The 56,981-nt window shown below is 54.5% G+C and carries 56 protein-coding genes and 3 tRNA genes (1 of these 59 running past the window's edge); 20 read left to right on the top strand and 39 right to left on the bottom strand.

What is annotated here, in order from left to right; translation table 11 throughout:
* The 3 genes from PW844_RS26995 to pmbA form a co-directional block, all read right to left on the bottom strand.
* Window positions 1–278: the 5' portion of a glycine dehydrogenase gene (locus PW844_RS26995; RefSeq protein ID WP_084877068.1), read on the bottom strand. Its footprint begins 55 nt before the window's first position; 278 of the gene's 333 nt are visible here — the first part of the coding sequence; it begins with the start codon at window positions 276–278; its stop codon lies beyond the left edge, outside the window.
* Window positions 279–531: 253 nt separating this feature from the next.
* Window positions 532–918, bottom strand: coding sequence for a cytochrome b562 (gene cybC / locus PW844_RS26990; protein WP_299458864.1), 387 nt, complete (start codon window positions 916–918; stop codon window positions 532–534).
* Window positions 919–987: 69 nt separating this feature from the next.
* The gene (pmbA, locus tag PW844_RS26985) at window positions 988–2,328 is read right to left on the bottom strand and encodes a metalloprotease PmbA (RefSeq protein ID WP_299458862.1); all 1,341 of its coding nucleotides are present in this window, start codon (window positions 2,326–2,328) and stop codon (window positions 988–990) included.
* A 115-nt stretch (window positions 2,329–2,443) separates the two neighbouring features.
* Between pmbA and yjgA the strand changes: the two genes are divergently transcribed.
* Window positions 2,444–2,986 (top strand): ribosome biogenesis factor YjgA, encoded by a 543-nt coding sequence (yjgA, locus tag PW844_RS26980; protein ID WP_084877075.1) that lies wholly within the window; start codon window positions 2,444–2,446, stop codon window positions 2,984–2,986.
* A 71-nt stretch (window positions 2,987–3,057) separates the two neighbouring features.
* On the opposite strand, the gene mpl is transcribed toward yjgA, so the two are convergent.
* Window positions 3,058–4,413, bottom strand: a complete 1,356-nt coding sequence (gene mpl / locus PW844_RS26975) for a UDP-N-acetylmuramate:L-alanyl-gamma-D-glutamyl-meso-diaminopimelate ligase (protein WP_084877080.1) — start codon at window positions 4,411–4,413, stop codon at window positions 3,058–3,060.
* Between the two features lie 168 nt (window positions 4,414–4,581).
* Here mpl and fbp point away from each other — a divergent pair, with 168 nt between their 5' ends.
* Window positions 4,582–5,589, top strand: a complete 1,008-nt coding sequence (gene fbp, locus PW844_RS26970) for a class 1 fructose-bisphosphatase (protein ID WP_299458859.1) — start codon at window positions 4,582–4,584, stop codon at window positions 5,587–5,589.
* Here fbp and PW844_RS26965 read toward each other — a convergent pair.
* On the bottom strand, window positions 5,580–6,257 hold the full coding sequence (locus PW844_RS26965; protein ID WP_299458857.1) for a hypothetical protein: 678 nt from the start codon (window positions 6,255–6,257) through the stop codon (window positions 5,580–5,582). The two genes, fbp and PW844_RS26965, sit on opposite strands and share 10 nt — an antisense overlap.
* Window positions 6,258–6,368: 111 nt before the next feature.
* A complete protein-coding gene (locus tag PW844_RS26960; RefSeq protein WP_299460441.1) occupies window positions 6,369–7,928 on the bottom strand; it encodes a methyl-accepting chemotaxis protein in 1,560 nt (519 codons plus the stop codon).
* 173 nt (window positions 7,929–8,101) lie between these two features.
* Between PW844_RS26960 and PW844_RS26955 the strand changes: the two genes are divergently transcribed.
* From PW844_RS26955 to ppa, 3 genes are all read left to right on the top strand, one after another.
* The gene (locus PW844_RS26955) at window positions 8,102–8,515 is read left to right on the top strand and encodes a lysozyme inhibitor LprI family protein (RefSeq protein ID WP_299458855.1); all 414 of its coding nucleotides are present in this window, start codon (window positions 8,102–8,104) and stop codon (window positions 8,513–8,515) included.
* 72 nt (window positions 8,516–8,587) lie between these two features.
* Window positions 8,588–9,037, top strand: coding sequence for a DUF441 domain-containing protein (locus tag PW844_RS26950; protein WP_208716608.1), 450 nt, complete (start codon window positions 8,588–8,590; stop codon window positions 9,035–9,037).
* Window positions 9,038–9,137: 100 nt separating this feature from the next.
* Window positions 9,138–9,668, top strand: a complete 531-nt coding sequence (ppa, locus tag PW844_RS26945; protein ID WP_031376399.1) for an inorganic diphosphatase — start codon at window positions 9,138–9,140, stop codon at window positions 9,666–9,668.
* Between the two features lie 54 nt (window positions 9,669–9,722).
* Here ppa and PW844_RS26940 read toward each other — a convergent pair whose 3' ends face one another.
* The 3 genes from PW844_RS26940 to PW844_RS26930 are packed head-to-tail and all read right to left on the bottom strand — an operon-like array spanning window position 9,723 to window position 15,585.
* A complete protein-coding gene (locus PW844_RS26940; protein WP_299458849.1) occupies window positions 9,723–10,076 on the bottom strand; it encodes a gamma-glutamylcyclotransferase in 354 nt (117 codons plus the stop codon).
* 2 nt (window positions 10,077–10,078) lie between these two features.
* Window positions 10,079–13,849 carry a translocation/assembly module TamB domain-containing protein gene (locus tag PW844_RS26935; RefSeq protein ID WP_299458847.1) on the bottom strand — a complete coding sequence of 1,257 codons (3,771 nt, stop codon included), beginning with the start codon at window positions 13,847–13,849 and terminating at the stop codon, window positions 10,079–10,081.
* Window positions 13,846–15,585, bottom strand: coding sequence for an autotransporter assembly complex family protein (locus PW844_RS26930; RefSeq protein WP_299458845.1), 1,740 nt, complete (start codon window positions 15,583–15,585; stop codon window positions 13,846–13,848). Before PW844_RS26930 ends, PW844_RS26935 begins: the two co-directional genes overlap by 4 nt.
* A 454-nt stretch (window positions 15,586–16,039) precedes the next feature.
* On the opposite strand from PW844_RS26930, the gene PW844_RS26925 reads away from it, so the two are divergent.
* Complete coding sequence (locus tag PW844_RS26925) at window positions 16,040–17,383, top strand: hemolysin family protein (RefSeq protein WP_299458843.1); 1,344 nt, start codon at window positions 16,040–16,042, stop codon at window positions 17,381–17,383.
* Window positions 17,384–17,460: 77 nt separating this feature from the next.
* On the opposite strand, the gene PW844_RS26920 is transcribed toward PW844_RS26925, so the two are convergent.
* The gene (locus PW844_RS26920; protein WP_299458841.1) at window positions 17,461–17,667 is read right to left on the bottom strand and encodes a DUF1107 domain-containing protein; all 207 of its coding nucleotides are present in this window, start codon (window positions 17,665–17,667) and stop codon (window positions 17,461–17,463) included.
* Between the two features lie 317 nt (window positions 17,668–17,984).
* Here PW844_RS26920 and PW844_RS26915 point away from each other — a divergent pair, with 317 nt between their 5' ends.
* A complete protein-coding gene (locus tag PW844_RS26915; RefSeq protein WP_299458839.1) occupies window positions 17,985–18,539 on the top strand; it encodes a YtfJ family protein in 555 nt (184 codons plus the stop codon).
* 51 nt (window positions 18,540–18,590) lie between these two features.
* Here the strand turns inward: PW844_RS26915 and cysQ are convergent, their stop codons facing one another.
* Complete coding sequence (gene cysQ / locus PW844_RS26910; RefSeq protein ID WP_299458837.1) at window positions 18,591–19,337, bottom strand: 3'(2'),5'-bisphosphate nucleotidase CysQ; 747 nt, start codon at window positions 19,335–19,337, stop codon at window positions 18,591–18,593.
* Window positions 19,338–19,552: 215 nt separating this feature from the next.
* On the opposite strand from cysQ, the gene PW844_RS26905 reads away from it, so the two are divergent.
* On the top strand, window positions 19,553–19,723 hold the full coding sequence (locus tag PW844_RS26905) for a hypothetical protein (protein WP_299458835.1): 171 nt from the start codon (window positions 19,553–19,555) through the stop codon (window positions 19,721–19,723).
* 37 nt (window positions 19,724–19,760) lie between these two features.
* Here the strand turns inward: PW844_RS26905 and fklB are convergent, their stop codons facing one another.
* Entirely contained in the window at window positions 19,761–20,381 is a 621-nt protein-coding gene (gene fklB / locus PW844_RS26900) for an FKBP-type peptidyl-prolyl cis-trans isomerase (RefSeq protein WP_084877117.1), read from the bottom strand.
* A gap of 217 nt (window positions 20,382–20,598) precedes the next feature.
* Between fklB and PW844_RS26895 the strand changes: the two genes are divergently transcribed.
* On the top strand, window positions 20,599–21,240 hold the full coding sequence (locus PW844_RS26895; protein ID WP_299458834.1) for an OapA family protein: 642 nt from the start codon (window positions 20,599–20,601) through the stop codon (window positions 21,238–21,240).
* Window positions 21,241–21,286: 46 nt separating this feature from the next.
* Here PW844_RS26895 and rplI read toward each other — a convergent pair whose 3' ends face one another.
* Genes rplI through rpsF form a run of 4 tightly spaced genes read right to left on the bottom strand, consistent with a single transcriptional unit; the run spans window position 21,287 to window position 22,727 of the window.
* Complete coding sequence (gene rplI / locus PW844_RS26890; RefSeq protein ID WP_299458833.1) at window positions 21,287–21,736, bottom strand: 50S ribosomal protein L9; 450 nt, start codon at window positions 21,734–21,736, stop codon at window positions 21,287–21,289.
* Between the two features lie 39 nt (window positions 21,737–21,775).
* The gene (rpsR, locus tag PW844_RS26885) at window positions 21,776–22,003 is read right to left on the bottom strand and encodes a 30S ribosomal protein S18 (RefSeq protein ID WP_000135199.1); all 228 of its coding nucleotides are present in this window, start codon (window positions 22,001–22,003) and stop codon (window positions 21,776–21,778) included.
* Window positions 22,004–22,007: 4 nt separating this feature from the next.
* The gene (priB, locus tag PW844_RS26880; RefSeq protein ID WP_084877125.1) at window positions 22,008–22,325 is read right to left on the bottom strand and encodes a primosomal replication protein N; all 318 of its coding nucleotides are present in this window, start codon (window positions 22,323–22,325) and stop codon (window positions 22,008–22,010) included.
* A gap of 6 nt (window positions 22,326–22,331) precedes the next feature.
* The gene (rpsF, locus tag PW844_RS26875; RefSeq protein ID WP_013510684.1) at window positions 22,332–22,727 is read right to left on the bottom strand and encodes a 30S ribosomal protein S6; all 396 of its coding nucleotides are present in this window, start codon (window positions 22,725–22,727) and stop codon (window positions 22,332–22,334) included.
* Between the two features lie 388 nt (window positions 22,728–23,115).
* Between rpsF and PW844_RS26870 the strand changes: the two genes are divergently transcribed.
* Complete coding sequence (locus PW844_RS26870) at window positions 23,116–23,325, top strand: hypothetical protein (RefSeq protein ID WP_299458430.1); 210 nt, start codon at window positions 23,116–23,118, stop codon at window positions 23,323–23,325.
* Between the two features lie 49 nt (window positions 23,326–23,374).
* Here the strand turns inward: PW844_RS26870 and yjfP are convergent, their stop codons facing one another.
* Window positions 23,375–24,124, bottom strand: coding sequence for an esterase (gene yjfP, locus PW844_RS26865; protein ID WP_299458428.1), 750 nt, complete (start codon window positions 24,122–24,124; stop codon window positions 23,375–23,377).
* A gap of 162 nt (window positions 24,125–24,286) precedes the next feature.
* On the opposite strand from yjfP, the gene PW844_RS26860 reads away from it, so the two are divergent.
* The gene (locus tag PW844_RS26860; protein WP_299458426.1) at window positions 24,287–26,218 is read left to right on the top strand and encodes a methyl-accepting chemotaxis protein; all 1,932 of its coding nucleotides are present in this window, start codon (window positions 24,287–24,289) and stop codon (window positions 26,216–26,218) included.
* Window positions 26,219–26,273: 55 nt separating this feature from the next.
* Window positions 26,274–26,600 carry a biofilm peroxide resistance protein BsmA gene (gene bsmA / locus PW844_RS26855; protein WP_299458424.1) on the top strand — a complete coding sequence of 109 codons (327 nt, stop codon included), beginning with the start codon at window positions 26,274–26,276 and terminating at the stop codon, window positions 26,598–26,600.
* Here the strand turns inward: bsmA and PW844_RS26850 are convergent.
* From PW844_RS26850 to nnr, 15 genes are all read right to left on the bottom strand, one after another.
* Complete coding sequence (locus PW844_RS26850; RefSeq protein ID WP_299458422.1) at window positions 26,574–28,202, bottom strand: isovaleryl-CoA dehydrogenase; 1,629 nt, start codon at window positions 28,200–28,202, stop codon at window positions 26,574–26,576. The genes bsmA and PW844_RS26850 overlap by 27 nt on opposite strands.
* 84 nt (window positions 28,203–28,286) lie before the next feature.
* The gene (rlmB, locus tag PW844_RS26845; protein ID WP_084877141.1) at window positions 28,287–29,021 is read right to left on the bottom strand and encodes a 23S rRNA (guanosine(2251)-2'-O)-methyltransferase RlmB; all 735 of its coding nucleotides are present in this window, start codon (window positions 29,019–29,021) and stop codon (window positions 28,287–28,289) included.
* 67 nt (window positions 29,022–29,088) lie between these two features.
* A complete protein-coding gene (gene rnr, locus PW844_RS26840) occupies window positions 29,089–31,527 on the bottom strand; it encodes a ribonuclease R (protein WP_299458419.1) in 2,439 nt (812 codons plus the stop codon).
* Between the two features lie 16 nt (window positions 31,528–31,543).
* Entirely contained in the window at window positions 31,544–31,987 is a 444-nt protein-coding gene (gene nsrR, locus PW844_RS26835) for a nitric oxide-sensing transcriptional repressor NsrR (RefSeq protein ID WP_299458417.1), read from the bottom strand.
* A gap of 188 nt (window positions 31,988–32,175) precedes the next feature.
* Window positions 32,176–33,474, bottom strand: a complete 1,299-nt coding sequence (locus PW844_RS26830; RefSeq protein ID WP_299458415.1) for an adenylosuccinate synthase — start codon at window positions 33,472–33,474, stop codon at window positions 32,176–32,178.
* A 169-nt stretch (window positions 33,475–33,643) separates the two neighbouring features.
* A complete protein-coding gene (locus tag PW844_RS26825; RefSeq protein ID WP_208716641.1) occupies window positions 33,644–33,841 on the bottom strand; it encodes a DUF2065 family protein in 198 nt (65 codons plus the stop codon).
* Between the two features lie 58 nt (window positions 33,842–33,899).
* Window positions 33,900–34,904 (bottom strand): protease modulator HflC, encoded by a 1,005-nt coding sequence (hflC, locus tag PW844_RS26820; RefSeq protein WP_208716643.1) that lies wholly within the window; start codon window positions 34,902–34,904, stop codon window positions 33,900–33,902.
* Window positions 34,905–34,907: 3 nt separating this feature from the next.
* Window positions 34,908–36,146, bottom strand: coding sequence for an FtsH protease activity modulator HflK (gene hflK, locus PW844_RS26815; protein WP_299458407.1), 1,239 nt, complete (start codon window positions 36,144–36,146; stop codon window positions 34,908–34,910).
* Window positions 36,147–36,225: 79 nt separating this feature from the next.
* Window positions 36,226–37,506 (bottom strand): ribosome rescue GTPase HflX, encoded by a 1,281-nt coding sequence (gene hflX, locus PW844_RS26810; RefSeq protein ID WP_299458405.1) that lies wholly within the window; start codon window positions 37,504–37,506, stop codon window positions 36,226–36,228.
* Window positions 37,507–37,588: 82 nt separating this feature from the next.
* On the bottom strand, window positions 37,589–37,900 hold the full coding sequence (hfq, locus tag PW844_RS26805) for an RNA chaperone Hfq (RefSeq protein ID WP_084877160.1): 312 nt from the start codon (window positions 37,898–37,900) through the stop codon (window positions 37,589–37,591).
* Window positions 37,901–38,001: 101 nt separating this feature from the next.
* Window positions 38,002–38,952, bottom strand: coding sequence for a tRNA (adenosine(37)-N6)-dimethylallyltransferase MiaA (gene miaA / locus PW844_RS26800; protein ID WP_299458402.1), 951 nt, complete (start codon window positions 38,950–38,952; stop codon window positions 38,002–38,004).
* A complete protein-coding gene (gene mutL, locus PW844_RS26795; protein WP_299458400.1) occupies window positions 38,945–40,774 on the bottom strand; it encodes a DNA mismatch repair endonuclease MutL in 1,830 nt (609 codons plus the stop codon). The genes miaA and mutL overlap by 8 nt, the downstream gene beginning before the upstream one ends.
* Before the next feature lie 42 nt (window positions 40,775–40,816).
* On the bottom strand, window positions 40,817–42,466 hold the full coding sequence (gene amiB / locus PW844_RS26790; protein ID WP_299458397.1) for an N-acetylmuramoyl-L-alanine amidase AmiB: 1,650 nt from the start codon (window positions 42,464–42,466) through the stop codon (window positions 40,817–40,819).
* Window positions 42,463–42,939, bottom strand: a complete 477-nt coding sequence (gene tsaE, locus PW844_RS26785) for a tRNA (adenosine(37)-N6)-threonylcarbamoyltransferase complex ATPase subunit type 1 TsaE (RefSeq protein ID WP_299458395.1) — start codon at window positions 42,937–42,939, stop codon at window positions 42,463–42,465. The genes amiB and tsaE overlap by 4 nt, the downstream gene beginning before the upstream one ends.
* Window positions 42,940–42,942: 3 nt before the next feature.
* Window positions 42,943–44,460, bottom strand: coding sequence for a bifunctional ADP-dependent NAD(P)H-hydrate dehydratase/NAD(P)H-hydrate epimerase (nnr, locus tag PW844_RS26780; protein ID WP_299458393.1), 1,518 nt, complete (start codon window positions 44,458–44,460; stop codon window positions 42,943–42,945).
* Between nnr and queG the strand changes: the two genes are divergently transcribed.
* A complete protein-coding gene (queG, locus tag PW844_RS26775) occupies window positions 44,459–45,598 on the top strand; it encodes a tRNA epoxyqueuosine(34) reductase QueG (RefSeq protein WP_299458391.1) in 1,140 nt (379 codons plus the stop codon). The two genes, nnr and queG, sit on opposite strands and share 2 nt — an antisense overlap.
* A gap of 425 nt (window positions 45,599–46,023) precedes the next feature.
* On the opposite strand, the gene PW844_RS26770 is transcribed toward queG, so the two are convergent.
* From PW844_RS26770 to orn, 4 genes are all read right to left on the bottom strand, one after another.
* Window positions 46,024–46,099, bottom strand: a tRNA-Gly gene (locus PW844_RS26770).
* Between the two features lie 25 nt (window positions 46,100–46,124).
* Window positions 46,125–46,200: transfer RNA gene (locus PW844_RS26765), tRNA-Gly, on the bottom strand.
* A 25-nt stretch (window positions 46,201–46,225) separates the two neighbouring features.
* A tRNA-Gly gene (locus tag PW844_RS26760) sits at window positions 46,226–46,301 on the bottom strand.
* 319 nt (window positions 46,302–46,620) lie between these two features.
* Window positions 46,621–47,169 (bottom strand): oligoribonuclease, encoded by a 549-nt coding sequence (gene orn, locus PW844_RS26755; RefSeq protein ID WP_208716662.1) that lies wholly within the window; start codon window positions 47,167–47,169, stop codon window positions 46,621–46,623.
* A gap of 102 nt (window positions 47,170–47,271) precedes the next feature.
* Here orn and rsgA point away from each other — a divergent pair, with 102 nt between their 5' ends.
* The 3 genes from rsgA to mscM all read left to right on the top strand — a co-directional run bounded on the left by rsgA (window position 47,272) and on the right by mscM (window position 52,645).
* The gene (gene rsgA, locus PW844_RS26750) at window positions 47,272–48,321 is read left to right on the top strand and encodes a small ribosomal subunit biogenesis GTPase RsgA (protein ID WP_299458388.1); all 1,050 of its coding nucleotides are present in this window, start codon (window positions 47,272–47,274) and stop codon (window positions 48,319–48,321) included.
* 80 nt (window positions 48,322–48,401) lie between these two features.
* On the top strand, window positions 48,402–49,298 hold the full coding sequence (gene asd / locus PW844_RS26745; RefSeq protein ID WP_299458386.1) for an archaetidylserine decarboxylase: 897 nt from the start codon (window positions 48,402–48,404) through the stop codon (window positions 49,296–49,298).
* A gap of 14 nt (window positions 49,299–49,312) precedes the next feature.
* Entirely contained in the window at window positions 49,313–52,645 is a 3,333-nt protein-coding gene (gene mscM, locus PW844_RS26740; RefSeq protein ID WP_299458385.1) for a miniconductance mechanosensitive channel MscM, read from the top strand.
* 33 nt (window positions 52,646–52,678) lie between these two features.
* Here the strand turns inward: mscM and mdh are convergent, their stop codons facing one another.
* On the bottom strand, window positions 52,679–53,614 hold the full coding sequence (mdh, locus tag PW844_RS26735) for a malate dehydrogenase (RefSeq protein WP_299458384.1): 936 nt from the start codon (window positions 53,612–53,614) through the stop codon (window positions 52,679–52,681).
* Window positions 53,615–54,044: 430 nt separating this feature from the next.
* Here mdh and argR point away from each other — a divergent pair, with 430 nt between their 5' ends.
* The 4 genes from argR to yhcN (PW844_RS26715) all read left to right on the top strand — a co-directional run bounded on the left by argR (window position 54,045) and on the right by yhcN (PW844_RS26715) (window position 55,994).
* Window positions 54,045–54,515 carry a transcriptional regulator ArgR gene (argR, locus tag PW844_RS26730; RefSeq protein WP_084877198.1) on the top strand — a complete coding sequence of 157 codons (471 nt, stop codon included), beginning with the start codon at window positions 54,045–54,047 and terminating at the stop codon, window positions 54,513–54,515.
* A gap of 490 nt (window positions 54,516–55,005) precedes the next feature.
* Window positions 55,006–55,269: a peroxide/acid stress response protein YhcN gene (gene yhcN / locus PW844_RS26725; protein WP_084877200.1), complete on the top strand. Its 264-nt coding sequence runs from the start codon at window positions 55,006–55,008 to the stop codon at window positions 55,267–55,269.
* 88 nt (window positions 55,270–55,357) lie between these two features.
* Entirely contained in the window at window positions 55,358–55,630 is a 273-nt protein-coding gene (locus tag PW844_RS26720) for a YdgH/BhsA/McbA-like domain containing protein (RefSeq protein ID WP_299458379.1), read from the top strand.
* 100 nt (window positions 55,631–55,730) lie between these two features.
* Entirely contained in the window at window positions 55,731–55,994 is a 264-nt protein-coding gene (gene yhcN / locus PW844_RS26715) for a peroxide/acid stress response protein YhcN (protein WP_299458378.1), read from the top strand.
* Between the two features lie 58 nt (window positions 55,995–56,052).
* Here yhcN (PW844_RS26715) and PW844_RS26710 read toward each other — a convergent pair whose 3' ends face one another.
* Window positions 56,053–56,322: a hypothetical protein gene (locus PW844_RS26710; protein ID WP_084877204.1), complete on the bottom strand. Its 270-nt coding sequence runs from the start codon at window positions 56,320–56,322 to the stop codon at window positions 56,053–56,055.
* Window positions 56,323–56,496: 174 nt separating this feature from the next.
* Window positions 56,497–56,981 (bottom strand): FUSC family protein (locus PW844_RS26705; RefSeq protein WP_299458376.1); only part of this gene is annotated, 485 nt, incomplete at its 5' end.

Below are 56,981 nucleotides of genomic sequence, written 5' to 3'. Positions count from 1 at the left end.
GGCAGGTTGCCGAACAGATCCACCACCTGCTGCGCCAGTGCCATCGTCTCGGGCGAGATATCCTCAAATAGCTCCGCTTCCACTTCCGGTAAGGCTTCCCCGGTCAGGGAGCGCGAGGCCATGGCTCGCACGTGTGAGGTCAGCATTTGCTGCTGCACCGCATTGGGTTCGATGTGGTGCGCCGCATACAGCGCGGCAATCTGCGTCATCACGTTATCCGCCAGCGCCTGAATCGCTTCCGGCGTGCTCTGTTTCAGCGGAACTGCTTCACTACTCACCTGGCTCACTCCTGTTTACAGCGGACAATGACCGTTAATTCGCGTTAAAAATAAATTACGCTTTCCTCAAAACGGTGTGGAGACGCATCTTTTCCACCTCAAAGTGGAAATCATGCTGGCAACTGTGCGCCAGATCGCATGATGCATGAACGGTGCAAAATACATCACATTTCGCACAGAATGATGGGAATGTAGGGAAGAATCGGGCGGGTTATGCCCAGGAATAAGGCCAGCCAGATGGCTGGCCTGACTGTCAGCGGAATTTCTTATGGTTGGCGTTGCGAATATCTTCCAGTTTCTTCGCTTCGGTTTTAGCCTCGTCCAGTTTGTTGGCCTGAGCCAGTTGATCCACCACATCAATCTGGGCGATCAGCGAATCCAGTCCGGCGTGGAAATCCTTGATCTGAGCGCTATCAGCAGGCTGACCTTCCAGCTTTTCCGGCGTGGATTTTTTCGCATCCTCCGCCGCCTGGCGCATCTTGCCGAGCGCGATTTGCATTTCCTGGGCATCGGAGGTTTTTTTCACCGTTTTCAGCCCATCATTCAAAGTATGCATATCCTGCTCCAGATCAGCCGCATACAGGCTGGCACTGGAGAACAACAGCGACAGAGACAACATTGCAATCACATGCTTACGCATCGTTCATTCCTTTATTATTGTGGAGATAAAAAAGGCAGCCTTGCGGGCTGCCTTCAGGAAGCGATGTCATTACTGCCCGGCGATCTTCATCTCCGGAAGCAGCACCGATCCACACTGGATGTTGCTGCGGGTTTCAATATCGTTGCCGATAGTCACCATGTTGCGCCACATATCTTTCAGGTTACCGGCGATGGTGATTTCGCTCACCGGATACTGTATTTCACCGTTCTCCACCCAGTAACCGGCCGCCCCACGTGAATAGTCGCCGGTAATGGCGCTGACACCCTGACCCATCAGTTCCGTCACCACCAGGCCACGGCCCATCTGCCTGATCAAATCGTCAAAGCTATGGCCCTGACCGGCAATACGCCAGTTGTGAATGCCACCCGCATGGCCGGTACTTTGCAGGCCAAGCTTACGCGCGGAATAGCTGGTCATCAGCCAGTTTTGCAGCACACCATTTTTGATAATGTCACGCGCCTCGGTACGCACCCCTTCGCTATCAAATGGCGTCGAGGCCAGGCCTTTCAACAGGTGCGGCTTCTCTTCGATGGTCAGCCATTCCGGCAGGATCTGTGTGCCCAGCGCATCGAGCAGGAAAGTCGATTTGCGGTACACGCTGCTGCCGCTGATGGCTCCCACCAAGTGACCAAACAGGCCCGTTGCCACTTCCGGGGCGAAAATCACCGGTGCTTTCATGGTGGAAAGCTTGCGCGGCGACAGGCGTGACAACACGCGGCGTGCGCATTCTGCCCCGACCCAATCAGCGCTTTGCAGATCGTGAATATCACGGCCAATGGTGTAAGCGTAATCACGCTCCATTTCGCCATTTTGTTCTGCAATCACGCAGCTGGAAAGCGAATGGCGGCTGGAGCAGTAGCTCTGCAGCATGCCGTGGCTGTTGCCGAATACTTTGATACCGACGTGGCTGTTGAAGCTGCCGCCTTCGGTATTGGTGATGCGTTTATCGGCCTGTAAGGCGGCTTGTTCCGCCTGCGCCGCCAGTTCAATCGCGCGATCGGCGTCGATCTCCCACGGATGGTAGAGATCGAGATCCGGGGCGTCGAACGCCAGCAGGGAGCGATCCGCCGGACCGGCATAAGGATCGGCGGAGGTGTAGCGTGCGATATCGATCGCCGCCTGCACGGTGCGTTTGATGGCATCCGGGCTGAGGTCGGTAGAAGACGCACTGCCTTTACGATTCTGATGATAAACGGTGATGCCGAGCGCGCCATCGCTGTTAAATTCGACGTTTTCCACTTCGCCGTAGCGGGTACTGACACCAATCCCGGTAGTTTTGGTGACCGCCACTTCCGCGCCATCGGTGCTGGCTTTCGCCAGTTCCAGCGCCTGTGCGACAGCCTGTTCCAACACTTTACGTTGTTCTGCAACCTGAGTAGATACGTTCATCGACCTGCCGTCTAATCTTATGTATGAATATTTTGAGTCTATCAGACTCAGAGAACAATTTCGCAGTCCCCCGATAAACTGGTAGGATTAGCCTCTTTTTTTAGGGAGCCAAGAGATGACCAAGCAGCCCGAAGACTGGCTCGATGATGTGCCGGATAATCAGGAAGAAGAAGACGAAGAGATTATCTGGGTCAGCAAAAGCGAAATTAAACGCGATGCCGAGGAGCTGAAACGCCTGGGTGCCGAGTTAGTCGAACTGGGGAAAAATTCCCTCGACAAGATTCCACTCGACGAAGATTTACGTGCCGCCATTGAACTGGCGCAGCGTATCAAGAAAGAAGGCCGTCGCCGCCAGTTGCAGCTGATCGGTAAGATGCTGCGCGCCCGTGATGTGGAACCGATTCGTCTGGCTTTGGACAAACTGAAAAACCGCCATAACCAGCAGGTAGCGTTGTTCCATAAGCTGGAGAATTTGCGCGATCGTTTGATTGAGCAGGGTGATGATGTGATGGCCGAGGTGGTTAACCTCTATCCGCAGGCCGATCGCCAGCAGCTGCGCAGCATGATTCGCAATGCGCAGAAAGAAAAAGCGGCGAACAAACCACCAAAAGCGGCACGTCAGATTTTCCAGTATCTGCGCGAACTGGCAGAGGCTTAATTTCGTATCACGTAGCGGCGCGATTTATCGCGCAGGGTTTACAGACGCGCGATGAATCGCGCCGCTACGGATTACCGCCCCAGACGCTCCAGCAGTTTCTGATGAATACCGCCAAAGCCACCGTTACTCATTACCAGAATCGAATCACCTGGCTGCGCGACTTTCGCCACCATTTCTACCAGCGTATCGATATCGGCACTCCAGTGAGCAGGCTGGATGCAGGCATCCGCCACATCGGCAACCTGCCACGGAATATGGTGCGGCTGGAACAGGAACACTTCATCGGCACGTCCCAGTGACGGTGCCAGTTCATTCTTGCTGACGCCCATTTTCATGGTGTTCGAACGTGGTTCCAGCACCGCCAGAATACGCGCCGTGCCCCCCACTTTGCTGCGCAGCGCGGCCAGGGTGGCGAGGATCGCCGTTGGATGATGGGCAAAATCGTCATAAACCTTGATGCCGTTCACGTCGCCACGCAGCTCGAGGCGGCGGCGCGCATTGATAAAGCGCCCCAGCGCTTCACCGGCATCGTCCGGTTTCACCCCCACATGACGTGCGGCGGCCATCGCCATCAGGCCATTGTGCATGTTGTGCTCACCCACCAGGCCCCAGTTCACTTCCGCCACTTTCTCACCATCAAGCCAGGCTTCCCAGCGTGAGGCATCCGGCGTCAGTTTTTTCGCCTGCCAGTGACCGTTGTCACCCACCGTTTCCTGCTCACTCCAGCAACCCATCGCCATAACCTGCTTCAGGTTATGATCGTGTTCCGGCAGCAGGATCTTACCCTGGCCCGGTACGATGCGGATCAAATGATGGAACTGTTTCTGGATGGCACGCAGATCGTCAAAGATATCCGCATGATCGAATTCCAGATTGTTGAGGATCAGTGTGCGCGGGCAGTAATGCACAAACTTGGAACGTTTGTCGAAAAAGGCGCTGTCGTACTCATCCGCCTCAATGACGAAGAACGGGCTTTTTCCTAATTTTGCCGAAACATCGAAATTTCCTGGCACACCACCAATAATAAAGCCCGGTTCAAGGCCACAAGCCTCAAGAATCCACGCTGCCATGCCGGCTGTCGTGGTTTTACCGTGGGTTCCGGCCACGGCCAGCACCCAGCGATCGCGTAGCACGAAATCGTGCAGCCACTGCGGGCCGGAGAGGTAAGGAATGTTACGTTCCAGCACTGCTTCCACACAGGGATTGCCGCGCGTCATGGCGTTGCCGATGATCACCAGATCCGGGGCGGGGTCCAGTTGACTGGCATCATAACCTTCCGTTAATTCAATGCCTTGTTGCTCCAGCAAGGTACTCATTGGCGGATAGACATTGGCGTCAGAGCCGGTCACTTCGTGGCCAAGTGAGCGCGCCAGCATCGCCAGACCGCCCATAAAAGTGCCACAAATCCCAAGGATGTGAATGCGCATAAAGAGATCCATTACTCAAAAGTTCGGCGCACAGTGTAACGCCGAGTGCAGGTGGAAGAAACGGATTAGGACTATGGTTTTTAAAGTTCAATCGGCTAAACTGCGTACGCATACGTTGGCAGTTTGTTAGAGCTGCTGCCACTCCATCGTAGATTCAGGGAATGTGTTATGAAAACGTTAGGCGAATTTATCGTCGAGAAGCAACACGACTTTCCTCACGCCACAGGTGAACTGACGGCGCTGATTTCAGCCATCAAGCTGGGTGCGAAAATTATCCACCGCGATATCAACAAAGCGGGTCTGGTGGATATTCTCGGTGCCAGCGGCGTGGAAAACGTACAGGGTGAGCAGCAGATGAAGCTGGACCTGTTCGCCAACGAAAAGCTGAAAGCAGCACTGAAAGCACGCGGCATTGTGGCGGGTATCGCTTCCGAAGAGGAAGATGAGTTCGTCATCTTCGAAGGAGTGGAGCACGGCAAATATGTGGTGTTGATGGATCCGCTGGACGGTTCTTCCAACATCGACGTTAACGTTTCCGTTGGTACCATCTTCTCGATCTACCACCGTGTATCCCCGCCGGGCACCCCGGTTACCGAAGCTGATTTTATGCAGCCGGGTAGCAAGCAGGTTGCCGCAGGTTACGTGGTGTATGGTTCATCCACCATGATGGTGTACACCACCGGTGTGGGCGTGCACGCCTTTACCTACGATCCGTCACTTGGGGTGTTCTGCCTGAGCCACGAACGTATGACCTTCCCGGAGAAGGGCTACACCTACTCCATCAACGAAGGTAACTACATTCGCTTCCCGCAGGGCGTGAAAAAATACCTGAAGTTCTGCCAGGAAGAGGATATCGCCACTCACCGTCCTTACACCTCGCGCTACATCGGCTCTCTGGTGGCTGACTTTCATCGTAACCTGCTGAAAGGCGGCATTTATCTCTATCCAAGCACCGCCAGCCATCCGAAAGGTAAGCTGCGCCTGCTGTATGAATGCAATCCGATGGCCTTCCTGGCTGAACAGGCAGGCGGTAAAGCCAGCGACGGTAAAAACCGTATCCTGGATATCCAGCCAGAGACCCTGCACCAGCGTTGCCCGTTCTTCTGCGGCAACGACGCCATGGTAGATGACGTCGAGCGCTTCCTGCGCGAGTTCCCGGAAGATCGTCAGGGCTGATTGGCCTCGATGACGGAAGCCCGCTCAATGCGGGCTTTTTGTTGCTGGTAATAATTTTCGATTTCTTTCTCTGCTCTCCTGCGCCCCAGTTTCCCGACCGGGAAATGTCCCAGGCCCAGTATGTATAAAATCATACCGACAACCAGGAAAAGTAATCCGGGAACTTCAGCACGGATACCGACAAAGATAGCAAAGAAAATAATCGCCACCCCGACGCCTACCAAACAAAATGCTTCGATATAACGTTCCCTGATCTTTTTAGGGTTAATAAACAGCTCACCCTCAACATTCACGCTGAGATAATGTCGGTGCATCACAAAGTATTTATTACTGCGTATTTCACTGGAACGGTCGATAATCTTTATCACTTCATCCTGAATATGGCGATTCTCAATACCATACATTCGTTGGTTGACCAGCTGAATATATTGCTGCGCCAAACGGCTGCGATCCTCATTACTCAGAAACTCGTTATCCAGCTGGCTGGCAACAAATTTTATCCGATTATTTAATGAGTTTTTGAAGATATGTTCACCCTTAATATCGGAAAACATACTTTTCAGCATGCCGAGAACCGGAAAGAGCACCAGCAGGAGCAGGGTATAAAACGGATGGGCCTGGATAGCAGCTAATAACGTATCTATATGTTCGACTACGGCAGGATTCATTATCATCTCCTTGATATTTTACCCTGATTAACGTAGCAGAATATCAGTAATGATGATCGTATCATTTTGTAGCGGCACCATTTATCGTGCCGCTACAGACCCGATGTTAATTTACACCGTCGTTATACGAAACTGCGCCATAGAAGCCTGCAACTGCTGTGACTGCGCTTCCAGCGATTGCGTCGCGGCGCTGGCTTCTTCCACCAGTGCGGCGTTCTGCTGTGCCGCCTCATCCATTTGCGTCACCGCCTGATTGACCTGCTCAATACCACGGCTCTGCTCCTCGGATGCTACCGAAATCTCCTTCATCAACGCGGTCACGCGCATCACTTCACTGGAGATCTCATCCATGGTTTCGCCCGCCTGAGTGGCCATTTCACTGCCTTCTTTCACCCGAACCTGGGATTCGCTAATCAACTCACGAATCTCCTTGGCGGCGGTGGCGCTGCGACCCGCGAGGGTTCGCACCTCATTGGCCACCACGGCAAAACCACGTCCCTGCTCACCGGCGCGCGCCGCTTCCACAGAAGCATTCAACGCGAGGATATTGGTCTGGAAGGCGATACCGTCAATCACACTGAGAATATCGGCGATACGGTCAGAACTGTGGGTGATTTCCCGCATCTTCTCCATCACATAACACACCACTTCGGCACCGCGATCAGCCGTGTCCGAGACGCTGTTTGCCAGCTGGTGCGCCTGATGCGCGTTGCTGGCATTGAGGCGTACCGTCGCGGTGAGCTGCCCCATGCTGGCAGCGGTCTGCTCCAGCGAGGCTGCGGATTCCTCGGTACGCTGCGACAAATGCACGGTACCTGCCGACAGTTCACGGCTGCCAACATCAATTTGCAGGCTGGCTTCGCGAACCTGGCTGACCGAATCACACAAGGCCTGTTGCATGGCGGCCAGTGCCTGATTCAGTCGGCCCAGCTCGTTATTGGCGGTGGCTGGCAGTGCCTGCGATAAATCCCCCTCCGCAACCTGTTGCAGATGCCCGATCGCCCCCTCTAGCGGGCGCAGTAACAAACGACGCAGCAGCTGCCATGCCAGCACAATCATCAGTACTGTCATCAGCACCGCGATGCCAATCAGGACTTTCATCTGTATTTCGTTGCGCGCCGCCTGGGCCAGTCGCTCGGCTGACACCTGATCGGCATAGCGGCTGAAATCCTGCACTGCTTTGGCGTAATTGGCGGCCAGCATCGAAAGATTGCCCTCGAGCACCGTGTAATATTCATCGGTATATTGCTTCTGCAACGCATCCATCATCGGCGTGATGCCCTGTTGCAGGTAGGCAGCAAAGCTGCTGGCCACTGCATCCGCCAGCGCTTTACCCTGCTTTGTCACCGTACCGGCATCGACAAAATCCTTCAGGTGCTGCTGCGAAGTGGCGACATCAGCCTGCGCCTGTTTCGTCACTGCCGCGCCCTCATCCAGCAGGCCGATTTCGATCTTGCGCACCGCCAAAGCGCCACTGGCACGAGCGCGCATCAGGTCTGCATTGCTTTGGTACAGGCTATTGAGTTCAACGCCCTGGATGCGATTGATAACATCCAGCGACTGATTGCCTGCGTTGATGGCGTAAATGCCCAGGGTGCTGACCGCCAGCAGCAACAATGTCATAAAAGCGAGTAAAGCGAGTAAACCGGTCCGTATTGATAAATTTTTGATCATGATAGTACCCGTGTGTATGAAAAAAGGCAGAAATCCAGCAGCCCTAAAACGGATAAGTTATCGGCAGTCACTTTGCTAAACTTTAACCACTGTTGATGGTCAATGGGCTGATGATCACCCTCTCTTAAAAATTGCTAAAGTCACTTTCATCCCGAATAAGGAATATCACGATGTATAAAGTGTTCCCGGTTGCCTGTCTGTTACTGAGCAGTTATGCGACAGCGCAGGAAAATGCGATCGACCAGAAGTTACAGCAGTGTCTGAATAAGGAATCCAGCACTGCCGCGCTCACGCAATGTTACGACAGTGCAAATAAAGCATGGGATCAGGAGATGAATCAGCAATACGAGCAGGCAATGAAAAAATTAACCGGTGAACCTAAAGCCAAATTACGCAGCGCACAACGCGCCTGGCTGGCTTACCGTGACAGCTGGCTGGATGCCAGCAAGAGTGTCTTCTTTGCCAGCCAGGGCACGATGGCATCGCTTTCGCTGGGGGCACAGGGCGTGAATCTGGTGCGCAATCAGGCGCTGATGCTGCAATCAATTAACAAAGGCAGTTGCGCCAATCCCGATGATTGTTGATAAATGGGGGCGGTAAAAAAACCGTTTCGCGCTGGTCGTTGCCAGTGCCCCTTCAATCCTGTGGGAGAAATCATGGCTGCTTATGCCTCCACCATTATTCTGGTTTGCCTCGCTGTGCTCAGTTATTTCGTTCATAACAACGCTGTCACTATTTCGATTCTGATTCTGCTGGTGATCAAAATCACCCCGCTGGCACAATTCTTCCCTTATGTGGAAAAACAAGGCATTCAGCTCGGTATCATCATTCTTACTGTGGCGGTGATGGCCCCGCTGGCCAGCGGCTCGCTGCCGGCTTCCTCGCTGATTAAGTCGTTCGCTAACTGGCAATCGATTGTGGCCATTCTGGTGGGGGTGTTTGTCGCCTGGCTTGGCGGTCGTGGCGTGCATTTTATGAGCGCACAACCTTCAGTGATTGGCGGCTTACTGATTGGTACGGTGATTGGTGTGGCCTTCTTCCGCGGGGTTCCGGTCGGACCATTAATTGCCGCAGGTATCGTCTCGTTGTTTGTGGCGGCGAAGTAAGCGGCTGGACCATTCCGAAACGCCAAAAAGGGGGCATACTTTCAGAGTCAGTTGGCTATAATAGCCGACACTCAACTTACGACTAATGAAGGAAAGCCAGATGAGTTTGAACCAGGTGCCCGCAGGTAAAGATCTGCCAGAAGATATCTATGTCATCATCGAGATCCCGGCAAATGCCGATCCGATCAAATATGAAGTGGACAAAGAGTCTGGCGCCCTGTTTGTAGACCGTTTCATGTCTACCGCCATGTTCTATCCGTGCAACTACGGTTACATCAACCACACCCTGTCTCTGGATGGTGACCCGGTTGACGTACTGGTGCCGACCCCGTATCCGCTGGAGCCGGGTTCTGTGATCCGTTGCCGCCCGGTTGGCGTGCTGAAAATGACCGACGAATCCGGTGAAGATGCCAAACTGGTTGCCGTACCGCACACTAAGCTGAGCAAAGAGTACGATCACATCAAAGATGTGAACGACCTGCCGGAACTGCTGCGTGCACAGATCACCCATTTCTTTGAGCACTACAAAGATCTGGAAAAAGGCAAATGGGTTAAAGTTGACGGCTGGGATAACGCCGAAGCAGCCAAAGCCGAGATCATCTCTTCTTACGAGCGCGCACAGAAGAAATAATTCTGCTGCCCCTCGCGCATAAAAAAACACCGTCCAACTGGACGGTGTTTTTATTTATGCTTCTGATTCGTCATCACGCTGCAACCAGTCACCGCTGATGATGCGCGTGCGACCGGTAACCGGACGCTGGTAAACGTACAGCCAGGCGCTGCCGAAGGGCGTCTGGATTAACTGGCGTTTGTATTCGCCATTTTTGGTGCGCAGGGCATCCAATTCGCCAAGGGTGATGGCGTCGATGCGATAGACCTCGCAAAAGACATTGCCCTCACCCTCAATCACGCCGGGATAGTGACCGAGATTGTAGAGTTCGTACCCTTCAATCTGGTGGTCACCAAGCCATTGCGCATTCGTCATCCAGTGACTGTTTCCCTGTTTGCGCCGTAAACTGCCGTAGACAATTATTCGCATTGCTAAAACTCAAACTGATAGAGCAAATCCAGTGCCTGATCAACACCAGACACAGCTTCCAAATAAAGTTTGGGCATCAGGCGATAACGCAAGGTTAAGGTCGCCAGTGAATCAAATATGCCAACACCGTATTTTACTTGCAGACCCGGTAGCACATAACCACTCACCTGCACCTGTTGGCTGTCGCCAACCCCGGTGGTATCAAGCGCAAGGTTACTGACGCCGAACGTCTCGCCGATTTTACCCATAACCTGCCCACTTTGTGCAACCCCCAGACCAATTAACGCTGAAGTTAATGCGTTACTGTCGCCATTGGCATCGAGTCCCTGGCCGCGCAACAGATAAGATAACGCCTCCTGCTGCGACATCGTCGGGTCGGAGAAGATTTCGACTTTCGGCTCATCAGCTAACCCGGTGACGCGGATACCTGCGGTGACGTCATCCTCAGTGGAGTCGGGGTTACGGATGGCTTCCAGGTTAAGATAGGGCTGATCCGGCGGTCCGGCAAATTGCAGTTCACCTTTGCGCACAATCAGATCCTGACCATAAGCATGGAAACGACCATCCGGGATATTAATCTGGCCGTTTAAGCCGAGACCGGTTCTATCCTGCACCAGCTTCAGATCACCGTTCAGCTTCGCTTTCAGACCAAAGGCAGACAGGCGCACATCGTTGCCGACGTGAATGACCAGATTGCTGTTGATCGGGATCGCCGTGGTTTTCGGCTGAATCGGCTTCAGGTTCTGGTCCAGCATCACCTCATCCGACGACACGCCAGTCGCGCTGGCCGGTACTTCCTGCACCGTGATGCGCGCCCACGGGATATCCACCCGGCCATCAAGATTGAAGGCGGCGGGGGTCGCTTCAAACACCAGATCTGGCGACACGTCCATACGCACCATCGGCGGCACAGTGACACGTACCCGGCTTCCCTGCGCAGCAATGCGCGCCCGCCAGTTATTCAGCTGGCTCCAGTCGGCGTTCCCGTTGAGATTGATGTTGCCCTGTGCGGTCTGAATCAACCCATTAAGGGTAGAACTCATGCCGTTAAACACCATGTTGAGATTGGCGGCAGTGAGGGCAACCGGCATAAAGCTGGCTTCCACATTCACGCCGCTCAGTCCCAGCTGGCCGAATACCTGCGGCTGTTGCAAATTACCGCCGAGGCGCAGGGCGCTGTTGAGATTGCCTTTGATTTTCTCGCCCTGCATCAATGCCGGGTTGAACATCGCCAGCGAAATATTGCTGATATTAACGTTACCCGACAGCAGACGACGGTGCTGCGGATCGGCAATTTGTACGTCACCGCTCAGCTGTCCATTGTTGGCGATGTGTATCAGCCAGTCGAGCTGGGCGCGGCCATTACGCAGCGCGGCATTCAGGTTCAGGGTGTCGAAGGCGATGGGCAAGGTGTTGCCCTGCACATCCTGCTCCACTTTTACGCCGTTGCCTTTCAGCGAGACGGTACCGGTCGGCAACGCGCCGTCAGAAGTCCAGTTAACCCGGGCATCACCGCTGAACACCCCTGCCAGTTTGGTTTCATCGGTCAGGAACGGTTTGAGCATGGCTAAATCAAAGCGGCTGAGCACCACATGCGCATGGCCGCTGGCTCCCGCTTCAATCGGTTCCGGCACACACAGTTGCGCGTTCGGGTTCTGCCAGCAGTGTGGCCCAATAGTCGCGCTCTGCTTGCTGTTGAGATAGTCAATCGCCATGGCACGCGTCAGACGCCACTCGCCCACCGGCGTATCGAAGCGGGTATTATTCAGCGTGCCCTGCCAGTGTTGGGTTTTGCGATCAAAGCTGCCGTTCAGCGCCAGCTGACCGGAGACCGGCTCGCCCTGCACCTCAAGTTTTAGCTGATGCTGCTTCTCGTTGCCGTCGGCATTGAGCGTCAGCAATTTAATCGCCAGCGCATCCTGTTTTAGCTGCTCCACCCGCAACTGCAATTTACCCGCAATCTGGTCACTGGATTTCACATCCCCCTGCAGCAGCACGCGCGCAATTTGCAGCTGCTGCCAGCGCAGGCCTGTGGCAGTGAGATCGGCCAGCAGTTGCGGAGCCTGTAGTGTCCCGCGAGCCTTGATGGTGCCTTTCGCCACCCCACCCAGTCCTGGCAACGCGTTGTCGAGATGCGGAGCATCAATGCTGGCATCCAGATTCAGCGCATCGCCCAGTTCGCCTTTGACATCTACATGGTTACGCCCCAGCACCAGGTTGATACCCGGGATTTTCCACTGGTTGTAGCTATTGCCGGTCAGGGAGCCATCAGCGCTGACCGCGTTCTGTTTGACGTTCCCTTTCAGCTGTAGCTGCGGCACGCTCAGTTGCCAGCTGCCGCCATACAGGCTGCCGCGCGTGGCGATTTTGCCATCCAGCTTCGCCGGCCAGTCCGGGTATTGTTTTGCGGTATTGATGCCGGACAACGTCAGTTCACTGCGCCAACTAATCGCTTTGCTCCAGTCCACCAGCGCGGTCAGGTCGATATTGCCCTGCAACGCCGCCACGCGCAGTTTATCGAGGCTGAACTGCTGCACATTCCCTTTACCATCAAGAGAAATTGCCGCAGGCGGCACCCCTTCGCCCTTCACGGCGGTACGCAGCGACATCACATAATCGGTGGCTTTACCCTTGAACTGATAATCCAGGTTGTCGGCCTGGTACTGCACCGGACCGGTCAGCGGCCAGCGCAATTCCGGGCTGGTAAGCCTGAGCGATAACGGCAAGCCAGCGACGGCAGGCTGTGCCGCAGCATCCAGCTGCGCCTGTACCGGGCCAGACAAATTGAGCGCCAGTTTCAGCTCATCACGCAGCGCACCGCTGAGGTTCATTTTAATCTTCTCGCCCTTAATCGGGTCGAGATTCACCGCGCCATTAAGGGCAAAGTTTACCGGCCAGTTATCCGCCAGGGTGGCATCGCCGCTGGCGTTAAGTTGCCCCTGCGTCGAATCCACAGCAAAGGTTTCCAGTTGCAGATGGCGGTCAGCGGTTCTGGCCTTCAGCAGCAGGCTGTTGATGGTTACATCGGTATCGCCGGTTATGCGTAGCTGTTTGCCTGTCAGCTCCTGCACGGTGATATCCAGTGGCAGCTGGAAGTCCGGCAGTGTGGGTAACAGCGGTTGCGCGAATATCGCCTGCAACGTCTCACCCAGCGGTTTTTCATCCGGTTTAGGCTGCTGCACTTTCGGTTGTACCACTTGCTCATCCGCCACTTTGGCCGCTTTTGGCAACGCAATCAGCAAACTTTCGATATGGGTGGGGGTCAGCGTCAGGGCGCGGTTCTGCCATTGCATACCGGTGGTGAAATCGAGCAGCGAAATCGCCGTATCATCCACTTTGACATTGATGTTGTGCAGCCCGACTTTACTCAGCGTGATCGGATAAGGCGTGCTGAGATTGGTGCTGCCGCTCGCCTGCTCCGGCGGTGGTGCACTGGCCGGTGCCATTTGTTTGCTATCCACCACCACGCTGACATCCTGCAACGCAATGTCGTTGACGCACACTGACGAATGCAGCAGGCAGTTAAGGTTGATCGCCAGATGGAAGCGCCCGGCATCGACGCTAACTCCCGGCATGGTGTACTTCACGCCGCTCAGCGTCAGATCGCGCCAGCCACCTTCAACTTTGTCGATCGACAAACCCGGCACCCAGCGATCGGCTCCCTTCAATAGCAGATGCAAACCCGGTGTGGTGCCAATCAGGAAAGCCACGCTGCCCAAGATCAGCAGCAGAAAAATACCAAAACCAATCAGGACCTTTTTCCACAGCTTCATAGTTCAGGCCCCAGTCCGATATAAAATTGCAATCCGTGCTCCTCGCTATCACCAATCGGGCGGGCAATATCGAGTTTGATCGGCCCAACCGGAGAGGCCCAGCGCACGCCGAAGCCCGCACCGGTTTTGAAGTTGCTTTGTGTGATATCGTTAACCGCTTCACCGGAGTCGATGAATACCGCTCCCCACCATTTTCCGCTCACGTTGTACTGATATTCGAGCGAACCGGTCGCCAGTTTCGATGCACCGGTCAGCTTGCCATTGTCATCGCGTGGCGAGATCCCCTGATATTTGTAACCGCGAATACTGCGGTCCCCTCCGGCGAAGAAGCGCAGGTCAGGTGGCACTTTGTCGAAATCGTTGGTTTCGATCCAGCCAAGGTTGCCGCGTATCACAAAGCGGTTTTTCTCACCCAGCGTACGGATCCAGACGTTTTGCGCCTGCAGGATCAGGAAATCGACATCCGATCCCCAGGTGGTATCCGACACATCGGCGGAATAGCGCTGCGAGTCACCCCAGGTGGGCATCAACCCCCCGCGCGAACGGGTGCGGCTCAGGCTGACGCCAGGATAAATCAGCATGGTGGTGTTGGTGACGCTGCCTTGGGTAAAGTGATCGAGGCTCCAGCGCAGGTTGACCGCGCGCTGCCAGCCACTGCTGCTGTCCCAGTTACGCGATACGCCAAGCGTATTCGTATCGGCTTTGGTGTCGTTCAGATCGGTGCGTTTCACCCCGGCGGAGAAGGTATAGTACTGTTCCAGCGGACTTTTCAGCAGCGGGACTTTGTAGCTAAGATCGATCTGCTGTTCCGGTGCAGAAATGTAGGCGCTAGTGGTCAGGCTGTGGCCACTGTCGTTGATCCAGGGCTTTTTCCAGGTGCCTTTCAGACGCGGGCCCACATCGGTGGAGTAGCCAATACCGGTTTCCAGCGTATTTTCTACTCGCGGGGACACGGCCGCATTGAGCGGCAGTACCTTGGTCTGACGCCCTTTGGCAAAGTCCGGTGCCACCACCACCGAATTGAACCAGCCAGTGGCGGAAAGACGACGGTTCAGTTCCGCCAGGTCACGCGAACTGTAAGGGTCACCCTTTTTGAACGGCACCAGATTGCGCAGATAAGCTTCCTGGATCTGCGAGCCCTGGAAAGTGACATCGCCGAAGCGATAGCGCGGGCCGCTGTCGTAGTCGATATCCCAGAAAGCCTCCCGGCGCTCGACTGATACACCAAGCTGGCTCTGCTTAAAGTCACCATCAAAATAACCATTACGCAGTGCCAGGCTGGAAAAACCGCTTTTAAATCTGTCGTAATCACCGTGGTTAAGCTGGGTGCCCACCTTCGGCGTGCCCTGTTTTACCCAGGCTTTGTAATCGGGATCGTTTTTCGCCGCACCCTCTACCACGATGGTGCTGCCGCCAATCTTTACCGGCTCTCCTGCCGTGACGCGCGCGATCAAGACCGGACGTCCACCCTGTGGCGGTGCCGGACGCGATTCAAAATCAATCTGCGGTTCGTAGTAACCGAGTGCGCGCAAACCCTCTTTAACCGCGACGGAAACACGCGCGCGGAAACGACCGTCGTTAGAAACCTCGTCGCTCCCTATGGTGGAGAGACGCGCCCTGACGTTTTTCTCTAAATCCCCGGATAAACCTTCCAGCTGCAATCGCACCTTAGCCGCCTGAAGGGCGGGTGTCACCAGCAGCAGGCTGGCTATGCAATAAATATGAAATCGTGGCACGCTTACTCCTGTTAATAATGCCTGCCCCTATTCCGCAGGGGCATGTATCTGTTTCGCGGGTAAAATCCAGCGCAGGCATACCCATCAGCATAGCCGCTCTTTTCCCCGAACAGCTGTGTAAACGCGGCAATTAAGCCAAATCGTCACTATTGTCGGCAAATGACGGGATCGATACAACAACGAAGCGGCGCTTCTGCGGTTTGCCAGCACGCACTCAGACTATTCTTAAGCCGCCTGACGTCTCCGCTAGCGGCATGATAAGCGCTGCTGCTATAATCAGCGTCCTGCAGGCAACACCTGCATTCATTTCTGCCCCGACGCTTAACTGCCTTGTCGAATTGGCGCAGACATTTTTGGCACGGATAGCCCTGTTTGACTGGTGAGTACCGGACGTACGCCCATTCCCATGCTGCCCAGGCCAAAAATGACAAGTGATTAACCCAACGGATCTTTTATGCTCGATAGCTTACTTGTCATTCTTTTACTGATTGTTATCAGTGCGTTTTTCTCCCTGTCGGAGATCTCGCTGGCTGCTGCCCGCAAGATCAAGCTGAAACTGCTGGCTGACGAAGGCAATATCAACGCACAGCGTGTCCTGAAAATGCAGGAGACGCCAGGTATGTTCTTCACCGTGGTGCAGATCGGCCTTAATGCGGTAGCCATCCTCGGTGGTATCGTCGGTGATGCGGCGTTTTCACCGGCTTTCCGTTCGCTGTTCATTCGTTTTGTGTCCCCGGAGCTGGCCGATCAGTTGAGCTTCATCTGCTCCTTTACTGTCGTCACCAGCCTGTTCATCCTGTTTGCTGATTTAACCCCGAAGCGGGTAGGCATGATCGCGCCGGAAACCATTGCGCTGCGTATTATCAATCCGATGCGTTTCTGCCTGCTGGTGTTCCGTCCGCTGGTGTGGCTGTTTAACGGCCTGGCTAACGTCTTCTTTCGCATTTTTAAACTGCCAATGGTGCGTAAAGATGACATCACCTCCGATGATATCTACGCGGTGGTGGAAGCAGGCGCGCTGGCCGGGGTGCTGCGTAAGCAGGAACATGAGCTGATTGAAAACGTGTTTGAGCTGGAATCACGCACCGTGCCGTCTTCAATGACATCGCGCGAAAATATTATCTGGTTTGATTTGCATGAAGATGAAGGCAGCCTCAAAACGAAAATCGCCGAACATCCTCACTCCAAATTCCTCGTCTGCGATGGCGATATCGACCATATCGTCGGTTACGTCGATTCCAAAGAGCTGCTGTTGCGCGTGCTGGGCAATCAAAGTATGGCGTTGAATAGCGGCGTGCAGATCCGCTCCGCGCTGATTGTGCCGGATACGCTGACGCTGTCTGAAGCGCTGGAAAGTTTCAAAACTGCGGGTGAAGACTTCGCGGTGATCATGAATGAATACGCGCTGGTAGTAGGCATTATTACCCTGAATGATGTGATGACCACACTGATGGGTGACCTGGTCGGCCAGGGGCTGGAAGAACAGATTGTGGCGCGTGATGAGAATTCATGGCTGGTGGAGGGCGGCACCCCTATCGATGACGTGATGCGCGTGCTGCATATCGATGAGTTTCCGCAGTCAGGTAACTATGAAACCATCGGCGGCTTTATGATGTATATGCTGCGTAAGATCCCGAAACGTACCGATTTCGTGAAGTTTGCCGGGTATAAGTTTGAAGTGGTGGATATTGATAGCTATCGCATCGACCAGCTGCTGGTCACGCGTATCGATGAGCGCCCGCCAGTGCTGAATGTCGCTAAAAACGCGGCGGCTGATGCAGAAACCCCCTCATCGTAGTGGGTCCGGATGCTATAAAAAACAAAGGCGCGATAAATCGCGCCGCTCCAGGGTGCCATCGGCACCCTTTCTTCTGCTTAGTTGTACTCGGCTTGCAGCCGTATCACCTGGCGATTGATTTCAGACATCACGCTCAGATGTTGTACGTCTTTGACGCGCGGGATAAGCACCTTCCCTTTATCGAATTCGAATGCGCCAACGTCCTTGATATACAACCTTCCTTTAAATAGCGTTTTTACGTATTTCGCAATTTGCAGCGGATTATAACGCTGGAAGATCTTCATGTTGTTCTAACTCCTGTACAGAAATAATACGCTTCTTCGTTGCCAACATCGGTACGAGCCCATGAAGCGCAAATGAGGCCTAAACTATAGAACATCCTGCGCTGCGGATGTTCCGAAAAAATGAATTTTTTACTGAATTGACACATCATTACAGAACACTCTGTTACCGAGGTCACAGAATCCAGTATAAACCTTCAGTGATTAAGGAATTGTGGCGTCGGTTGCAAAGCTGTTAACTCGTCGCGACAGGGCGCATCATCCACGCTTAATATTGCAGGAACATGACCAACTGGTCGGATCACCAAGGAGCCACTTTTATGCGATTGCCACACATGGTGTTAGCACTGGCACTACTTCTACCCCATCTCGCTGCGGCACATCTGTTCAAACAAGGCGAACGCGTCCCTGCAGTGGGTGTGAATGACAAAGGGGAACTGATCTATCTTCAGGACAAGTTTAGCTATCGTCCGTGGAATAGCGCGCAGCTGGTGGGAAAAGTGCGGGTTATCATGCATATCGCCGGGCGTTCTTCAGCGAAAGAAATGAATGCAGGATTGATTGAGGCCATTAAAGCCGCCAAATTACCACACGACCGCTACCAGACAACCACGGTGGTCAATACTGATGATGCTATCCCAGGTACCGGCATGTTTGTGCGCAGCAGCATCGAAAGCAATAAGCAGCAGTATCCGTGGTCGCAATTTATCGTCGATAGCAACGGCAACGCGCGCAAAGCCTGGCAGCTGGAGGAAGGTGGCTCCGCGATAGTGGTGCTGGATAAGAACGGACGGGTGCAATACGCCAAAGATGGCGCACTGACACAACAGGAAGTGCAGCAGGTGATTACGCTATTGCATCAATTGCTGTCGTAGCGGCGCGATTTATCGCGCCCTGGCCGTTAAATCGCACCGCTATCACCAGGCCTAAAACAGGGAGACACGGAAGCCTGGATTGAGGAAGGATTCCCGCGGTGCATAGTCGAGGGTTTTACCCTGCCAGTCATGCACATGCGCACCTGCGGCAATCGCCACTGCATGTCCGGCACCGGTATCCCAGATATTGGTCGGTCCAAAGCGTGGATAGAGCTGGGCTTTGCCTTCGGCCACCAGACAGAATTTCAATGAGGAGCCGATGGCCGTTGTCTGATGCTCGCCCAGCTGTTGCAGATACTCTTGCAGCTCTTCATCTTTGTCGAAATGCGAACGACTCACGACCACCAGCGGCGGACGCGCATCACGCACATGAATCTGGCTTTTATGTCCGCCCTCTTCTTTCCAGGCTTTGCCTTCCGCAGCAGAATAAAGCACGCCAATGGCTGGTGCATAAACCACGCCCAGAACCGGTTTCCCTTTTTCAATCAGCGCGATATTGACCGTGAATTCACCGTTGCGCTTGATAAACTCTTTGGTGCCATCCAGCGGGTCAACCAGCCAGTAGCGCTGCCACTGCTGACGGACTTCCCAGGCCGGAGGATCTTCTTCTGACAATACCGGCACTTCCGGTGTCAGGACCTGTAGCCCATTAAGAATCACCTGATGCGCGGCGAGGTCGGCAGCCGTGACCGGCGAATCATCCGCCTTACGTTCGATATCCATCGGCTGCGCGCCATCATACACCTGCATAATCGCATCACCTGCGGCACGGGCCAGCTGGCAAATTTGCTCTAACATTCTTCACCTCATTTCTGCTGATTCTGCTTACTCGCTGCAAACAGCAAACCTGTAACTATTTTAGCAGGCGACCTGTTTATTCCGAGCTTCACGCCAGTCGCGAGAGCAATCTATTTTAATATCAATATCATAGTTCATCGCCTACCGTCACGTATGAGATGAGGTTATATCTGCTGCGTTTCCCCACAGATTATGCGCAGAGATCGCAACAATCTATGAAAAAGATCCACTTTGATGACATCACGGAAACAGCAAAGCGTTATGTGCCGAAAATACGCACAAAAAGTGCCGAAATAATCACCATATTGCTACGTTCTGATTTGAGCAGCCACGCTATGACGGGAGAAACCGGGTTGTATCGGGCAGGTGGATTGACAGCAGAATGAAGAAATGAAGGGCGGCAACGGCCGCCCTGACTGCGGCTTACAGAATTTCCAGCAGCTCGACTTCGAAGATCAGCGTGCTGAACGGCGGGATGGATGCGCCAGCACCACGCTCGCCGTAGGCGATGTTATGTGGGATCACCAGTTCCCATTTGGAGCCGACCGGCATCAGGGTCAGGGCTTCAATCCAGCCTGCGATAACGCCGCTAACCGGGAATTCTGCTGGTTCGCCACGCGCCACTGAGCTATCAAACACGGTGCCATCGATCAGTTTACCGGTGTAGTGTACACGTACACGGTCCTGACGAGATGGGATAGCCCCATCACCCTGTTTGATAACGCTGAATTGCAGGCCTGATTCGGTGCTGCTCACGCCTTCACGCTGTGCGTTCTGATCCAGGAATTTCTGGCCTTCCGCCGCCATCGCCTGGACGCGCTCACGACGCACGCCTTCCGCACGCTCGTGTACTTCGCGCAGCGCACGATGTACCACATCAACCGGAACTGCCGGTGAATTCCCTTCCAGCGCGTCGCGCAGGCCCGCGAGCAGTGCTTCCGGCTGCAGACCCTGCAGTCCGGACTCCAGCAGCTGCTGGCCTACCTGTAAACCAATACCGTAACTTGCTTGTGCTTCGACGCTGTCAAATGAAGGGGTCGTCATCTTGATTCCTTAATCCCGGAGAAAAAATTGAAACGGCAGCATAACAGCGCAGGCCGCTGGCGTAAAATCTCGCGCATCGCAGATGACATTTCTCAGGGAAAGAGAAACAATATATGGGTCAGAATTTTCAATGCTGGCAGGCACTTCGCGCCGGTATTACCCATACTACATTTAAGGGAAGGATAAACCTTTCCACCGTCGAGATAAGAGAGAATACATGGGCCAGATCGCCCCACGACGTCGCAGGACGCGCACCCCGCGTACTTTACCCTGGTTGCGGAACTTGCTGCCGCAAGGCAAACGCCCGGTTACCAGTGAGGAGGAACCACGAATGGCTTCTGCTACCCCTTCCCGACTTCCCGGCAGTCTGGGCCGTATCTGGCATCTGCTGGATAACGTACGCTGGATGGATCCGCTACCCGCCCTGCATCGTCGCGGTATCGTGATTGCGCTGGTGATTATCCTGCTGGCGTTCCTGTGGCCGTCCAGTACCCCTCAGTATCCGGTGGAGCGCCCGGTCAGCGATAATGCAGCCAAACAAGTGCCAATGCAGGCAGAAATCTATGACAACAACAGCACGCCAAAACCCGATTCTCAGGGGGAATGGCGCAGTTATACCGTGGCTTCAGGCCAGACGCTGGCGCAGCTGTTCCGTGATAACAATTTACCGGTGAGTGATGTGTTTGCCATGGCGCGGGTGGAAGGTAACGATCAGCCGCTCAGCGCCCTGCAGACGGGTCAGCAGGTGAAAATTCGCCAGAATGCGCAGGGTGTGGTGACGGGATTGACAGTGGATAGCGGCAACGGCCCGGTGCTGTTTACCCGTCAGCCTGACGGCAGCTTTATCCGCGCGCAATAACAAAAAAGCCGGCACAAGGCCGGCTTTTTCGCATTACCGAGTAAAATTACTCAGCAACTACATTCACAACCAGTTTCGCGAATACTTCGCTGTGAACCTGGAAGTCAACTTCGTGCTCACCGATAGTGCGCAGAACGCCGTTCGGCAGACGAACTTCGCTCTTAGCCACTTCAACGCCAGCTGCAGTTACAGCGTCAGCGATGTCGCGAGTACCGATGGAACCGAACAGTTTACCTTCGTCGCCTGATTTAGACGCGATGGTGACGCTGCCCAGACCGTTGATTTTCTCAGCACGTGCGTTAGCAGCTGCCAGAACGTCAGCCAGTTTGGCTTCCAGTTCAGCGCGGCGCGCTTCGAAATATTCAACGTTTTTCTTGGTAGCAGGAACAGCTTTACCCTGCGGAACCAGGAAGTTACGAGCGTAACCCGCTTTAACGTTAACCTGATCACCCAGGCTGCCCAGGTTTGCTACTTTATCAAGCAGAATAACTTGCATTACCTTATCCTCTTAAAGTCGTTATTAGACAGCAACCGATTACTGATGACGATCAGTGTACGGCAGCAGAGACAGGTAACGCGCGCGCTTGATAGCACGAGCCAGCTGACGCTGGTATTTTGCGCGAGTACCGGTGATACGGCTCGGTACGATCTTACCGCTTTCAGTGATGTAGTTTTTCAGCGTAGCGATATCTTTGTAGTCGATCTCTTGAACGCCTTCCGCGGTGAAACGGCAGAACTTGCGACGACGGAAATAACGTGCCATTTGGCTAGTCTCCAGAATCTATCAATTCAATCTGCTCGGCATGTAACACAATTCTACTCTGGCCATTGCGTGCCTGATGGCAGCTAATAAAACCTTCGAGAGTGAGTTGCGTGCCGACCGTTATATGTTGAGTAATCACCTGATGGGTGCTGCCGCTGATAATCACCGGCATCTGACACCAGGCTTGCCGGTGAAACCCGGCTTCCTCCTGCATGGAACGGTGCTCAAGCACGAACTGGCAGTGAGGAATTCCTGACGGACTGATTTTTCGAACCGGCGTCTTACACACAGTGCCAGACAGGCGCAGTCGATTGGCCGTCATTATGGATTACTCTTCAGAATCCCCAGCATCTGAGTCATCTGCCGCTTCGTTAGCGAAGTCTTCACGGCGCTCACGACGCTCGTCTTTCGCTTTAACCATCGGAGATGCTTCAGTTACCGCGTGCTTAACGCGCATAACCATGCTGCGGATAACGGCGTCGTTGAAGCGGAAGTTAGTTTCCAGCTCGTCAATCACTTCCTGCGGCGCTTCTACGTTCAACAGAACATAGTGTGCTTTGTGCAGTTTGTTGATCGGGTAAGCCAGCTGACGGCGGCCCCAGTCTTCCAGACGGTGGATCGTGCCCTGTGCACCAGTGATAGCACCAGTGTAACGCTCGATCATGCCCGGAACCTGTTCGCTCTGGTCAGGATGGACCATAAATACGATTTCGTAATGACGCATCGAAATTGCTCCTTACGGATTATTCAGCCTCCTGTCAGGGTCAGCTGCGGCCCACGGAAGCAAGGAACGTTATAGGTTGTGAATCATCCAATAAATGAAACACACCTCTGAATGCAGCTGAAAAATTGACGCGTAATCATACTGACGTTGTCCGCTAAACTCAAGCGCACAATTCATCAAATGGCGTGCAACGTGCCAGATGATGGCACCTTTTGTGCTAAGGGTGAAAATTCAGGAGGTTAAGCGGCATTTCATCAAAATAGCTGAACAAGGTGTTCAACAGGACCGGCTGGCAGCAATGTGGTGAAGAACTAAACTATTTATAGACGCAACGGTTTAGCTTGTCGTCGGCGTCTGAGAGTGAATTCCCTGTAGTGAGGAGTCGATTATGAGAAGTATCGTCATCGCCACTTTACTGGGTCTCTTCCTGTCTACACCCGCTTTTGCCAGCTCAACTGACTATGCGCAACAGATGAGAAGTAACAGCAGCAAAGCGGCATCAGGCTATGTCTACGTCAACCGACTGGGCGCCCCAAGTGATAATAACCACACCGGGGCCAACAGTAGCGCGGCTGAACGGTTGTCGTCACAGCTGTAGTCCGGTATGTCGTAACGGGCTGGCAGTTTTTTGCCAGCCCGAATTATTTTCACAGGTGATGTTTGAAAAAACTCACCAGCGCGCCCAGCGCTGAAGGCGTGATTTTGTGGCCGATCTGCTTTTCCGACAGATAAGTGACACGCCCATCCAGCTGCGCTTCACGCAGCGCTTTCTCCAGCCGCACCGTTTCCGCGAACGGCACCACCTCATCGGCTTCCCCGTGCCACAGCAGCAGCGGACGGTTCGCCAGTTTATCCAGTTGCTGGCTGGGATCGTAACTGGCTAACGGTGCCAGCCGGGCGGCAAAAGCTTCTTTCTGCTGCGGCGTGCGCGCCACCAGCGGCGGGAACAGCGTGTGACTCAGTTGCATAAAATAGCCCGACCCCATCATGCAGGCGACGCTGTGAATCTGCGGATAACGCGCCATTGCCCCGAGTGCTGTCATCCCGCCCATTGAAGCACCCGCCACGGCAAAGCGATCATCGGCAATCCAGTCATTGGCGCGCAGCGCGGCTTCCAGTAGCGGTACTTCGTCGATATTTTTTCGGAGGATCTCCCAGAAATGCGTCATACGGGTTTCCGTATCACCGTTATAGCGGGCACCATGCATATCCGCATCCGGCATCACCACGCGAAAACCCGCCTGAGCGAGAGCAACCGCAAAGTAGCTGTACACCTCTTTTGACGAGGTGAAGCCATGATAAAACAGCACGGTCGGTAAACGCGCCAGGCGCTGTCCGGATGGTGCCGCATGGATACACTGAATCCCTGCCAGTGTTTCGGTTGCCAGTTCAATCATGTCGCCTCCGTTGAGAATGATTATCACCTGCTCACAGTGTAAACCCTGAGACCTGAAACGCGAGTTACTTCACAATTTCGCGTGAATAATTTCCACCCTAAACCTTTTCCCCGATTTGCCGTTGATCTTGTATCTCCTCATCCATATCAACATAGGTACTTTATGAAGCGTCTCTCTCTCAGCGCCATGGGTCTCGGAATTAAGCTGTCTGTACTGACGTCTTTAAGCGTAGCCGTAGTGCTGCTGACCCTCACTCTTACCCTGAGCCACAACGCCTCCCGTCAGCTGGAAAATCTGGCGACGGACGATATGCAAAATCAGGTGCAGGGCATCAGTGAGATGGCCAGCATGTTTAATACCACCTTGTCTGCCGAAGTGGCGAATTACACCCGGCTGTTTCAGAGTTTTCTCCCCAAACGCTTCAGTCGTGATGAAGGCACCCGCATCCAGGTGGGGGATATCAGCACACCCACCCTGCGTGCCGGGCTGAAAACCCTCAACCTTGACCAGATTGCCGTGGATGATTTCCTCGATCGTACCGGTGCAGTCTCCACCATTTTCGTACGTGACGGCGACGATTATGTGCGCATCGCCACCTCGCTGAAGAAAGAAGACGGCCAGCGTGCGATCGGCACCAGACTGGACCGCAGCAGCGCGGCCTGGCGCAGCGTGAATCAGGGCGAAGCTTACCGTGGTCTGGCAACCCTGTTTGGTCATCGTTATATCACGCAGTATCAGCCGGTAATGGATGAGAGCGGCGCAGTCATCGGCATTCTGTTTGTCGGAGTGCAAATCGATCAACAATACGCGCTGATGCGCGACAAAGTGCTGGCGCGCCATCTCGGCGACAGTGGGCATTTCTTTGTGCTGAATGGCGCGCCCGGCACCACCCAAGGGCAATTTTTGTTTGCCAGCCAGCGCGAAGGTAAATTGCCGCTGTGGGATGTCAGGACACAGCAACAGCTACTGAGCCAGCCGAAAGGTTTACTCACCATGCAGCTGGATGGCGAAACCAAACTGCTGGCCTGGCAACAGCTGCCGGGATGGAACTGGATTATCGCCGGGGAAGTCAGCCGTGCCAGCCTGCTGGCCCCGATTACCCACAGCCGTGACCTGTTTGTCGCCATCGGTCTGGCGCTGGTTATCCTCTTTGCCTGCGGATTTATGTGGTACAGCCGCCGTGCCATTACCCGTCCGTTGCATCAGGTGATTCATCTTGCCAAAGAGTATGCGGCGGGTAATTTGCAGGCGCACCTCGACTCCACGCGTCATGATGAAATCGGCCAACTGGTGGGGGCGATCAACGGTATTGGCGACGGCCTGGAGCAGATCGTCGGCCAGGTACGCCGGACGGCACAACAAATCAGCGCGGGCACTGACAGCATCGCCGCCAGCAGCCAGAATATCAGCGCGCAGATTGGTCGTCAGGCCAGCAGCGTGGAACAAACCTCGGCCAGCATGGAGCAGTTTGGTGCCACCGTGGCGCAAACTGCCGCTAATGTACGCCAGGCACTGGCGCGGGTGAGTGAGGCTGATCAAACCGTTGCCCGCAGTGGCGAGACCGTATCGCGTTCGGTCAGCACCATGGCAGACATTCGCGTCGCCTCGCAGAGCATTGCCGACATCACCCATGTGATTGAATCCATTGCTTTCCAGACCAATATCCTCGCACTGAATGCCGCGGTGGAAGCGGCACGCGCGGGCGAGCACGGTAAAGGTTTCGCGGTGGTGGCAGCGGAAGTTCGCGCACTGGCGCAGCGCAGTGCCCAGGCAGCAAAAGAGATCGATGGACTGATCGCCAGCTCCATCAGCAAAGTCGCGGAGGGTCATAGCCTGTCTGAGCAGACACGCGATGCCATGAATCACATTGTTGAGCATATCGCGCAGGTGAAAACCCTGATGGGCGAAATCAATATCGCCGCGCAGGAGCAGGCGTCAGGTATTGGTCAGGTGAACCTGGCGATGAACCACATCAGCCAGGCAACCCATCAGAGCAGTGATTTAGTCACCGAATCTGAGGCTTCAGCCCAGAGTCTGAGTCAGCAGGGGCATCATCTGACCGAGCTGGTGAGTATTTTTCATCTGAAGTCCTGATAGCACAGGGGAAGATGGCATACACTTGAGCCATCTTCCCCGAACCGGAGTTGCCATGCGTGTTTCGTTATTTCTGGCGCTGAGCCTGCTGTTAAGCGGCTGCTCGGCGCTTACGCCGACGCCCAAAGCACCACCACCGCCCACGGCGCATGCCCAGGAGATTAACCGGGCGCAGAGCTACGGCTTGCGCAAACTGGGTACCATCAGCGTCCAGGTACGGGGTTCACCGGATGATGCCCAACGCGCTATTGCCGCGCGGGCTAATCAGTTAGGTGCCACCTGGTATCAGATTTTATTAATAGATGAGACGGTGATGCCCGGTTTCTGGTACTCCACCGCTGTTCTCTATGCGCCCTCAACTGGCAATAGCCCGCAGCAGTAGGCGTGAGCTAAGGTCGTGGCTCAACAGCGGTTTGCCGCGCGTATCCAGGAACTGCTGACACCAGCCATCGGCCAGCGGTGGCTCCGCCACTTTCAGCAGGATCGCCGCCGTTGCCAGCTGCAACAGATCCTCAGTTACGGCACGCGCCTGCGCCTCCTGTACGTTACCGAGACGCAGGCGTAGCTGCCGCCAGCGGCGGTCGAAATGACGATTGCACCCTTTCACCGCGTCCAGTTCATCACTCAGCATCGTCAGCGTATCCGATTGGCGGTTAAGTACCCGCAACACATCCAGACACATGACATTGCCAGAACCTTCCCAGATGCTGTTGACTGGCATCTCACGGTACAGCCGTGGCAACTCGCTTTCTTCGCAATAACCGATGCCGCCCAGCACCTCCATCGCTTCGGCGACAAAGGGAATCCCCGCCTGGCAAGTCACATATTTGGCAGCCGGGGTGAAGAGACGGGCATAGAGGCGTTCATGCTCGCTGGCGGGGGTTGACCAGGCGCGCGCCAGACGCAGCAGCAACGCGGTTTGCCCCTCCAGCTGTAGCGCTTGCCGGGCCAGCACCGCCCGCATCAGCGGCTGGTCGCTGAGGTTTTTGCCCATCACCTGACGCTGCTGGGTGTGGTGCAGGGCAATGGAGAATGCACGCCGCATCAGCCCGTGGCTACCGAGTGCGCAATCGAAACGCGTCATACCGCCCATTTTCAGGATCAGCCGCACGCCTTCGCCCTCTTCTCCCAACAGCCAGCCGATCGCATCCTGAAACTCTACTTCACAGCTGGCATTGGAGCGATTGCCAAGCTTGTCTTTGAGGCGTTCAAGCCGGATAGCATTGCGTGCACCATCCGGTAGCAGGCGCGGCAGGAAAAAACAGCTCAGGCCACCCGAGGTTTGCGCCAGTATCAGATGCGCGTCGCTTTGTGGCACCGAGAAAAACCATTTATGGCCGATAATGCGATAAGCCTCACCGGGGCCGCGTCCACCCAAGGGTTCCGCGCGCGTACTGTTGCTCAGCACATCAGTGCCGCCCTGTTTTTCGGTCATCCCCATACCAATCAGCAAACCCCGTTTCTTATTACCGGGTTGATGATGGGCATCGTAGCGATCGCTCAGCAACGCATCGTGCCAGTCGAGCCAGGGTTCTGGCAGGTGATTTTGTAGCAGCGGAATGGCGGCGTGGGTCATGGTAACCGGGCAAAGCGACCCAGCCTCCACCTGCGCGTGCAGGATAAAGCGCGCCGCACGAGCCACCATCGCGTTGGGCTGAACATCGGGTTGCCAGCTGAGATTGTGCAGGCGGCTGGCGCATAAGCCCTGCATCAGCAGATGCCACGCGGGATGAAAGCGTACCTCATCCAGCCGTTCACCGCGCGCGTCATAGCGCAGCAGCTCCGGCGGCTGGGCATTGGCCAGTCGTCCCAGTTCGAGAGATTCAGCACTGCCGAGTTGCAGCCCGACCGAAGCCAGCCATTCACGATCCCAGCTGGCACCTTCCCGCGCGACGGCTTCGCATAAGGGAAGATCGCGGGTAAACAGGTTGCTGTTGCTGAGCGGCTGAGGCTGATTGAAAACGCTGTGGGTTGTCCAGGTCATAACGTCCCCCTCATTAGGCTCACAGCCTAAGTATGGGGGTGATAGTCAGTTATGCCTGGTACAAAAACTAATTTGCGGAGGGGATCACGCCAGGCGCTGACGTACTGCTTCGAACAGACAAATACCGGTCGCCACGGAAACGTTCAGAGAAGATACGCTGCCCGCCATCGGGATGCTGATCAACTCATCGCAATGCTCACGCGTCAGACGGCGCATACCTTCGCCCTCTGCACCCATCACCAGCGCCAGTGAACCCGGCAGCTTGCTCTGGTACAGCGTATGATCGGCTTCACCGGCCGTACCGACGATCCAGATGTTGTACTCCTGCAGCAAACGCATGGTGCGCGCCAGGTTAGTCACGCGGATCAGCGGAACGTTTTCTGCTGCTCCACTGGCCACTTTTTTCGCTGTGGCATTCAGCTGTGCGGAACGATCTTTCGGTACGATCACCGCATGCACGCCAGCCGCATCGGCGCTGCGCAGACAGGCTCCGAGGTTATGTGGATCGGTAACGCCATCGAGGATCAACAGGAACGGGTTATCCAGCGATTCCAGCAGATCCGGCAGATCGCCTTCCTGATAATTTTTACCTGGCTTCACGCGTGCCACGATCCCCTGATGCACACCGCCTTCCACCTGGCTATCCAGCCACTGGCGATTGGCCAGCTGAATCACAATACCCTGAGCTTCCAGCGCGGCGATCAGCGGTTGCAGGCGACGATCATCACGGCCTTTGAGAATAAAGACTTCCTGAAAACGCTGAGGATCGCGTTCCAGCAGGGCCTGCACGGCATGGATACCAAAAATTATTTCACTCATTACTTTGCTCAAGGTTGGATGTCGGACGTCGCGGCGCGATAAATCGCGCCGCTACAACTGATCAGCATCAGGCTTCGCTGGTTTTCTTCTTCGCCGCGCGCTTAGCCTTAGTGGCGGCGGCGATTTTACGGGTTTTTTCGGAGACTTTTTTGCTTTTTTTCTCAGCTTTCGCTTTCGCCGGTTTTTTCTTCTCACCGCGGAAAGCAGCATCCGGCTCGAAATTCACATTTTTACCGGCATCACGGCGGCGTTTAGCCGGAGCTTGTCCACCACGCTTCTCGCGCTCGCGAGCAGTTTTGCCCTCACCACGCGGGACACGCTGGCTGGAAATCAGCGCGAAGTCGATTTTGCGTTCGTCCATGTGCACCGCTTCCACCCGCACTTCAACGGCATCGCCCAGGCGATAGGTTCGCCCACCGGATTCACCGATCAGACGCTGACCTACCGGATCGAAGCGGTAGTAATCATTGTCCAGCGATGAAACATGCACCAGGCCATCGATAAACAGATCGTTCAGACGCACAAAGAAACCAAAACCGGTCACGCTGGAGATCACGCCGGTAAAGACGTTACCCACCTGGTCCTGCATAAAGTCGCATTTCAGCCAGTCAGCAACGTCACGCGTGGCCTCATCGGCACGGCGTTCGGTCATGGAACAGTGCTGGCCGAGCTGCAGCATCTGCTGCATATCATAGTGATAACCGCCGGTCGCCGTGGTGTTACCTTTCTCCTCACCCTGCTCTTTCGCCAGCAGATATTTGATGGCGCGATGCAGCAGCAGGTCCGGGTAGCGGCGAATCGGTGAAGTGAAGTGTGCATACGATGCCAGTGCCAGACCAAAGTGGCCACGGTTTTCCGGATCGTACACTGCCTGTTTCATCGAACGCAGCAGCATGGTTTGCAGCATTTCTGCATCCGGGCGATCGGCGATCTGCGTCAGCAGCTCGGCATAATCAATCGGCTGCGGTTTGCTGCCACCCGGCAGGCTCAGGCCCAGTTCGTTCAGTACGGTACGGAAGCTGGTGATGCTGTCGTCACTCGGGCGATCGTGATCGCGGAACAAGGCCGGCTCTTCGTTCTTCTCAACAAAACGCGCTGACGCGATGTTGGCGAGGATCATACATTCTTCAATCAGCTTATGGGCATCGTTGCGCACCGTGCGCTCGACGCGCTCAATACGACGATCGGCATTGAAGATGAATTTAGCTTCTTCGGTTTCGAAGGAGATGCCGCCACGCTGCTCACGCGACTTTTCCAGCACCTGATACATGCGGTGCAACTCTTCAAGATGCTTCACCAGCGGTGCGTATTGTTCACGCAGCTCCGGGTTGCCTTGCAGGATGTTCCACACTTTGGTGTAGGTCAGGCGCGCGTGTGAATTCATCACCGCTTCATAATGTTTGTAGCCGGTCAGTTTGCCGGTGGCCGAGATGGTCATTTCGCACACCATACACAGGCGATCAACCTGCGGATTCAGTGAGCAGAGACCATTCGACAGCACTTCCGGCAGCATCGGTACTACCTGCGACGGGAAATATACCGAGGTGCCGCGCTGGTGGGCTTCGTTGTCCAGAGCCGTGCCCGGACGCACGTAATAACTGACGTCGGCAATCGCCACCCATAAGCGCCAGCCACCACCGCGTTTTTTCTCACAGTAAACAGCATCGTCGAAGTCGCGCGCGTCCTCACCATCAATGGTGACTAACGGCAACTGACGCAGATCGACACGACCTTTCTTCGCCGCTTCCGGCACTTCTTCTTTCAGTTTGGCGATCTGTTTTTCGACTTCTTCCGGCCAGACGTGGGGGATTTCATGGGTGCGCAGCGCCATATCGACAGCCAGACCAGTGCCCATATTATCGCCCAGCACTTCCGTGACTTTGCCCAGCGCTTTGGTGCGACGCGTCGGGCGCTGGGTAATCTCCACCACCACGACCGAGCCCATACGCGCGTTCAGCGTCTGGTCCTGTGGGATGAGGATATCAAAGCTCAGACGACTGTCGTCCGGCACTACAAAGCCCGTACCGGCATCGGTAAAGTAACGACCAACAATCTGGCTGTTACGTGGCTCCAGCACGCGTACTACGCGCGCCTCGCGGCGACCTTTGCGATCCGCGCCACCGGGTTGCGCCAGGATCACGTCACCGTGCAGACACAGTTTCAACTGTTCGGCAGAGAGATAGAAATCATCCTTCTGCCCTTCGACGCGCAGAAAGCCGTAACCATCACGATGGCCAATCACTTTGCCACGCAGCAAATCAAGGCGCTCAGGCAGCGCGTAGCATTGACGGCGGGTAAATATCAGCTGTCCATCGCGCTCCATGGCACGTAGACGACGGCGCAGCGCTTCCAGTTGATCTTCACTGCTGATATTGAGTTCCTGGGCGATGTCATCGCGGCTGGCAGGCTTTTCGCGCTTTTCTAATAGCGCCAGAATAAACTCCCGACTGGGGATCGGGTTTTCATATTTTTCAGCTTCTCTTTCCTGAAAAGGATCTTTTGACATTACGGTTCCTCCGATGTCATTTTTGATGGATTGCCACCGGCGGTTCGGACAATAAGATTTGGTACAGTGGTTCGTTGTCTTTGACGAGATCGGCCAGCGTGTAATTATCCAGCTCATCAAGGAATAGCTGGACCGCATTGTTCAACGCTTTGCGCAAGCGACAGGCTGGCGTAATGCTGCATTCACTACAGTTAACCAGCTGTAGTGGCTCCATTTTCCTGACAACGTCGCCAATGACAATTTTTTCCGGGTCCATGCCTAAACGAATTCCGCCGTTTTTACCGCGTGTTGCGGCCACAAAGCCGGCCCGGCTCAGTTGGTTGATGATTTTCACCATGTGATTACGCGACACCCCATAGGTATCGGTCACTTCAGTAATGTTGGTCTGCTTACCCTCGGGCAAAGTGGCCATGTAGATCAAGGCACGCAGACCGTAATCAGTAAAACTTGTAAGCTGCACATGTACCTCAGTGAATCATCGGGTGTTATTTTTATATGCCGATTGGCGTTGCGTTTAATGATGATAAACCAGTGCGTGAAGGCCGGTGCGTTTTTTTCAGGCAACTCTTGATATTTGCAAGAAAAAATATTGTGAGCGGAGTCAAAGAGCAGAGAAACAGAGGCCGGACAGGGTCCGGCCAGAGGGGATTATGCGTCAAAAGGATCGCGCAAAATCATGGTCTCACTACGGTCAGGACCAGTAGAAATAATATCCACCGGAACACCGGTTACCTCTTCCACACGTTTGATGTAGTCACGTGCGGCCTGCGGCAGACCTTCCAGCGTTTTCACGCCAAAGGTGTTTTCACTCCAGCCCGGCATTGATTCGTAAATCGGCTCAATACCTTCCCAGCCTTCAGCAGCCAGCGGCGTAGTGGTGACTTCGCGGCCATCCGGCATGCGATATCCCACACAAATTTTCACTTCTTTCAGGCCATCCAGCACGTCCAGTTTGGTCATGCAGAAACCTGACAGTGAGTTGATCTGCACTGCACGGCGAACCGCCACGGCATCCAGCCAACCGGTACGACGACGACGACCGGTGGTGGCACCGAACTCGTTACCTTTGGAGCACAGGAACTCACCGGTTTCATCAAACAGTTCAGTCGGGAACGGACCTGCACCCACGCGGGTTGAGTAGGCTTTAACGATACCCAGCACATAGTCAACATAACGCGGACCGATACCAGAACCGGTTGCCACGCCACCAGCGGTGGTGTTTGACGAGGTCACGTACGGATAAGTACCGTGGTCGATATCCAGCAACGTACCCTGCGCACCTTCGAACATGATCAGATCGCCACGCTGACGCGCGTTATCCAGCAGTTCAGACACGTCAACGACCATGCTGGTCAGGATGTCGGCCACAGCCATCACATCGTTCAGCACTTTGTCGTAGTCGACAGCATCTTCTTTGTAGTAATTCACCAGCTGGAAGTTGTAGTAATCCACCACTTCTTTCAGCTTGGCAGCGAAGGTTTCTTTGTTGAAGAGATCGCCAACGCGCAGGCCACGGCGGGCAACTTTATCTTCGTAGGCTGGGCCGATACCACGACCGGTGGTACCGATAGCTTTAGCACCACGCGCTTTTTCACGCGCCAGGTCCATCGCGACATGGTATTGCAGGATTAACGGGCAGGCTTCAGACAGCAGCAGACGTTCGCGTACCGGTACACCGCGCTCCTCAAGACCTTTCATCTCTTTCATCAGCGCTTCTGGTGACAGCACAACGCCGTTACCAATGATGCTGGTGACGTTTTCACGCAGGATGCCTGATGGAATTAAGTGGAGGACGGTTTTTTCACCGTTGATAACCAGCGTGTGGCCTGCATTGTGACCACCTTGATAGCGCACGACGTATTTCGCGCGCTCTGTGAGAAGGTCTACGATCTTGCCTTTACCTTCGTCACCCCATTGGGTGCCCAGTACGACGACGTTCTTACCCATTTTTTCAAAATCACCGATTGCTTAAAAATGGATTCTACCACCTGACTTTTCCACTTTCAGCTCTTTTAGCATACGATTGCGCGGTTTTTTGCCTGAGTTTTGATCGATACAACATGTTGGGGATAAATCAGCGACAAGACACAACGAGGCTGCGAAATAACGCGCATTTTTAGCTCGCGTGCACACTTAACATGTAATAGATCACCACCCCGGCAACCACCAATCCACCGCCAAAACGATGTAACAGGCGATCCGGCAACTGCGCCATAGCCAGAATCATACGTCGCCAGATACGCGGTAGAAACATCGGCCCCAGCCCTTCCAGAACCAGCACCAAAGCCAGTGCCATCCAGATGGTTGTGTTCATTATCTTTTCCCCAAAAAAAAGGCCGACAAGATTGTCGGCCTTGAATTTATATCAGTTCTTAACGCGTTGCGTTAGAGGGGGCCTTCATATAACGGAAGAAATCGCTATCCGGACTTAAAACCATAATATCCTGATTATCTGCGAAGCTGTTTTCATAGGCACGCAGGCTACGGATAAAGGCATAGAAATCCGGATCCTGGCTGAACGCATCGGCAAACAGTTTCGCCGCCTGCGCATCACCCTCACCACGGGAGATCAGTGCCTCACGCTGGGCTTCTGCCAGTGTACGGGTCACCTGATAATCCGCCTGAGCGCGCAGTTTTTCTGCCTCTTCCTGACCCTGTGAACGCTGGCTACGCGCTACCGCTTCACGCTCAGCGCGCATACGGTTGTAGATCGCATCAGAGACTTCAGTTGGCAGGTTGATCTGCTTAATCCGTACGTCAACCACCTGAATACCCAGGGCAGCCATGCTGTTCGGGTTCGGCGCTGGCTCTTTGCTGTTGGTTTCACGCTCAACGCGTGCCGCAGCATCAGCAATCGCATCGTCTGCAGCTGGCGTCTGGACTTCGTCATCGTTACCCGCGCTGCCGGTATTCAGGGCATCACGCACATCAGTAGTCAGACGACCACGTGAGTCGGTCACGATATCTTTTACATCCAGACGACCCATTTCAGAACGCAGACGGTCACTGAATTTACGTTTCAGCAGCACTTCGGCCTGAGAAATATCGCCACCACCAGTCGCCAGGTAGTAACGGCTAAAATCACTGATACGCCATTTGATATAGGAATCAACAATCAGGTCTTTCTTCTCTTTGGTGACAAAGCGATCCGCCTGGTTGTCCATGGTCTGGATACGCGCATCCAGTGATTTCACGGTTTCAATAAACGGAATCTTGAAGTGCAGACCCGGCGCATAGACCAGCGGCTTGTTCTCGCTATCACGCAGAACCTTACCAAAACGCAGCACGATGCCACGCTGACCTTCCTGCACCACGAACAGTGACGCGTACAGCACCACCAGCACTACAATAATTACGGCGATGATTGGCTTACGCATCGATTACTCCCTCCCTTCGCGCTGGGTATCGTTACGCTGCGCATTGGCGCGACGCTGATCCATGATGCTGTTCGGACTGTACGATGAAGTGTCGCTATTGCTGGCGTTGCTGTCCGAAACCGGCGGTAACTTCATCAGATTGGTATTTTTCTGGCCGTTTTGACCCGCAGCACTCTGAGCGCCACGCATCAGTTGATCAAGCGGTAGCATCATCAGGTTATTGCTACGGTCGCTAACCAACACTTTGCGGGTATGACTGAGCACGCGTTCCATGCTTTCGATGTACAGACGTTCTTTAGTGATCTGCGGTGCGGCTTTGTATTCCGGCAGCATAAGGGCAAAGCGCGCGACTTCACCCTGCGCTTCCAGCACTGTGCGTTCTTTGTAAGCACGTGCCTCTTCCAGGATACGTTGTGCCTGACCATTAGCTCGCGGCTGAACTTCGTTGGCGTAAGCTTCAGCTTCACGCACGTACTGCTCGCGGTTTTCACGCGCGGCAATCGCATCGTCAAACGACGCTTTGACCTCTTCCGGTGGACGCGCCGCCTGGAAGTTAACATCAAGCAGCGTGATACCCATGTTGTACGGACGAATGGTTTCATCGATTTCGCGCTGGGTTTCGCTACGCACCACGGTACGACCTTCGGTCAGAATGCGGTCCATCGTAGAACGACCAATCACGCCACGCAGCGCACTGTCAGTCGCCTGACGCAGGCTGTCATCCGCGCTGGTCACAGCATAGAGGTAACGCTCAGGATCGGTGACGCGGTACTGCACGTTCATTTCTACGCGCACCACGTTTTCGTCTGATGTCAGCATCACGCCAGACGCGGCAAGTTCACGCACCGCTTCCACGTTCACAGCACGGACCTGATCGATAAAAGTGGGTTTCCAGTTGAGGCCTGGTTCCACCAGATGGCTGAATTTGCCGAAGCGGGTGACGACGCCACGTTCCGCTTCTTTAATGGTGTAGAAACCGCTGGCTGCCCAGATGATGACTGCCGCTGCGGCAACAATGCCGACCAGTTTGCCACCGCTACCGCCGCTGCGCTGGCCATTGTCGCTCTGTTTGCCACCGCCCAGTCCACCGAGTTTTTTACTCAGTTTACGGAAGATATCATCCAGATCAGGGGGTCCCTGATCGCGACCTCCTTTATTTCCCCCAGAGTTGCCGCCTTGATTATTGCTGCTTCCCCACGGGTCGCGGTCCTGTCCGTTATTACCGGGCTGATTCCACGCCATGTCTCTACTCCATTTATTGTATTTACGTTTTACCTTGCAGCCGATGTCCTGGCTTTCCGGTAAATGAGTTGGGCAACGGTCAAACAATATAACTGGCGAGCGACGGCTCCTGTTTACATAAACGACGCCAATCAACAATTGGCATACGCACATGTAAACCTACACTGCCATCATCTTCATTCCATTCTTTCTCAATCGCCTGTAACTGATAAAAACGACTGCGCAGACGTCCGGCTTCCGGCGGCAAACGCAGGTCGTACTGCGCAATTTCACCGGCAAGGCGTTCTGATAATGCCTGCCACAGTAAAGGCAAACCGACCCCCGTCTGGGCTGACAGCCAGACGCGAATCGGCTTATTCTCTTCATCACGGTCGATACGCGGTGCAAAATCCTCCAGCATATCGATCTTGTTCATTACCAGCAGGGCTGGAATTTCATCGGCCTCGATTTCTTCCAGCACGACGTTGACCGCCTCAATATTGTCATTGAGACGGACATCAGCCGCATCAATCACATGCAACAGTAAAGTCGCCTGGCGCGTCTCCTGCAAGGTTGCCTTAAATGCGGCAACTAAATCGTGAGGCAGGTGGCGAATAAAACCTACCGTATCTGCCAGCACCACTTCTCCCACATCCGCGACGTTAAGGCGACGCAGGGTAGGATCCAGGGTGGCAAACAGCTGATCAGCAGCATAGACATCCGCGGATGTAATAGCATTAAACAGGGTGGATTTACCGGCGTTGGTGTAGCCCACCAGAGAAACGGTTGGCACATCCGCTTTGGCACGCGCCTGTCGTCCCTGCTCGCGCTGTTTTTCCACGCGCTCAAGGCGGGACAGGATCAGGCTGATGCGATTACGCAGCAAACGACGGTCCGTTTCCAGCTGGGTTTCACCCGGACCGCGCAAACCAATGCCGCCTTTCTGACGTTCAAGGTGCGTCCATCCACGTACCAGGCGGGTAGCCAGATGGCGTAGCTGTGCCAGCTCGACCTGCAATTTACCCTCATGGGTGCGGGCGCGCTGGGCAAAAATATCAAGAATTAAGCCGGTGCGATCGACAACGCGACATTCGCACAGCCGCTCAAGATTTCGTTCCTGAGCAGGGGATAAGGCATGATCGAATAAAACGACCGATGCTCCACTCGCTTTTACCGCATCGGCAATTTCAACTGCCTTTCCTTCACCGACAAAATATTTGGGATGTGGCGCTTTACGGCTGCCAGTAATAACCTGCAGCGCTTCGACGCCCGCAGAAGAGACAAGAGTTTCAAACTCCTGCAAATCTTCCAGCTCTTTGTCTTGGGAGAACCAGATGTGTACCAGTACGGCCTGCTCACCGGCATCATAACGGTCAAACAAGCTATAACCTCGCTAAAATAAAATAACCAGGACGGGAAAACGCATTCGCTCTCCAGCCCTGGCTTCACGGCAACACAAAAAATTATTCTGCGTTATCGCCGTCTTGTTGTGGCTGCGACTGAGCGGTTTGGTTGCTTCCGCCGTGGTGGTAGTTACTGCTTCCGCCGCTCGCATTGTTGCTATGGTGCGATACCGGACGAGAAGGAACTACTGTAGAGATGGCGTGCTTGTACACCATCTGGCTAACCGTGTTTTTCAACAAAATCACGAACTGATCAAAGGATTCAATCTGCCCTTGCAGCTTAATACCATTCACCAAATAGATCGAAACCGGTACACGTTCACGACGCAGTGCGTTCAAAAACGGGTCTTGTAAAGATTGCCCCTTAGCCATTCTATCTTTTCCTTATATGCTTGTTGTTTGTTACTTTTTGAACCGTGGTTCAGAAAAACTGCGTAAAAATTTGCGCACGATAACGGACCAATTGTACACAATCATCCCTGCTTAGCACTAACAACCTGAAGCACCGCATTACGCGCTAATTCTGGCTCATCACTGTCTAACCAGTGCACGTCGGGCCAGCCACGTAACCAGGTCATCTGGCGCTTCGCGAGCTGCCGGGTTGCGCAAATTCCCCGATAAACCATTTCGTTGTAATCGATTTCGCCAGTGAGGTAAGACCACATTTGACGATAACCTACACAGCGAATGGAAGGCATATCCGTATGCAAATCACCTCGTGCAAACAGAGCACGAGCCTCCGCTTCAAATCCTGACGCCAGCATCTGGTTGTAACGCAACGCAATGCGTTGATGTAACAGCTCGCGGTTCGCCGGAGCGATCGCAAATTGGTACACGTCGTAGGGTAACGCTTCACCGGATGTTTTTGTCAGTTCCGTTAAAGTTTTACCCGAAATAAAAAAAACTTCCAGTGCTCGCGAAAGTCTCTGCGGATCATTCGGATGAATACGACTGCCGGCGACCGGATCGATTTCACACAGCTGGCGGTGAAGGTCATCCCAACCCTTTTCTGCCGCCATTTGCTCTATCCGCTGACGCACGTCCGGATCGGCCGAGGGCAGCGGCGACAATCCTTCAAGCAACGCCTTGAAGTAGAGCATAGTTCCACCAACAAGCAACGGAATCTTACCCCTTTGGGTGATCTCCGCCATTTCTGCCAGCGCATCGCGACGAAACTCAGCAGCGGAATAAGCTTCCGCCGGGTCGCGAATGTCCAGCAAACGATGAGGTGCCTGCGCTAACTCCTCAGCAGACGGCTTCGCCGTGCCAATATCCATCCCGCGATAGATTAAGGCAGAGTCAACGCTAATAAGTTCCACCGGAAGATGCTGACGCAACGAAATTGCCAGTGCCGTCTTACCGGAGGCGGTAGGCCCCATCAAAAAAATTGCCTTAGGCCGGCCAGCCTGGTTCTGTTCACTCATGCTTCAATGCGTTAATCGCACTCTCAATCTCAATGGCCTGTAACAGGCCAGAAGGCGGCGACTTCAGCAAGTGCGGACAGAACCGTTCCAGCTCCGCCAGCAGCGTAATCGCCTGCGAGTGATTCCAGTGTGCTGCCTCTGCATCATCACGACGTGCCAGCCATTGGGCCAGCGAGGATGCAGAGACCTCTTGCTGCCGGGCGAGATAGCCTAACAGGTCTGGAATCAAGATTTGTAAATTTTGTGTTCGTAACGGTAAAGGCACCGCGCGTAGCGTCACATGCTGGCCTTCCCTTTGTAAATCAATGCCCATCGCAGTTAACAGCGTGGATTGCTGGCCAATAACCGCCAACTCTTCCGGGGCAATTTTCAACCTGACAGGAATAAGTAGCGGCTGCGGTTTTAACCCCTCTTCTCCAGGTTGCAACTGGGCCTGTTTCAGCCAGCGTGCTGCCACGGGTAACGAAAGTAAGAATAGCTTATCGCCGCGTTCCAACAGGGCATAGCTCTCGCGTACCACACTCAGCACCCGGCCAAAACTCTGTACATGGGCAGCAAGTGGCATTTCGCGTTCAGGTTTAGGCGCGGGCTGCGGCTGAGGTGCCGCGACAGTGGCTGGTGTTTTCAGGAGCTGCTGATAAGCCACCCCTTCGCGCGCGCGATAAGTTGGCTCCTTTTGCTGCCAGCCGCCACTGGGGGTTGCGCCTGGCTGACGCGGTGCGGCCGCTGGCTGCGAAAAGTGATTCCCCCCCGCCGCCTGACGGTTTTCTGGCTGCCACTGCGGCGCAGGTTCTTCTGCATGAGCGATCGGCAGTTCTGCCGCACGGCTGGCCTGCAACGCACTCATCACGCCCTGCCAGATAAAATCGTGCACCAGACGCGACTGATGAAAACGCACCTCATGCTTGGCTGGATGGACATTCACATCCACCTGATGCGGATCGATTTCCAGGTACAGTACGTAAGCCGGTTGCTGCTCATCCCCCAGTTGGGTTTGGTACGCCTGGCGGATGGCATGATTGATCAGTTTGTCACGCATCATACGGCCATTGACGTAGCAATATTGCAGGTCCGTTACCTGGCGAGAACCCGCCGGATCGGCCACCCAGCCACGCAACGCCAAATCGTCATGCTGCCAGTCAATTCTCAGCGCATGTTGCATAAAGGTAGTGCCGCAAATTGCCCCCAGCCGCCGCTCACGCTGCGCATCCTGGCTCACGCCGCGGTACTGGCGCATCAGCTTGCCATTATGGCTGAGTGAAATTGCCACATCGAAGCGCGCCAGCGCAATGCGGCGAATCACTTCATCGATATGGGTAAACTCGGTTTTTTCCGTGCGCATAAACTTGCGTCGGGCGGGAGTGTTGTAAAACAGATCGAGTACTTCCAGCGTCGTCCCCACCGGATGCGCGGCCGGTTTAACCGTCACCGCCATATCCCGCCCCTCAGCGTAGGCTTGCCAGGCTTCGCTTTGATCTTCGGTACGTGAGGTGAGCGTCAGGCGGGAAACTGAGCTGATACTGGCGAGCGCTTCCCCGCGAAATCCGAGGCTGACGATGGCTTCGAGATCATCAAGTGAGGCAATTTTACTGGTCGCGTGGCGTGCCAGCGCCATCGCCAGCTCGTCTTTAGCGATACCACAGCCGTTATCGCGGATACGGATCAGCTTCGCGCCGCCTTTTTCAATATCGACATCAATACGTGTCGCCCCGGCATCGAGGCTGTTTTCCACCAGCTCTTTCACCACCGACGCCGGACGCTCCACCACTTCGCCCGCCGCGATCTGGTTTGCCAGCTGTGGCGGTAAGATTTGTATAGGCATGGTGGTGTCCTTTTAACCGGCTGGCCCACCAGGGGCCAGCAATCAGGATTGCGGAATTTTCAGGGTCTGACCCAGCATCACATTGGAGGACTTCATATTATTGGCCTGCATGATGGCATTGGGGCTGACTCCGTAGCGGGCAGCAATGGCCGTCAGAGAGTCGCCACGCACCACTTTATGGCGCACCGGGCCACGAGCGGCCGTCGAGGCGACACCCGATTTAGCCGGAACTTTCAGACGCTGACCGACCCAGACCACATCACGTTTCAGGTTGTTCATTTCACGCAATGTCGCCATGCTGACACCGTATTTTGCCGCAATGCCTGACAGGGTTTCACCGCGTGTCACCGTATGGCGCTGCGTCACGCCAGTATACTGCACCGTTCCCGTCGCCGGATTGCTGGCGACGCTAACCGCTGGTGCGTTGTCCAGCGGCCTATTTTCTTCCTTTGGGACCGATTGCAGCGGATGCGCCAGGAAGTAATTGCGCAGGCCTTTATAAATCGACTGAGCAATCTTCTCCTGATATGCGCTACTGCCAAGCAGTCGCTCCTCCGCGGCATTACTGATAAAGCCGGTTTCAACCAGCAAAGAGGGAATATCCGGTGAACGCAATACACCGAGGCTGGCGTGCTCTGGCAGGCGTTTATGCAATGGCGTGACGCTACGCAGCTGTTGCAGGACTTTCACCGCCACATCATAGCCCACGCGCTGTGAATGGCCGAATTGCAGATCCAGCACTGCCTGGCTCAGGTAAGGATCGGCCTGGCTGTTCGCCAGCAGATCACCTGCACCGCCCAGCAGTTCCGATTGCTTCTCTTTCTGCTCCAGCCAGTTCGCCATTTCGCTATTTGCGCGACGGTTGGATAACACCCACACCGACGCCCCCGTTGCCGAATGGCTGGGTGCAGCATCGGCGTGAATCGATACCAGCAGGTTGGCATTCTCTTTGCGCGCCACGTCGGAACGGCCCATCACCGAGATAAAATAATCACCGGTTCGCGTCAACACCGGTTTAAACATGGGATCGCGATCCATCAGCGCCTTCAGCTTGCGCGCAATGGCGATGGTGACATTTTTTTCATGCAAGCCGTGCTGGCCTGAAGCCCCCGGGTCCTGGCCGCCATGTCCGGCGTCAATCGCCACGATGACCTGTTCGTTACGGCTTACCGCACCGCCAGGGCGTATCGTGGTATCGCTGCTGCTCACTGCCGTCACCGGGTTGGCATTGAACGGATTCCCCTGGCTACTACTTTGCGTTTCCCGCACGGAACTTACTGCCGCAGCGTTACGTTTAGCGGTTTGCGTACCACGCATGGTAAACACCACACGATATTGATTACCTTCACGCTGCGTGGTGGCACGGGTGTGTGCTGCCTGCGTCAGCTCGAACACCAGGCGGATACTTTGCTTATCCTGCGGTTTACTGTTGCGGATACGCTTAACCAGATTTTCGCCGCTGAAATTGAGCGGCAGCCCCTGAATATTGCCGCTCTGGCGGATATCCAGCACCACGCGATCGGGATTATGCAGCGGAAAAAAACCATACACCGGCTGGCCGTTGAAACTCAGTGTTACAGTCGCCTGGCTATCACCATTCTCAACTTTAATATCTGACAACGCGGCCGACAGCGCTGAAGCCGAAAACAGGCAGAGCAGGGCCGCAAGGACCATTTTCATCCGTGACATCATGCCTGATTCCTTTGCTGCTTAAAGTGTTGCAGCAGGCTTTCACCCTGCACCGAAACCGCCTGTAATTCTGCTTCACGCGCGTTATCAACGTAACGCAGCGTCAATGCCAAATCGGGGTCAGGCAACACACCCGTGCCCTGCTGCGGCCATTCGACCAGACAAATCGCCTCGCCGCTGAAATAATCACGAATCCCCATGAACTCCAGCTCTTCCGGATCGGCCAGACGATACAGGTCAAAATGATACAGAGTACGACTTCCCAGCGTATAAGGCTCGACCAGCGTATAAGTGGGGCTTTTTACATTGCCCTGATGACCCAGCGCCTGCAAAAAACCACGACTGAAGGTGGTTTTACCGGCACCCAGATCGCCATAAAGATAAATTACCGCCGCACTGCTGCATACGCGGGCCAGCTGTGCGCCAAGTTCAAGGGTTGCCGCTTCATCGGGCAAAGGGATAACACAGGTCTTCATGCTTTATTGTTGGATCATCTCAGGATTAACAAACTGCCACAGCAGTTCGAACAAATCGGTGGCCAGCATACCGCGCGTGCCACGCAGACGGGCAACGGCATCCGCTGCTGCACCATGCGCCACACAGCCTGCACAGGCCGCATCAAACAAAGCCAGTTTCTGGCCTATCAGCGCGGCAATGATGCCGCTCAGTACGTCCCCCATACCACCAGAGGCCATACCGGCATTACCCACATCGGCAATCACCAGCTGTCCCTTTGCACTGGCAATCACCGTACCCGCCCCTTTCAGCACTGCCACGCCTCCGTAGCGTTTGACCAGCGCCTGGGCGGCATGGATGCGGTCACTCTCAATATCACTGGTCTTCACATCCAGCAGGCGAGCAGCCTCACCCGGATGTGGCGTGATGATGCGATTCTGACGGGAATCTGCGTTGATTGCCAGCAGGTTAAGTGCATCTGCATCCCAAAGCATCGGCTTTTCGCAAGCAGCCACCCTTTTCAGTGCCTGTTTCCCCCATTCACGCTGGCCTAAGCCAGGGCCAATGGCGATCACATCCGCCCATTCCAGTGCCTGTTGCAGGCGCGCCTCGCTCAGTGCATCCACCATCAGTTCCGGCCTGGCAGTCAGGATCGGCGCAATATTATCCTCATGCGTTAATACGCGAACCAGGCCCGCACCGGCGCGCAGTGCCGCTTCCGCTGTCATGCGAATGGCCCCTGCCGTACCGGTATCGCCACCCACCACCAGCAGGCGGCCATGATCACCTTTGTGGGACGTCGCTTTACGCGGCTTCAGCCAGCGGGACAGATCCTGCGCATCAACCCGCTGCATCGGTGCCTCATTGCCGGTGAGAAACGGTGATAATCCCAGTTCGTCAACATGCAGCTGCCCAACATAATCACGAGCCTTGCCGGTGAGCAGACCCGGCTTCAGCACGATCATGCTGAGGGTATGAGCGGCAACGATGGCCGCACCCGGCGCAGTACCGTTTGCCGTCATCAGTCCGGACGGGATATCAATTGCCAGCACGGGCGCAACATGGGCATTTGCCAGCGTAATCAGATGAGCATAAGGCGCGCCGGGAGCACGATTTAGCCCGGTGCCGAGCAGTGCATCGATAATCACCTCAACCTGTTGCGGCCAGGGGGCATCGGCGGCATGAATAACGCCCCCAGCGGCCAGCCAGGCCTCCCGCGCTTGTTGAGCCTCCTCCGGCAACGGTTTGCTGCCCGCACACGCCAGCAGTGTCACCTGCATCCCTGCCGCCTGCGCCAGTCGCGCTACCACATAGCCATCCCCCCCGTTGTTACCGTGGCCGCACAGAATCATCCAGTGGCTGGCGTCAGGCCATAACCGACGCGCCAGTTCATAGCTGGCCTGCCCGGCACGCAGCATCAATTCATACAGGGTCAATCCCAGGCTGTCGGCCGCATCGCGTTCCAGTTGCCCTATCGCCTGCGCAGGCCAGACAGAGTGTGATAAACTGCGCGGGTTAGCATTCAATTCCTGGTTTCTCATGTCATACCCTCTCGATCTTCATCAGCTTGCCCAACAGATTAAACAATGGGGGCGCGAACTTGGCTTCCAGCAGGTAGGTATTTGCGATACCGACCTCAGCGCAGAAGAGCCCAGGTTGCAGGCGTGGCTGGAGAAACAATATCACGGCGAGATGGAGTGGATGGCGCGTCATGGCATGATGCGCGCGCGCCCTCATGAGTTATTACCCGGCACGTTGCGCGTCATCAGCGTGCGCATGAATTATCTGCCTGCCAAAGCCGCCTTCGCCAGCACGTTAAAAAACCCTCAGCTCGGTTATGTTAGCCGATATGCGCTGGGACGCGACTATCACAAAGTTCTGCGTAATCGGCTGAAAAAACTCGGGGATAAGATCCAGGAGCATTGTGGCGAACTGAATTTCCGCCCGTTTGTTGATTCAGCGCCACTGCTGGAACGCCCGCTGGCAGCCAAAGCGGGACTCGGCTGGACCGGAAAACATTCTCTAATCCTTAACCGCGAAGCGGGGTCCTGGTTTTTCCTCGGCGAGCTGCTGATCGATCTGCCGCTGCCGGTCGATACCCCGCAGGAGGAGCAGTGTGGTCGTTGTGTGGCCTGCATGACCATCTGCCCCACAGCGGCGATTGTCGAGCCCTACACGGTGGATGCGCGTCGTTGCATCTCTTACCTGACCATTGAGCTGGAAGGTGCCATTCCCGAGGAGTTCCGTCCGCTGATTGGCAACCGTATTTATGGTTGTGACGATTGTCAGCTGATTTGTCCGTGGAATCGCTATGGGCAATTGACAGATGAGGACGATTTTTCGCCCCGAGCGGTGCTGCATGCCCCGCCCCTCACCACGCTATTTATGTGGGATGAAGCAAAGTTTCTGCGCGTGACGGAGGGATCGGCAATTCGCCGGATTGGTCATCTGCGCTGGTTGCGCAATGTCGCGGTAGCGCTGGGTAATGCCCCGTGGTCGGAAGAAAACATTACCGTACTGCAACAGCGTTCAGGGGAGCATCCATTGCTGGATGAACATATCGACTGGGCTTTGGAACAGCAGCGACAGAAACGTGCTGCACTGGCGATTGACGTTCAGCCCGCCCGCAAACTGCGGCTGGTACGTGCGATTGAAAAGGGACTGTCACGTGATGCGTGATTGAGCAAATTTACAGGATAAAATCCTTTTCCACATGCTGTGAATAAAATTATAAGTCCGATTGCAGGTATGCCCCGTTATATCGTCCAGTCATCGTACTAACAGACTGAAACATGAAAATAATCATTAAAATCAGTTAATTATTTATTAATCGTTAACATTTTCACATGTTTTACGTTGCGGGTGTCTGTCCAGAGCCTGTGGATAACTCTGTTTAAAACAGTTTTGCAGATGGGGTAAAGCGCCGTCCGGGTGCACCAGACAGATTGTGGATAACCTGAAGAATTATTTTGGCAGCGACCGTCGCCAATTCGTCACTTACCTGCCTCAGCAGAATTGAGCAAAATTTCAGAAAACGCCCTGGCTGACACAGTTTTAGTGCTGTTCGTAATCTACGACAAACAACTTTAATGAATATAAAAATCTGGAGCGGGAAACGAGACTCGAACTCGCGACCCCGACCTTGGCAAGGTCGTGCTCTACCAACTGAGCTATTCCCGCGTAGGAGGTACTGCTATACAAATTTTGGAGCGGGAAACGAGACTCGAACTCGCGACCCCGACCTTGGCAAGGTCGTGCTCTACCAACTGAGCTATTCCCGCGTAGAGGGTGCTGCTATACAGATTTTGGAGCGGGAAACGAGACTCGAACTCGCGACCCCGACCTTGGCAAGGTCGTGCTCTACCAACTGAGCTATTCCCGCATCATCGTCGTCTTTTTGTTTGCGACTGCGTTGGCTTCCTTCACTCACCCAGGTCACTTACTTGAGTAAACTCCCAGGGACTCGTTCAGTTGCCGCCTTGTTGCAAACAAAAATACTCGATGCTGCATCGTTGTATTTGTTTGCGACTGAGCAAACTAAAAACTGACTCTGTACCATACCGAAATTCTTCATCGGTACGGGGTGCGCATTATACGAGAAATCCTTTCCATCGCAAGAGCCTGAAAGCAAAATTTTTCGCTTTCCGCGCGTTTGCTGCTTAATTCAGCAACCTGCTGTTTTCCTGCGCACCCTGACCAGCTTAAAGCTGCAAAAAGTGCTCGCGATAATAAGCCAGTTCCGCCACCGATTCACGAATATCATCCAGCGCCTGATGACTGCCGCTCTTTTTGAAACCTGGCAGGATATCGGGCTTCCAGCGACGCGCCAGCTCTTTCAGGGTACTGACATCGAGATAACGGTAATGGAAATAGGCTTCCAGTTCCGGCATGTATTTAAACAGGAAGCGACGATCCTGACCGATGCTGTTGCCACAAATCGGCGAGGTATTCGCGGGTACCCACTGTTTCAGAAATTCGATAGTTGCCAGTTCAGCAGCATGATCGTCGTACTGGCTGGCTTTCACACGCTCCACCAGGCCGCTATTGGTGTGAGTGCGCACGTTCCAGTCATCCATCAGCGCCAGCTGCGCATCGGATTGATGCACCGCCAGCACCGGCCCCTCTGCCAGAATATTCAGGTTTGCATCGGTCACCAGCGTGGCGATCTCAATAATACGATCGCGTTCCGGATCCAGTCCGGTCATTTCGAGGTCGATCCAAATCAGATTGTTTTCATTTCCAGCTGTCATGCGTTTTCCGCCCGTTGCCAAAGTCGTCATTAGACTAAATTAAGGTGTATCATAGACGTTTTGCCCAGCGGGGCGAAGCCTGGCGAAAGCGTGAGAGGATGCGTGAGCAAAAATAAACTGTCGAAGGGTCAACAACGTCGTGTGAGTGCGAACCACGAGCGTCGTCTGAAGCAACGGAACGAAAAACCGGAACCGGATGACAGCCTGTTTGGGGAAGCAACCGATGGCGTAGTGATCAGCCGCTTCGGCATGCACGCAGACGTCGAGGATAGCGCGGGCGAGGTGCATCGCTGTAATATCCGTCGCACCATCCGTTCGCTGGTGACGGGCGATCGCGTCTTATGGCGTGCTGCGAATGAGAACGGCGGCAAAGGGATCGTCGAAGCTGTGCACGATCGTACCAGCGTACTGACGCGCCCCGATTATTACGACGGCATCAAACCGATCGCCGCCAACATCGATCAGATCATTATCGTTTCAGCGATCCTGCCGGAACTGTCACTCAACATCATCGATCGTTACCTGGTTGCCAGCGAAACCCTGGGGATCGAGCCCCTGCTGGTGCTGAACAAAACCGATCTGCTGGATGACGAGGCTCGCGCCTTTGTCGATGAGCAGATGAATATCTATCGCCATATTGGTTACCGCGTGCTGATGGTCTCCAGCCGTGCCAAAAATGGCCTGGCCGAGCTGGAAGCCGCACTGACTGGCCGCGTCAGCATTTTTGCCGGACAGTCTGGCGTCGGCAAATCCAGCCTGCTGAATGCCTTGCTGGGTCTGGATGTTGCCGGTGACGAAATCCTGACCAACGACATCTCGGATGCCTCGGGTCTCGGCCAGCACACCACCACCGCCGCACGCCTGTACCATTTCCCCCACGGCGGCGATGTCATTGATTCCCCTGGGGTACGTGAATTTGGCTTGTGGCACCTGGAGCCGGAACAAATTACCCGTGGATTTGTCGAATTTCGTGAGTTTCTTGGCAGTTGCAAATTCCGCGACTGCAAACATGACAACGATCCGGGCTGTGCCATTCGCGAAGCGGTAGAAAACGGGACCATCAACATTTCCCGTTTCGATAACTACCACCGTATTCTGGAAAGCATGGCGCAGGTAAAAACGCGTAAAAACTTTTCCGCCAGCGAAGATTAATGAGTACAACGGCACGCGGGGCGCTGCTACAATCCGCCCCCTTTTGTCTCAACGATACGTAATAAAGCCAGGAGGCTAAGGTGTTTGATCGTTTTAAACTCGGCCTGAATCATATTCTGCCTAAGAAAGGACTGACCGAACTCGCGGGCTGGGGTGCCAGTCGGCGTGGTGGCTGGCTGACCAAAGCGGTCATTGATATTTTTGTCTGGTACTACAAAGTCGATATGGCTGAGGCCAGCAAACCAGATACTGCCAGCTATCGCACCTTTAATGACTTCTTTGTGCGCCCATTAAAAGAAGGGGCACGTCCGATCGATCCCGATGCAACGCTGCTGGCCCTGCCAGCTGATGGTGCCATCAGCCAGTTAGGCCGCATCGAAGGCGATCAGATCTTCCAGGCCAAAGGTCACTACTACACGCTGCAGGCGCTGCTGGCGGGTAATGATGAACTGGCGCAGCAGTTCCAGGATGGCAACTTTGTCACCACTTACCTGGCGCCGCGTGATTATCATCGCGTGCATATGCCCTGCAACGGCGTCCTGCGTGAAATGATCTATGTCCCGGGCGACCTCTACTCGGTCAACCCGTTAACCGCACGCAACATCCCGAATCTGTTTGCCCGTAACGAGCGTGTCATTTGCGTGTTCGATACTGATCACGGCCCGATGGTGCAGATTCTGGTGGGTGCCACCATTGTTGGCAGCATCGAAACCGTGTGGGCCGGGACGATTACGCCGCCGCGTGAAGGGGTGATTAAACGCTGGCACTACCCGGCAGCCGACCATGACGGAGCCGTTGTATTGTTGAAAGGACAGGAAATGGGTCGCTTCAAGTTGGGTTCAACGGTCATCAACCTGTTTGCGCCACAGCGCGTCAAACTGGCGGAAAGCCTGGAAGCCGAAAGCAAGACCCGCCTCGGTCAGCCGCTGGCCATCGCCCTGCCACTGCCGGGTGAAACCGCCCCGCTCACCGACTAAGCGGGAATTTCCCAGTGCGTGCCTCTCTTATTCTGCTGCTGAGCCTGTGGTTCAGCAGCACTGCTTTCGCTGCCACTGTCCCGGTAGCCAGCGACCTGAAACAAGAACTGGACGCGGCCAAATCCGCGAAAAGTTCCCCCTCTCAAACCGAACAAATTCAGACGCTGGAAACGGCACTCAATTTTCTTGCTGAACGTGATGACTCCCTGGAACGCACGAAGCAATATCAGCAAGTGATTGATGACTTCCCGCGACTGGCGCGTGAGCTGCGCCAGCAACTCGCCAGTCTGACGGATAACAGCAAAACCGTGCGCAGTAATATGAGCAGCGCCGAGCTGGATCAGGAGATTTTGCAGGTTAGCAGTCAGTTGCTGGAAGAGGGACGCCAGGCTCAGCAGGAACAGGACCGGGCGCGTGAAATCAGCGATTCGCTATCGCAGTTACCACAGCAGCAAACCGAAGCACGTCGCGCGATGACCGAGAGCGACCGCCGTGTACAGGGTGCCGCTGCAGCCACGACGCCGCAGGCCCAGGCACAGGTTTACGCACGTCAGGCGGAAAACGCCGCCAATAAAGCCCGTGTGGATGAACTGGAGCTGGCGCAGCTCTCCGCCAATAATCGCCAGGAACTGGCGCGGATGCGTGCCGAAATACATCAGCGCCAGGCGACCCAGCTGGATAACTATCTCCAGGCGCTGCGTAATCAACTGAATAACCAACGTCAGCGTGAAGCAGAACAGGCGCTGGAGCGAACCGAACAACTGGCAGAAAACAGTGGCGATTTGCCCAGCATCATCAGCGATCAATTCCGGGTAAACCGTGAATTGTCAGCCGATCTCAATCAACAGGCACAGCGCATGGATCTGGTCGCTTCGCAGCAGCGACTGTCGACCAATCAGACCTTGCAGGTACGCCAGGCGCTAAGCACCCTGCGCGAGCAATCACAATGGCTGGGAGCCTCGAACCTGCTGGGCGAAGCGCTGCGCGCCCAGGTCGCGCGTCTGCCAGATGTGCCGAAATCGCAGCAGATTGATAACGAGATGGGCCAGTTACGTGTCCAGCGGTTGCGTTATGAAGATTTGCTTGAGCGCCAGCAAACGCTGCGTAAAGAGAAGCAGGATGATGGCACGCCCTTTACCAGCGAGCAGAGCCGTATCCTCGAAGCTCAGCTGAAAACTCAGCGCGAGTTACTCAACTCATTAATTTCCGGTTGCGATACGCTGATTCTGGAAATTACCAAACTTAAAGTCTCCAATACCCAGTTGCAGGATGCGCTGGCTGAAGTGCGCGACGCCACACATCGCTATCTGTTCTGGACGGCTGACGTCAGCACCGTTGACCTGAATTTCCCGGTGGATGTGGCACAGTCGCTGGGACGCCTGCTATCGCTCGATACGCTGGGCCAGTTAGGTAAAGCGCTGGCCATGATGTTTACCAGCAAAGAAACCGTGCTGCCAATCATGGGTGCACTGCTACTGGTTGGGTTTAGCATCAGCACGCGCCGTCATTACCATGCGTTTCTGGCGCGTGCCGCCAGCAAAGTTGGCAAGGTCACACAGGATCAATTCAGCCTGACGCTGCGCACGGTGTTCTGGTCAATTCTGGTGGCCGTACCGATACCGGTGCTGTGGGCTGCACTGGGTTATGGATTGCAGGAAGCCTGGCCCTACCCGATAGCGGTAGCGATCGGCGACGGTATTACCGCCACATTGCCGCTGCTGTGGGCATTTATGATCAGTGCCTCGTTTGCCCGTCCAAATGGCCTGTTTGTGGTGCATTTCCGCTGGCCGCACACGCGGGTGGCGCGCGCGATGCGTTATTACTCACTCAGCGTCGGCCTGATTGTGCCGCTGATCATGCTGTTGATTGCCTTCGCTAATCTGGAGGACCGTGAGTTCTCATCAACGCTGGGGCGGTTGTGCTTCATCCTGATTTGCGGCGCATTGAGCATTGTCACCGTCAGCCTGAAACGTGCAGGTATTCCGCTATATCTGGATAAAGAAGGTAACGGCGATAACTTCGTCAATCGCATCCTGTGGAACCTGATGATCGCCATCCCGCTGGTCGCCGCCTTCGCCTCCTGCATCGGCTATCTGGCGACTGCGCAGGCGCTGCTGGCACGTCTGGAAACGTCCGTTGGCATCTGGTTCTTCCTGCTGGTGATTTACCACATTATCCGCCGCTGGATGCTGATTCAGCGTCGCCGTATCGCTTTTGATCGCGCCCGTCAGCGCCGTGCCGATATGCTGGCAAACCGCGCACGTAGCGAAGAGGAGAAGGATCAGCCCGCCGGGAGTAGCGAAGCACCAGAAGCGGACGAACCGATTATCGATCTCGACGCCATCAGCGCCCAGTCGCTGCGTCTGGTGCGCTCCCTTCTGACATTAATTGCGCTGGTGTCGGTGATTGTGCTGTGGTCAGAAATTCACTCGGCGTTCGGTTTTCTGGAAAATATCCGCCTGTGGGATGTCAGTACCACGATTCAGGGGGTGGAGAGCATCCAGCCGATTACCCTCGGCTCGGTCCTGATCGCCATACTGGTGCTGATTATCACTACCCAGCTGGTACGTAACATGCCAGCGCTACTGGAGCTGGCGCTGTTACAGCACCTGAATCTGACGCCCGGTACTGGCTATGCCATCACCACCCTGACCAAATATGTGCTGATGCTGATCGGTGGCCTGATTGGCTTCTCTATGATTGGTATCGAATGGGCGAAGTTGCAATGGCTGGTCGCCGCACTCGGTGTGGGTCTTGGTTTTGGTTTACAGGAAATCTTTGCCAACTTTATTTCCGGCCTGATCATCCTGTTCGAGAAGCCGATTCGTATTGGCGATACCGTCACCATTCGCGATCTCACCGGCAGTATCACGCGTATTAATACCCGTGCGACCACCATTACCGACTGGGACCGTAAAGAAATCATCGTGCCGAATAAGGCCTTTATTACTGAGCAGTTCGTTAACTGGTCGCTGTCCGACTCCGTCACACGCGTCGTGCTGACCATTCCTGCACCCGCCGGGGTGAACAGCGACGAAATAACAAATCTGCTTAAACAGGCGGCAGAGCGCTGTACGTATGTGCTGGATATGCCTGCACCCGATGTTTTTCTCGTCGATCTGCAACAGGGGATTCAACTGTTTGAGCTGCGCGTCTATGCCGCCGAAATGGGGCATCGCATGCCGCTGCGTCATGAGCTGCATCAGTTGATTCTGCATGGTTTCGCCGCGCACGGCATTGAAATGCCCTTCCCGCCTTTCCAGGTGCGTATGGAAACACTGGGCAAGAAGACGCCGGCCAGCAATGGCGCACCTGCGGCACGGAATTTTAAATCAGGTGGGTTATAAAAGTGGCGGCGCGATAAATCGCGCCGCTGCAGGTTACTTCACAAACTCCTCGCCCTGGGCAATATCTTTCTTCAGCGTATCCAGCATGCCGATCAATGCCTGCTGCTCAAAAGCGCTGAGCGGCCCGAGCGGTCGCCGTTCAACGATGCCGTTTTTGCCCAGCAGCAGCGGCTGTGAGAAGAATCGGGCGTATTCACCATCCCCTTCCACATAAGCACATTCCACAACATTGGCTTCGCCCTGCATGGCTCGTACCAGCGACAGACCAAAGCGCGCAGCCGCTTGCCCCATCGACAACGTCGCAGAACCGCCACCTGCCTTGGCTTCCACCACTTCGGTACCGGCGTTTTGAATCCGTTTGGTCAAATCCGCGACTTCCTGCTCGCTGAAGCTGACGCCTTTTACCTGCGATAGCAGCGGCAGAATAGTGACGCCCGAATGGCCGCCCACCACCGGCACGTCAATCTCGCCCGGTTGTTTGCCCTTCAGCGCCGCGACAAAAGTATTGCCACGAATAATATCCAGGGTGGTGACACCAAACAGGCGGTTTTTATCGTATACCCCGGCTTTCTTCAGCACTTCCGCCGCAATCGCGACCGTGGTGTTAACCGGGTTGGTGATAACGCCAATCAGGGCTTTTGGTGCAGTGCTCGCCACCTGTTCAATCAGGTTGCGGACAATGCCCGCGTTAACGTTAAAGAGGTCGGCGCGATCCATGCCGGGTTTACGTGCCACTCCGGCGGAGATCAGCACCACATCGGCTCCCTTCAGTGCGGGCGTGGCATCTTCACCACTGAAACCCTCAACTTTCACTGCGGTGGGAATATGGCTGAGATCCACAGCCACACCCGGTGTTACCGGGGCGATGTCATAGAGCGAGAGAGCTGAACCTGCGGGTAATTGGGTCTTGAGCAGCAGTGCAAGCGCCTGGCCAATACCACCAGCGGCACCGAGAACGGCAACTTTCATCCTGGACTCCTTATTAAGGTGGGGCAGAGATATGCCGGGTTTCCATCAGGTTACGAGTGTAATCAACTTCTCAGGCGATAGCGACAAGGCCCGTCGCGCTATAAACACTGACGCCGCAATTCGGCTCCCGAGACATCCACACTTCAGAAGTCGCCTGAATGATCATAGGTCGCAGCCAGAAGACAGGGGTCGGCAATGATCAGTCATTTTGTTGTTACCACTTCAATAATATAACAACATTGCAACCTTCGCTTTTGCGTGCCACCCCGCGATTTTGGCGCAGCGGGAAATCTCTGTTATGATCGCCGCCCCGCAGGTTTTCCTGGCGAAATTCTCACCTGGTTTATTGCATAAAAATTCATTTAAATGCATAATAATTTATCTGCTACGGGCCTGTTGCCCGATGCATCCCTCTTTTTATTGGTAACCTATGCGAAACCCATCTAAACAGGACGACCTGATCAAGGCGTTCAAGGCCCTATTGAAAGAAGAGAAATTCAGCTCTCAGGGTGAAATTGTGCAGGCGTTGCAGGAAGACGGCTTCGAGAATATCAACCAGTCAAAAGTTTCTCGTATGCTGACTAAGTTCGGTGCAGTGCGTACCCGCAACGCAAAAATGGAGATGGTGTATTGTCTGCCAGCCGAATTGGGAGTCCCCACCACCACCAGCCCGCTGAAAAACCTGGTGCTGGATATCGACTATAACGATGCGTTGGTGGTGATTCATACCAGTCCTGGCGCCGCACAGCTGATTGCTCGTTTGCTGGATTCTCTCGGCAAGGCGGAAGGCATCCTCGGCACCATCGCCGGTGATGACACCATCTTTATTACCCCTGCGCGTAGCTTTACCGTGAAGCAACTGCACGACGCTATCCTGGTTTTATTCGAACAAGAGCTATAAAACCCTGCCTGCTACCGGCAGATTACCTGCCGGTAACAATCCTGCTATCTCCCTCTCCAGCCGTCGCGCTTAAGCCAAAACGCTCAGGAAACAATGCATTAAGCATATTCCCGTCAGTTCTCACCCCTCTGGATGATTGGTAGGACCTTTTAGCCTGCTTAACCTTTCGCGCTATTTTACACTGCTTTACATACCAACATCAGCCGTATTCCCCACTAACTGCGTATCAGCCAGCTGGATCAACCGGGATATTTCGCACAGAAAGATAAAATGATATAGACCTTTGTTTTTACATGTAATTAACAGCCATTGGACAGAAACCAGGCGGTTTTTATAACACCCAGTTATTAAAAGTTGCCATAAGGATAAAGAATAACAACCAAACATTATTAGCTGAATATTAATTTCATTGGTTATTAGATCTATACTTGTTTCGTGATGCAAATCACAGTGAATAAAAAGAGAAAAAACAGAAGACGAGGAAATAATCATGAAAGTTAAAACTACTATCGCAACCCTGAGCGTTCTATCTGCCCTGTCATTTGGTGCTTTTGCCGCAGATTCTATCAATGCCGATCAGGCCATGAATCTGCAACCGGCCGGCACCATCAGTGTCAGCGGCACTGCCGGTTCGCCGATGGATATCCATCAGCAGCTGAGTGAAAAAGCAGACCAGCAAGGTGCTAAAGCTTATCGCGTGATTGAAGCGCGTAATGACAACACCTATCACGCTACCGCTGAACTTTATAAATAAGTTTACTGAAACAAGACAAGTATGAACGGCAACCCATTTGAGACGCAGTTGCGCTCAGGTTGCCAGACAAAATTCAGGAGAGTGAATTATGAAAACCAAATTATCTATCGCAGTTCTGAGCCTGGCCTCCATTCTTTCTTTCGGTGCCAGCGCTGCCAACCTGATTACTAACGAACAGGCAGACAGCATGAATCTGCAACCGCTGAACCAAACCATCAGCGTAAGTGGTCGTGATGGCGACCAGATGAATATCCGTCAGGAGCTGTCAGCCAAAGCGGATGCTCAGGGTGCCAGCCACTACCGCATTATTGAAAACAATCAGAATGACACCTATCACGTCACTGCTGAACTGTACAAATAATTGCTAACTGACTATCCGGTGCCTGCGGGTGCCAGGATAGAAATCGACGACCCGCTCCCCACTTATCACCGCAGGTTGTTGATTGCTAAAGGAGAATACAATGAAAATCAAAACAACCATCGCAACTGCCAGCCTGCTCTCTGTCCTCGCTTTTGGTGCGTCTGCCGCACAGCTGGTCACAGCAGAACAGGCTCAGACTATGCAGCCTGCGGGGACAGTGACTATCAGTGGTACTGCCGGTGCGCCTATGGATTATCGTGCTCAGCTGTCGCAGAAAGCCGATGAACAGGGTGCCAGCGCTTATAAAGTGATTGAAGCCCGCACTGGCGACAATTATCACATTACTGCTGAACTGTATAAGTAATTCCTCGTCAACTGCTTGACGAACCCTTTGGCCCCGCTCGCCGGGGCCCTTTTTGTGGTTACTTCACATTAAAGCGGAGCTGCCCTTCCAGCTCCTCTTCTGCTTCATCAAACAACAGAATCAACGCGCCATAACGGCGCTTCTGCCCCTTTCCTAAGTGAATAAATTCAATCTCCAGCGGCAACGGCAGCTGATCGCCGGTCACCGCTTCCCAGAGATCGTCCAGATCAATAATCGCCAAATCCGCCAGCGCAAAACGGTCGCTGAACTGCCGGAAAAAGTGCGCCTGATCGACGATTTCATCGAAATCAAAACGTTCGATTCTCATCATGACGATCCTCTCTGTGCCACTACTGATTAAAGCATTGAAATGAATGCGTCGCGGCAAAAGAAGGGGACATCCCTGCTTCTCCCGCCTGTTTGCATCCTGTCAGGAAAGTATAGATGGCATTATCCGGAGGTTTTGTGACAACGGGCCGCGCGATAAACGCGGCGGCTCATTTTAGATTTGAATCAATGTGTTGCGGTACTTACTCAGCATAGCGGCTAACCGTTTCACTGGCTCGGTCACGCTGCCTGGTGCCGCATATTGCTGGAGTTTTTCCTGGTAAATTTCCAGCTCCTGCAATAACCGCTCAAAATAAACGCGCCGTTTATCATCACTGCGCGTCGAAATAACCTGGTCCGCAGTGGCTCGCAGCTGACGGTGGTAAGCCGACAAATCAGCATTGATGGGGACTTCCGCATTGCGTAATCGTTGATGACCGATAATCAGCGTCAGGGCGATACGGTATTTATTAATATCACCCGGGAACAGGTTGAGCAGCAGGAACAATTGCTGATAGAGCGCGGGCAGATGGTTTTCCCGGCGACGTGCCTGGTTAGTGGTCATGGCCGACACGGCCGCATACATAAAGCGGTTGAGCAGCTTACGTCCGGTACGTTCTTTCGATTTGTCGCGAATCAGCAGAATCACCATCATCGCCA

Source organism: Pantoea sp. (assembly GCF_028283705.1).
GTDB lineage: Bacteria > Pseudomonadota > Gammaproteobacteria > Enterobacterales > Enterobacteriaceae > Pantoea.
This window is presented reverse-complemented; position numbering and strand designations above follow the sequence as displayed.

What these genes read in the sequence shown, in the direction of transcription:
- cybC (WP_299458864.1), bottom strand. Translation starts at nt 918, where the DNA reads ATGCGTAAGCATGTGATTGCAATGTTGTCTCTGTCGCTGTTGTTCTCC.
- pmbA (WP_299458862.1), bottom strand. Translation starts at nt 2,328, where the DNA reads ATGAACGTATCTACTCAGGTTGCAGAACAACGTAAAGTGTTGGAACAG.
- yjgA (WP_084877075.1), top strand. Translation starts at nt 2,444, where the DNA reads ATGACCAAGCAGCCCGAAGACTGGCTCGATGATGTGCCGGATAATCAG.
- mpl (WP_084877080.1), bottom strand. Translation starts at nt 4,413, where the DNA reads ATGCGCATTCACATCCTTGGGATTTGTGGCACTTTTATGGGCGGTCTG.
- fbp (WP_299458859.1), top strand. Translation starts at nt 4,582, where the DNA reads ATGAAAACGTTAGGCGAATTTATCGTCGAGAAGCAACACGACTTTCCT.
- PW844_RS26965 (WP_299458857.1), bottom strand. Translation starts at nt 6,257, where the DNA reads ATGAATCCTGCCGTAGTCGAACATATAGATACGTTATTAGCTGCTATC.
- PW844_RS26955 (WP_299458855.1), top strand. Translation starts at nt 8,102, where the DNA reads ATGTATAAAGTGTTCCCGGTTGCCTGTCTGTTACTGAGCAGTTATGCG.
- PW844_RS26950 (WP_208716608.1), top strand. Translation starts at nt 8,588, where the DNA reads ATGGCTGCTTATGCCTCCACCATTATTCTGGTTTGCCTCGCTGTGCTC.
- ppa (WP_031376399.1), top strand. Translation starts at nt 9,138, where the DNA reads ATGAGTTTGAACCAGGTGCCCGCAGGTAAAGATCTGCCAGAAGATATC.
- PW844_RS26940 (WP_299458849.1), bottom strand. Translation starts at nt 10,076, where the DNA reads ATGCGAATAATTGTCTACGGCAGTTTACGGCGCAAACAGGGAAACAGT.
- PW844_RS26935 (WP_299458847.1), bottom strand. Translation starts at nt 13,849, where the DNA reads ATGAAGCTGTGGAAAAAGGTCCTGATTGGTTTTGGTATTTTTCTGCTG.
- PW844_RS26925 (WP_299458843.1), top strand. Translation starts at nt 16,040, where the DNA reads ATGCTCGATAGCTTACTTGTCATTCTTTTACTGATTGTTATCAGTGCG.
- PW844_RS26920 (WP_299458841.1), bottom strand. Translation starts at nt 17,667, where the DNA reads ATGAAGATCTTCCAGCGTTATAATCCGCTGCAAATTGCGAAATACGTA.
- PW844_RS26915 (WP_299458839.1), top strand. Translation starts at nt 17,985, where the DNA reads ATGCGATTGCCACACATGGTGTTAGCACTGGCACTACTTCTACCCCAT.
- cysQ (WP_299458837.1), bottom strand. Translation starts at nt 19,337, where the DNA reads ATGTTAGAGCAAATTTGCCAGCTGGCCCGTGCCGCAGGTGATGCGATT.
- PW844_RS26905 (WP_299458835.1), top strand. Translation starts at nt 19,553, where the DNA reads ATGAAAAAGATCCACTTTGATGACATCACGGAAACAGCAAAGCGTTAT.
- fklB (WP_084877117.1), bottom strand. Translation starts at nt 20,381, where the DNA reads ATGACGACCCCTTCATTTGACAGCGTCGAAGCACAAGCAAGTTACGGT.
- PW844_RS26895 (WP_299458834.1), top strand. Translation starts at nt 20,599, where the DNA reads ATGGGCCAGATCGCCCCACGACGTCGCAGGACGCGCACCCCGCGTACT.
- rplI (WP_299458833.1), bottom strand. Translation starts at nt 21,736, where the DNA reads ATGCAAGTTATTCTGCTTGATAAAGTAGCAAACCTGGGCAGCCTGGGT.
- rpsR (WP_000135199.1), bottom strand. Translation starts at nt 22,003, where the DNA reads ATGGCACGTTATTTCCGTCGTCGCAAGTTCTGCCGTTTCACCGCGGAA.
- priB (WP_084877125.1), bottom strand. Translation starts at nt 22,325, where the DNA reads ATGACGGCCAATCGACTGCGCCTGTCTGGCACTGTGTGTAAGACGCCG.
- rpsF (WP_013510684.1), bottom strand. Translation starts at nt 22,727, where the DNA reads ATGCGTCATTACGAAATCGTATTTATGGTCCATCCTGACCAGAGCGAA.
- PW844_RS26870 (WP_299458430.1), top strand. Translation starts at nt 23,116, where the DNA reads ATGAGAAGTATCGTCATCGCCACTTTACTGGGTCTCTTCCTGTCTACA.
- yjfP (WP_299458428.1), bottom strand. Translation starts at nt 24,124, where the DNA reads ATGATTGAACTGGCAACCGAAACACTGGCAGGGATTCAGTGTATCCAT.
- PW844_RS26860 (WP_299458426.1), top strand. Translation starts at nt 24,287, where the DNA reads ATGAAGCGTCTCTCTCTCAGCGCCATGGGTCTCGGAATTAAGCTGTCT.
- bsmA (WP_299458424.1), top strand. Translation starts at nt 26,274, where the DNA reads ATGCGTGTTTCGTTATTTCTGGCGCTGAGCCTGCTGTTAAGCGGCTGC.
- PW844_RS26850 (WP_299458422.1), bottom strand. Translation starts at nt 28,202, where the DNA reads ATGACCTGGACAACCCACAGCGTTTTCAATCAGCCTCAGCCGCTCAGC.
- rlmB (WP_084877141.1), bottom strand. Translation starts at nt 29,021, where the DNA reads ATGAGTGAAATAATTTTTGGTATCCATGCCGTGCAGGCCCTGCTGGAA.
- rnr (WP_299458419.1), bottom strand. Translation starts at nt 31,527, where the DNA reads ATGTCAAAAGATCCTTTTCAGGAAAGAGAAGCTGAAAAATATGAAAAC.
- PW844_RS26830 (WP_299458415.1), bottom strand. Translation starts at nt 33,474, where the DNA reads ATGGGTAAGAACGTCGTCGTACTGGGCACCCAATGGGGTGACGAAGGT.
- PW844_RS26825 (WP_208716641.1), bottom strand. Translation starts at nt 33,841, where the DNA reads ATGAACACAACCATCTGGATGGCACTGGCTTTGGTGCTGGTTCTGGAA.
- hflC (WP_208716643.1), bottom strand. Translation starts at nt 34,904, where the DNA reads ATGCGTAAGCCAATCATCGCCGTAATTATTGTAGTGCTGGTGGTGCTG.
- hflK (WP_299458407.1), bottom strand. Translation starts at nt 36,146, where the DNA reads ATGGCGTGGAATCAGCCCGGTAATAACGGACAGGACCGCGACCCGTGG.
- hfq (WP_084877160.1), bottom strand. Translation starts at nt 37,900, where the DNA reads ATGGCTAAGGGGCAATCTTTACAAGACCCGTTTTTGAACGCACTGCGT.
- miaA (WP_299458402.1), bottom strand. Translation starts at nt 38,952, where the DNA reads ATGAGTGAACAGAACCAGGCTGGCCGGCCTAAGGCAATTTTTTTGATG.
- mutL (WP_299458400.1), bottom strand. Translation starts at nt 40,774, where the DNA reads ATGCCTATACAAATCTTACCGCCACAGCTGGCAAACCAGATCGCGGCG.
- amiB (WP_299458397.1), bottom strand. Translation starts at nt 42,466, where the DNA reads ATGATGTCACGGATGAAAATGGTCCTTGCGGCCCTGCTCTGCCTGTTT.
- tsaE (WP_299458395.1), bottom strand. Translation starts at nt 42,939, where the DNA reads ATGAAGACCTGTGTTATCCCTTTGCCCGATGAAGCGGCAACCCTTGAA.
- queG (WP_299458391.1), top strand. Translation starts at nt 44,459, where the DNA reads ATGTCATACCCTCTCGATCTTCATCAGCTTGCCCAACAGATTAAACAA.
- nnr (WP_299458393.1), bottom strand. Translation starts at nt 44,460, where the DNA reads ATGAGAAACCAGGAATTGAATGCTAACCCGCGCAGTTTATCACACTCT.
- orn (WP_208716662.1), bottom strand. Translation starts at nt 47,169, where the DNA reads ATGACAGCTGGAAATGAAAACAATCTGATTTGGATCGACCTCGAAATG.
- mdh (WP_299458384.1), bottom strand. Translation starts at nt 53,614, where the DNA reads ATGAAAGTTGCCGTTCTCGGTGCCGCTGGTGGTATTGGCCAGGCGCTT.
- argR (WP_084877198.1), top strand. Translation starts at nt 54,045, where the DNA reads ATGCGAAACCCATCTAAACAGGACGACCTGATCAAGGCGTTCAAGGCC.
- yhcN (WP_084877200.1), top strand. Translation starts at nt 55,006, where the DNA reads ATGAAAGTTAAAACTACTATCGCAACCCTGAGCGTTCTATCTGCCCTG.
- PW844_RS26720 (WP_299458379.1), top strand. Translation starts at nt 55,358, where the DNA reads ATGAAAACCAAATTATCTATCGCAGTTCTGAGCCTGGCCTCCATTCTT.
- yhcN (WP_299458378.1), top strand. Translation starts at nt 55,731, where the DNA reads ATGAAAATCAAAACAACCATCGCAACTGCCAGCCTGCTCTCTGTCCTC.
- PW844_RS26710 (WP_084877204.1), bottom strand. Translation starts at nt 56,322, where the DNA reads ATGAGAATCGAACGTTTTGATTTCGATGAAATCGTCGATCAGGCGCAC.